At 62.9% G+C, this 41,362-nt stretch carries 42 protein-coding genes and 1 pseudogene (1 of these 43 only partly in view); 24 read left to right on the top strand and 19 right to left on the bottom strand.

Annotated elements, in window-relative coordinates; genetic code table 11:
* The 3 genes from X741_RS144650 to X741_RS144640 form a co-directional block, all read left to right on the top strand.
* A protein-coding gene (locus X741_RS144650; RefSeq protein ID WP_031250313.1) for a helix-turn-helix transcriptional regulator crosses the window boundary here: on the top strand, positions 1-70 show its end. The gene continues 350 nt to the left of window position 1, outside the view; 70 of the gene's 420 nt are visible here — the last part of the coding sequence; its start codon lies beyond the left edge, outside the window; the stop codon is at positions 68-70.
* A 169-nt stretch (positions 71-239) separates the two neighbouring features.
* Positions 240-1,505, top strand: coding sequence for a methionine adenosyltransferase (metK, locus tag X741_RS144645; RefSeq protein ID WP_013891273.1), 1,266 nt, complete (start codon positions 240-242; stop codon positions 1,503-1,505).
* A gap of 26 nt (positions 1,506-1,531) precedes the next feature.
* Positions 1,532-2,233 (top strand): tRNA (guanosine(46)-N(7))-methyltransferase TrmB, encoded by a 702-nt coding sequence (locus X741_RS144640; RefSeq protein WP_023779443.1) that lies wholly within the window; start codon positions 1,532-1,534, stop codon positions 2,231-2,233.
* A 29-nt stretch (positions 2,234-2,262) separates the two neighbouring features.
* Here the strand turns inward: X741_RS144640 and X741_RS1000000170510 are convergent, their stop codons facing one another.
* Complete coding sequence (locus X741_RS1000000170510; RefSeq protein ID WP_023766979.1) at positions 2,263-2,427, bottom strand: hypothetical protein; 165 nt, start codon at positions 2,425-2,427, stop codon at positions 2,263-2,265.
* Positions 2,428-2,787: 360 nt separating this feature from the next.
* Here X741_RS1000000170510 and rimP point away from each other — a divergent pair, with 360 nt between their 5' ends.
* The 10 genes from rimP to X741_RS144590 all read left to right on the top strand — a co-directional run bounded on the left by rimP (position 2,788) and on the right by X741_RS144590 (position 14,988).
* On the top strand, positions 2,788-3,432 hold the full coding sequence (gene rimP, locus X741_RS144635) for a ribosome maturation factor RimP (RefSeq protein WP_031250314.1): 645 nt from the start codon (positions 2,788-2,790) through the stop codon (positions 3,430-3,432).
* 49 nt (positions 3,433-3,481) lie between these two features.
* Positions 3,482-5,077, top strand: coding sequence for a transcription termination factor NusA (gene nusA, locus X741_RS144630; RefSeq protein ID WP_013891269.1), 1,596 nt, complete (start codon positions 3,482-3,484; stop codon positions 5,075-5,077).
* Between the two features lie 38 nt (positions 5,078-5,115).
* Complete coding sequence (locus X741_RS144625; RefSeq protein ID WP_023779446.1) at positions 5,116-5,766, top strand: RNA-binding protein; 651 nt, start codon at positions 5,116-5,118, stop codon at positions 5,764-5,766.
* Positions 5,763-8,345, top strand: a complete 2,583-nt coding sequence (gene infB / locus X741_RS144620; RefSeq protein WP_023779447.1) for a translation initiation factor IF-2 — start codon at positions 5,763-5,765, stop codon at positions 8,343-8,345. The genes X741_RS144625 and infB overlap by 4 nt, the downstream gene beginning before the upstream one ends.
* 126 nt (positions 8,346-8,471) lie before the next feature.
* Positions 8,472-8,897 carry a 30S ribosome-binding factor RbfA gene (gene rbfA / locus X741_RS144615; protein ID WP_031250315.1) on the top strand — a complete coding sequence of 142 codons (426 nt, stop codon included), beginning with the start codon at positions 8,472-8,474 and terminating at the stop codon, positions 8,895-8,897.
* Positions 8,897-9,889 carry a tRNA pseudouridine(55) synthase TruB gene (gene truB, locus X741_RS144610; protein ID WP_023779449.1) on the top strand — a complete coding sequence of 331 codons (993 nt, stop codon included), beginning with the start codon at positions 8,897-8,899 and terminating at the stop codon, positions 9,887-9,889. Before rbfA ends, truB begins: the two co-directional genes overlap by 1 nt.
* Before the next feature lie 44 nt (positions 9,890-9,933).
* A complete protein-coding gene (gene corA, locus X741_RS144605; RefSeq protein ID WP_023779450.1) occupies positions 9,934-11,028 on the top strand; it encodes a magnesium/cobalt transporter CorA in 1,095 nt (364 codons plus the stop codon).
* 77 nt (positions 11,029-11,105) lie between these two features.
* A complete protein-coding gene (gene rpsO / locus X741_RS144600) occupies positions 11,106-11,480 on the top strand; it encodes a 30S ribosomal protein S15 (RefSeq protein ID WP_280940350.1) in 375 nt (124 codons plus the stop codon).
* 277 nt (positions 11,481-11,757) lie between these two features.
* Positions 11,758-13,905, top strand: coding sequence for a polyribonucleotide nucleotidyltransferase (pnp, locus tag X741_RS144595; protein WP_023779451.1), 2,148 nt, complete (start codon positions 11,758-11,760; stop codon positions 13,903-13,905).
* A 69-nt stretch (positions 13,906-13,974) separates the two neighbouring features.
* The gene (locus X741_RS144590; protein ID WP_023779452.1) at positions 13,975-14,988 is read left to right on the top strand and encodes a class I SAM-dependent methyltransferase; all 1,014 of its coding nucleotides are present in this window, start codon (positions 13,975-13,977) and stop codon (positions 14,986-14,988) included.
* 18 nt (positions 14,989-15,006) lie between these two features.
* Here X741_RS144590 and X741_RS144585 read toward each other — a convergent pair whose 3' ends face one another.
* The 4 genes from X741_RS144585 to fabA all read right to left on the bottom strand — a co-directional run bounded on the left by X741_RS144585 (position 15,007) and on the right by fabA (position 19,329).
* Positions 15,007-16,551 (bottom strand): bifunctional diguanylate cyclase/phosphodiesterase, encoded by a 1,545-nt coding sequence (locus X741_RS144585; protein ID WP_023779453.1) that lies wholly within the window; start codon positions 16,549-16,551, stop codon positions 15,007-15,009.
* Between the two features lie 128 nt (positions 16,552-16,679).
* Complete coding sequence (fabI, locus tag X741_RS144580; RefSeq protein ID WP_023779454.1) at positions 16,680-17,492, bottom strand: enoyl-ACP reductase FabI; 813 nt, start codon at positions 17,490-17,492, stop codon at positions 16,680-16,682.
* A 51-nt stretch (positions 17,493-17,543) separates the two neighbouring features.
* Positions 17,544-18,764: a beta-ketoacyl-ACP synthase I gene (fabB, locus tag X741_RS144575; RefSeq protein WP_023766968.1), complete on the bottom strand. Its 1,221-nt coding sequence runs from the start codon at positions 18,762-18,764 to the stop codon at positions 17,544-17,546.
* Between the two features lie 49 nt (positions 18,765-18,813).
* Positions 18,814-19,329 (bottom strand): 3-hydroxyacyl-[acyl-carrier-protein] dehydratase FabA, encoded by a 516-nt coding sequence (gene fabA / locus X741_RS144570; protein ID WP_023766967.1) that lies wholly within the window; start codon positions 19,327-19,329, stop codon positions 18,814-18,816.
* 241 nt (positions 19,330-19,570) lie between these two features.
* On the opposite strand from fabA, the gene irrA reads away from it, so the two are divergent.
* On the top strand, positions 19,571-20,038 hold the full coding sequence (gene irrA / locus X741_RS144565; RefSeq protein WP_032928142.1) for an iron response transcriptional regulator IrrA: 468 nt from the start codon (positions 19,571-19,573) through the stop codon (positions 20,036-20,038).
* 22 nt (positions 20,039-20,060) lie between these two features.
* Positions 20,061-20,441 carry a DUF4260 domain-containing protein gene (locus X741_RS144560; RefSeq protein ID WP_023779456.1) on the top strand — a complete coding sequence of 127 codons (381 nt, stop codon included), beginning with the start codon at positions 20,061-20,063 and terminating at the stop codon, positions 20,439-20,441.
* Here X741_RS144560 and X741_RS144555 read toward each other — a convergent pair.
* Positions 20,431-20,991 carry an SH3 domain-containing protein gene (locus X741_RS144555; protein WP_023779457.1) on the bottom strand — a complete coding sequence of 187 codons (561 nt, stop codon included), beginning with the start codon at positions 20,989-20,991 and terminating at the stop codon, positions 20,431-20,433. The genes X741_RS144560 and X741_RS144555 overlap by 11 nt on opposite strands.
* Positions 20,992-21,139: 148 nt before the next feature.
* On the opposite strand from X741_RS144555, the gene X741_RS144550 reads away from it, so the two are divergent.
* Positions 21,140-22,141 carry a D-glycerate dehydrogenase gene (locus X741_RS144550; RefSeq protein ID WP_023766963.1) on the top strand — a complete coding sequence of 334 codons (1,002 nt, stop codon included), beginning with the start codon at positions 21,140-21,142 and terminating at the stop codon, positions 22,139-22,141.
* On the opposite strand, the gene X741_RS1000000167650 is transcribed toward X741_RS144550, so the two are convergent.
* The 10 genes from X741_RS1000000167650 to X741_RS144505 form a co-directional block, all read right to left on the bottom strand.
* Complete coding sequence (locus X741_RS1000000167650; RefSeq protein WP_023779458.1) at positions 22,131-22,718, bottom strand: GNAT family N-acetyltransferase; 588 nt, start codon at positions 22,716-22,718, stop codon at positions 22,131-22,133. The genes X741_RS144550 and X741_RS1000000167650 overlap by 11 nt on opposite strands.
* A complete protein-coding gene (locus tag X741_RS144545) occupies positions 22,715-23,203 on the bottom strand; it encodes a GNAT family N-acetyltransferase (RefSeq protein WP_031250318.1) in 489 nt (162 codons plus the stop codon). Before X741_RS144545 ends, X741_RS1000000167650 begins: the two co-directional genes overlap by 4 nt.
* A gap of 2 nt (positions 23,204-23,205) precedes the next feature.
* Entirely contained in the window at positions 23,206-23,958 is a 753-nt protein-coding gene (locus X741_RS144540) for a molybdopterin-synthase adenylyltransferase MoeB (protein WP_031250319.1), read from the bottom strand.
* Between the two features lie 53 nt (positions 23,959-24,011).
* The gene (recF, locus tag X741_RS144535) at positions 24,012-25,145 is read right to left on the bottom strand and encodes a DNA replication/repair protein RecF (RefSeq protein ID WP_031250320.1); all 1,134 of its coding nucleotides are present in this window, start codon (positions 25,143-25,145) and stop codon (positions 24,012-24,014) included.
* Between the two features lie 75 nt (positions 25,146-25,220).
* Positions 25,221-26,339 carry a DNA polymerase III subunit beta gene (gene dnaN, locus X741_RS144530; protein WP_010913340.1) on the bottom strand — a complete coding sequence of 373 codons (1,119 nt, stop codon included), beginning with the start codon at positions 26,337-26,339 and terminating at the stop codon, positions 25,221-25,223.
* A 305-nt stretch (positions 26,340-26,644) separates the two neighbouring features.
* The gene (gene dnaA / locus X741_RS144525) at positions 26,645-28,189 is read right to left on the bottom strand and encodes a chromosomal replication initiator protein DnaA (RefSeq protein ID WP_013891250.1); all 1,545 of its coding nucleotides are present in this window, start codon (positions 28,187-28,189) and stop codon (positions 26,645-26,647) included.
* Between the two features lie 857 nt (positions 28,190-29,046).
* The gene (gene rpsT, locus X741_RS144520; RefSeq protein WP_013897320.1) at positions 29,047-29,313 is read right to left on the bottom strand and encodes a 30S ribosomal protein S20; all 267 of its coding nucleotides are present in this window, start codon (positions 29,311-29,313) and stop codon (positions 29,047-29,049) included.
* Positions 29,314-29,491: 178 nt separating this feature from the next.
* Entirely contained in the window at positions 29,492-30,265 is a 774-nt protein-coding gene (locus X741_RS144515; RefSeq protein ID WP_023779462.1) for an enoyl-CoA hydratase, read from the bottom strand.
* Between the two features lie 30 nt (positions 30,266-30,295).
* Positions 30,296-31,201 (bottom strand): bifunctional DNA-formamidopyrimidine glycosylase/DNA-(apurinic or apyrimidinic site) lyase, encoded by a 906-nt coding sequence (mutM, locus tag X741_RS144510; protein ID WP_031250321.1) that lies wholly within the window; start codon positions 31,199-31,201, stop codon positions 30,296-30,298.
* Complete coding sequence (locus X741_RS144505; RefSeq protein WP_023779464.1) at positions 31,194-32,450, bottom strand: phosphopentomutase; 1,257 nt, start codon at positions 32,448-32,450, stop codon at positions 31,194-31,196. Before X741_RS144505 ends, mutM begins: the two co-directional genes overlap by 8 nt.
* Positions 32,451-32,575: 125 nt before the next feature.
* On the opposite strand from X741_RS144505, the gene X741_RS144500 reads away from it, so the two are divergent.
* Entirely contained in the window at positions 32,576-33,499 is a 924-nt protein-coding gene (locus X741_RS144500; protein ID WP_023779465.1) for a phosphate/phosphite/phosphonate ABC transporter substrate-binding protein, read from the top strand.
* Between the two features lie 4 nt (positions 33,500-33,503).
* Here X741_RS144500 and X741_RS144495 read toward each other — a convergent pair whose 3' ends face one another.
* The 3 genes from X741_RS144495 to X741_RS144485 all read right to left on the bottom strand — a co-directional run bounded on the left by X741_RS144495 (position 33,504) and on the right by X741_RS144485 (position 35,314).
* Positions 33,504-34,127, bottom strand: a complete 624-nt coding sequence (locus X741_RS144495; protein ID WP_023779466.1) for a TadE/TadG family type IV pilus assembly protein — start codon at positions 34,125-34,127, stop codon at positions 33,504-33,506.
* 33 nt (positions 34,128-34,160) lie between these two features.
* Positions 34,161-34,751, bottom strand: a complete 591-nt coding sequence (locus tag X741_RS144490; RefSeq protein WP_023766952.1) for a TadE/TadG family type IV pilus assembly protein — start codon at positions 34,749-34,751, stop codon at positions 34,161-34,163.
* A 137-nt stretch (positions 34,752-34,888) separates the two neighbouring features.
* On the bottom strand, positions 34,889-35,314 hold the full coding sequence (locus X741_RS144485) for a pilus assembly protein N-terminal domain-containing protein (RefSeq protein WP_023766951.1): 426 nt from the start codon (positions 35,312-35,314) through the stop codon (positions 34,889-34,891).
* Positions 35,315-35,671: 357 nt separating this feature from the next.
* On the opposite strand from X741_RS144485, the gene X741_RS144480 reads away from it, so the two are divergent.
* The 7 genes and pseudogenes from X741_RS144480 to X741_RS1000000171140 all read left to right on the top strand — a co-directional run.
* A complete protein-coding gene (locus X741_RS144480; RefSeq protein ID WP_013897312.1) occupies positions 35,672-35,848 on the top strand; it encodes a Flp family type IVb pilin in 177 nt (58 codons plus the stop codon).
* Positions 35,849-36,018: 170 nt separating this feature from the next.
* Positions 36,019-36,537 (top strand): prepilin peptidase, encoded by a 519-nt coding sequence (locus X741_RS144475; RefSeq protein WP_023766949.1) that lies wholly within the window; start codon positions 36,019-36,021, stop codon positions 36,535-36,537.
* A gap of 215 nt (positions 36,538-36,752) precedes the next feature.
* On the top strand, positions 36,753-37,568 hold the full coding sequence (cpaB, locus tag X741_RS144470) for a Flp pilus assembly protein CpaB (protein ID WP_031250322.1): 816 nt from the start codon (positions 36,753-36,755) through the stop codon (positions 37,566-37,568).
* Positions 37,565-39,082 (top strand): type II and III secretion system protein family protein, encoded by a 1,518-nt coding sequence (locus X741_RS144465; RefSeq protein ID WP_023766947.1) that lies wholly within the window; start codon positions 37,565-37,567, stop codon positions 39,080-39,082. Before cpaB ends, X741_RS144465 begins: the two co-directional genes overlap by 4 nt.
* A gap of 14 nt (positions 39,083-39,096) precedes the next feature.
* On the top strand, positions 39,097-39,822 hold the full coding sequence (locus X741_RS144460) for a CpaD family pilus assembly protein (RefSeq protein ID WP_031250323.1): 726 nt from the start codon (positions 39,097-39,099) through the stop codon (positions 39,820-39,822).
* Between the two features lie 65 nt (positions 39,823-39,887).
* Entirely contained in the window at positions 39,888-41,177 is a 1,290-nt protein-coding gene (locus X741_RS144455; RefSeq protein WP_032923236.1) for a CpaE family protein, read from the top strand.
* A 23-nt stretch (positions 41,178-41,200) separates the two neighbouring features.
* Positions 41,201-41,362 (top strand): annotated as a pseudogene (locus X741_RS1000000171140) (CpaF family protein); the annotation flags it as partial.

Here is a 41,362-nt window from a genome sequence, read left to right on the forward strand (position 1 = left end):
CGCCGACGTCAAGGTGCGCCGCAGGATCATCGACCTTGTGAAGTCGCTCGCTGCCGACGATCTCGACTGATCCGTAATGCGCTTCGAACCGGCGGCACCGCGCCGCCGGTGGCATAAAATATCGGCTCCGACATTCATGCCAAGACGGCGGCGACGCTTGACGAGCAGCGCTTTGCCCCGCTAACACGTGGCGCGCCAAAATCGGCAGCCTGCCGATCGTTTTTCAAGAGGGGACACCCGTGACGCGGCAGAACTACTTCTTTACCTCGGAATCCGTTGCCGAGGGCCATCCCGACAAAGTCTGTGACCGGATTTCCGACGAGATTGTCGATCTGGTCTACCGTGAGGCCAAGAAGACCGGCATGGACCCGTGGAAAGTCCGCGTCGCCTGCGAGACCTTGGCGACCACCAACCGCGTCGTCATCGCCGGCGAGGTGCGCGTTCCCGAGACGCTGCTGAAGAAGGACAAGGCCGGCAACGTCCTCATGGACGCGGCGGGCCACCCTGTCGTGAATCCGGCGAAGTTCAAATCTGTCGCCCGCAAGGCTATCCGCGAGATCGGCTACGAACAGGCCGGTTTCCACTGGAAGACGGCGAAGATCGAAGTCCTCCTGCATGGCCAGTCGCCTGACATCGGCCAGGGCGTCGACAACGCCGCCGATCGCCAGGGCGAAGAAGGTGCCGGCGATCAGGGCATCATGTTCGGCTATGCCTGCCGCGAAACGCCGGACCTGATGCCGGCGCCGATCTACTACAGCCACAAGATCCTCGAACTTCTGGCCGCCGCCCGTCACCAGAACAATGGCGAGGCCGGCAAACTCGGGCCGGACGCCAAGAGCCAGGTCACCGTCCGTTACGTCGACGGCAAGGCCGCCGAGGCCACGCAGATCGTGCTGTCGACCCAGCATCTGGATTCAAGCTGGGATTCCAAGAAGGTCCGCAAGGTCGTCGAACCCTACATCCGCGAGGCGCTTGGCGACCTCAAGATCGCCGACGACTGCATGTGGTACATCAACCCGACCGGCAAGTTCGTCATTGGCGGACCGGACGGCGATGCCGGGCTGACCGGCCGCAAGATCATTGTCGATACCTATGGCGGTGCGGCACCGCACGGCGGCGGCGCCTTCTCCGGCAAGGACACCACCAAGGTCGACCGTTCGGCGGCCTACGCGGCGCGCTATCTGGCCAAGAATGTCGTGGCGGCCAAGCTTGCCGACCGCTGCACCATCCAGCTTTCCTACGCCATCGGCGTCGCCCAGCCCTTGTCGGTCTATGTCGACCTGCACGGCACCGGCAAGGTCGACGAGGCAAAGCTCGAGGATGCGCTGCGCACCGTGATGGACCTGTCGCCATCAGGCATCCGCCGTCATCTCGATCTCAACAAGCCGATCTATGCCAAGACGTCGTCTTATGGCCATTTCGGCCGCAAGGCTGGCCGTGACGGGTCCTTCTCCTGGGAGAAGACCGATCTGGCCAAGGCGCTCAAGGATGCTGTCGCGGCCTGAGCGCCCGACAGATCCTGCGGCACCAGATGAGCCCCGAAGACAGGCCAAGCCGTGCGACCGAAGCCTTCTTCGGCCGTCGGCGCGGCAAGCCGGTCCGCCCGCAGCAGGCGGCGGCGCTGGAAAGCGGTCTCGGCACCTACCGGCTCGATCTGACGGCTGAAGCGCCGTCGGATCTGCGCACCTTGTTTGAGGCCGATGTCTCGGCCGTCCGCCTTGAGATCGGCTTTGGCGGCGGCGAACATCTTCTGCACCGCGCCATCGAGGCGCCGACAACCGGATTTGTCGGCGTCGAGCCCTTCGTCAATGGCATGGCCAAGATGATGATGGCGGTTAGGCAGCGGCCGCTGGCCAATCTGCGTGTCTTCGATGACGATGCCACCCGGCTGCTCGATTGGCTGCCGCCGGCCTCGCTCGACGGCATCGATCTTCTCTACCCGGATCCCTGGCCGAAGAAGAAGCATTGGAAGCGGCGATTCGTCAGTGCGGTCAATCTCGACCGCTTCGCGCGCGTTCTGAAGCCAGGCTCAAAGTTCCGTTTCGCGTCCGACATCGACACTTATGTGAATTGGACGTTGCTGCATTGCCGGGCGCATGGCGCCTTCGTATGGCAGGCGGCGGATGCCGGCGACTGGAACAGCCCCTATGAGGGCTGGCCGGGTACGCGTTACGAGGCGAAGGCCATTCGCGAGGGCCGGCGGCCGGCCTATCTGACCTTTGTCAGGAAATAGGTGCCGTCACGGCGCCTCCCGCCGGATTTTCAGAAACGGCCGATCCTGTTGAAGATAGCCGGATCCATGTCCAGCTTGCGCTGGTCGTCGGCACGCGGCTTGCGGCCGGCTTCCACGGCGCGCGAGGCGGCGACCGCGCCGCCGAATGCGGTGAAGAGGTCGCCCAAGGCGGAAAATAGTCTGCGGTTGCCCATGATCTTGTCCTTTCGCGCGCCACAGCGCCGCGTCTGTTCGTGTCGTGGCTAACAAATAAGGGCGCCCTCCCGCCTCTCACAGGGGGATTGTCGCATGGGCGCCATGCGCCTGGAGCAATGCTGATGCCGTCAGGGCTTTTGCCGACCTTGCACGGCGGGCTGTCACGGCGGGCTTGAAACACAGGCGGTGTTCGTTTATATCAGCCTCAAATTCTTGGTCGGTATGACGAAGAGTGGGTCCACCCGGTCCCGCTCTTTTTTATTACCTGCCGGGTGCATCGGCCGAAAAGTGCGAAGCGGTTTTCGGATGGTTCCGATGCGCAAACTAAAGAACATTGCGAAACGAACGACAGGCAATTGATGACTTCAATGACAAGCGAAGGTGACGACCGCATCATCCGCGAGAGCGGTATCGATGCGCGCATCGCGCTGATCATCCAGCCGGTGCTGCGCGGCATCGGCTTTCGCCTCGTGCGCGTGCATCTGTCCGGCCAGAACGGCTTGACGCTGCAGATCATGGCCGAGCGCGAGGACGGCACCATGACCGTCGAGGATTGCGAAGAGGTCAGCCGCGCGGTGTCGCCGGCGCTCGACGTCGACGATCCGATCGAGAAGGCGTATCATCTCGAAGTCTCTTCGCCCGGCATCGATCGGCCGCTGGTGCGCAAATCGGATTTCGTGACCTGGACCGGCCATCTGGTGAAGATGGAAACATCGGTCATCGTCGCCGATCGCAAGCGTTTCAAGGGCAAGATCGCCGAGGCTGGTGAGAAAGATGTGCTCATCGAGCGCGACAAGGCGGCCTATGGCGAGGAGCCGACGGTGCGCGTGCCCTACGACGCCATTTCCGAGACTCGGTTGATCCTGACCGACGACCTCATTCGCGATGCGTTGTCGAAGGACAACAGGGCGCGCAAGGAAGCCAAGAAACGCCGCGGCGAGCCGGACGACGTGCCCGAGGGTACGGAAGCGGACGCCACGGAAGAACACGAACAGGAAAGTTGATTGAGCTGCCGGGCGTAAAAGCCCGGCTGACAGGCTCGGGAGAAAAAACATGGTTGTAAGCGCCAACAGACTCGAACTGCTGCAGATTGCCGACGCGGTCGCGCGTGAAAAGTCGATCGACAAGTCGATCGTCATCGCCGCCATGGCCGATGCGATCCAGAAGGCGGCGCGCTCGCGTTACGGCCAGGAGACCAACATCCGCGCCGACATCAATCCCAACACCGGTGAGATGAAGCTGCAGCGGCTGATGGAAGTGGTCGAGAAAGTCGATGACTACGCCACGCAGATCGCCATTTCCTCGGCGCGCGAGCGCAATCCCGACGCCCAGCTCGGCGACTTCATCGCCGAACAGCTGCCGCCGATGGATTTCGGCCGCATCGCCGCCCAGTCGGCCAAGCAGGTCATCGTGCAGAAGGTGCGCGAGGCCGAGCGCGACCGCCAGTATGACGAGTACAAGGACCGCATCGGCGAGATCGTCAACGGTACCGTCAAGCGCGTCGAGTATGGCAACGTCATCGTCGATCTCGGCCGTGGCGAGGCGATCATCCGCCGCGACGAGCTGATCCCGCGCGAAAATTACAAATATGGCGACCGCGTCCGCGCCTATGTCTACGACGTGCGCCGCGAGCAGCGCGGCCCGCAGATATTCCTGTCGCGCACCCATCCGCAGTTCATGGCCAAGCTCTTCACCATGGAAGTGCCGGAAATCTACGACGGCATCATCGAGATCAAGTCGGTCGCCCGCGACCCGGGCTCGCGCGCCAAGATCGCCGTCATCTCGCGTGACAGTTCGATCGATCCGGTCGGCGCCTGCGTCGGTATGCGCGGCAGCCGCGTCCAGGCCGTCGTCGGCGAATTGCAGGGCGAGAAGATCGACATCATTCCGTGGTCGCCCTCGGCCGCCTCCTTCATCGTCAACGCGCTGCAGCCGGCCGAAGTCGCCAAGGTCGTGCTCGACGAGGACGCGGAGCGCATCGAAGTGGTGGTTCCCGACGATCAGCTGTCGCTGGCCATCGGCCGCCGCGGCCAGAACGTGCGTCTCGCCTCGCAGCTCACCGGCTGGGATATCGACATCCTGACCGAGGCAGAGGAGTCCGAACGCCGCCAGAAGGAATTCGTCGAGCGCTCGGCGCTGTTCATGGAAGCCCTCGACGTCGACGAGATGGTCGGCCAGGTGTTGGCCTCGGAAGGCTTCACCAGCGTCGAGGAAGTCGCCTATGTCGATGCCGGCGAAATCGCCTCGATCGACGGCTTCGATGAGGACACCGCGTCGGAAATCCAGACCCGCGCCCGCGAATATCTCGAGAAGATCGAAGCCGAGCATGACGACAAGCGCAAGGCGCTGGGCGTCTCGGACGAGCTGCGTGAAATCCCCGGCATCACCACCGCCATGATGGTGACGCTCGGCGAGGACGGCGTGAAGACGATCGAGGATTTCGCCGGCTATGCCGCCGACGACCTGACCGGTTGGAAGGAACGCAAGGACGGCGAGACCAAGGTGTATCCCGGCGTTCTGGCCAATCATGGCGTTTCGCGCGCCGATGCCGAGCAGATGGTGCTGAATGCCCGTCTCAAGGCCGGCTGGATCACCGAAGACGAGCTTGCAGCCGAGGAAGCCCCGGCTGACGAAGCCGTTGGTGCGTGAGGTGAAACCGCATCGCACACAACCCGCCCTTGGACGAGATGAACGATCGCACCTGCATCGTCACCCGCAAGCAGGCCGAACCGGATGAATTGATCCGGTTCGTCGTCGGCCCGGATTCGGCCGTCGTTCCGGATCTCAAGAGAAATCTGCCCGGCCGCGGTTGCTGGGTGAGTGCCGACCGCCTACATATCGAGAAGGCGGCGGCGAAGAACCTCTTTGCCCGCGCCTTTAAGGCACAGGTGGTCTTGCCGCCCGATCTGGGCGGCATGGTCGATGGGCTGCTTTCCAGATCCGCTCTGGGTATGCTGGGCCTCGCCCGCAAGGCAGGCGCGATTTCTCTTGGTGCCACCAAAGTCGAGAGCGCGGTGCGCGGTGGACTGGCACTTTTCGTGCTCCACGCGACCGAGGCCTCCGACGACGGCGTGCGCAAGATCAGCCAGGCGCGGCGGGCGACCGTCCATATCGGCGGCCCCTCCATCCTTGCCTACAAACTTTTCTCCGAGGCCGAGTTGAGCTTGGCATTGGGGGGTACAAATGTGATACATGCTGCCGTCCTCGCGGGAGACGCGGGTAAGGCGGTCCAGAAGCGCATAGTTGCGCTTGACCGATATCGGGGCGGTACCCCGGACGATCTGGCAATGCTTGCGGCCGTTGCTGACGAAGATGATGCTGCAGAGGATATGGAATGAGCGATACGAAATCGGGCGACGACAAGACGTTGAGCGTTACGCCGAAGAAGACCTTGACGTTGAAGCGCCCCGGCATGGAACAGGGCACCGTGCGCCAGAACTTCTCGCATGGCCGTACCAAGTCGGTCGTGGTCGAGACTAAGAAGCGCAAGTTCTCGCTGCCCGGCGACAAGCCGGAGCCGGTTGCTGCTGCCCCTGCGCCCGTCTTCACGCCGAAGCCCGCGGCGGTCGTGGCCGCGCCACCCATGGTGCAGGAAGCGCCCAAGGCGCCTCCGCCTCCGCCGCCTCCGGTCGAGCGCAGCGGCATGGTGCTGAACGAACTGTCGCGCTCCGAAATGGAAGCGCGCCGCAGGGCGCTCGAAGGCTCCAAGGTCCGCGAGGTCGAGGACCGTCAGCGCGCCGCCGAGGAAGCCAAGCGCCGCGCCGAGGACGAAGAGCGCCGCAAGCGTGAGCGTGAGGAATCCGCGCGCCGTCAGGCCGAGGAAGAGGCACGCCTGCAGACGGAAGCCGAATCCCGCCGTCGTGCCGAGGAAGAGGCGCGCCGCCGCGCGCCGCTGGCAGCCGAGTTGGCAACCGCCGACGAGGAGGAAGAGGTCAAGCCGAAGCGGACAGGTGCCGGTGCGCCGGTGCGCCGCCCGGTCACGCCCGAAGTGGCGCGTCCGGCCAAGCCAACCAAAGGCGAGGAAGACCGCCGCCGTGGCAAGCTGACGCTGAACTCCGCGCTTTCCGACGAGGATGCGCGGGCCCGTTCGCTGTCGTCGATGCGCCGCCGCCAGGAAAAGTTCAAGCGCGCGATGCACAATGAGCCGCGCGAGAAAGTCATGCGCGAAGTGATCCTGCCCGAGACCATCACCATCCAGGAACTGGCGCAGCGCATGTCCGAACGTGCGGTCGATGTGGTCAAGTTCTTCATGAAGCAGGGCCAGATCCTGAAGCCGGGCGACGTCATCGACGCCGACACGGCCGAACTGGTCGCCACCGAATTCGGCCACACGGTCCGCCGCGTCGCCGAGTCCGACATCGAGGAAGGCCTGTTCAACATCGCCGACAATGCCGAGGACCTGGTGTCGCGTCCGCCGGTCGTGACCATCATGGGCCACGTCGACCACGGCAAGACCTCGCTGCTCGATGCCATCCGCAATGCCAATGTCGTCTCCGGCGAGGCCGGCGGCATCACCCAGCATATCGGCGCCTATCAGGTCGAGAAGAACGGTCAGAAGATCACCTTCATCGACACGCCCGGCCACGCCGCCTTCACGGCGATGCGCGCCCGCGGCGCCCAGGCCACCGACATCGCCATCCTGGTGGTGGCGGCCGACGACAGCGTGATGCCGCAGACGATCGAATCGATCAGCCATGCCAAGGCGGCCGGCGTTCCGATCATCGTGGCGATCAACAAGATCGACAAGCATGACGCCGATCCGCAGAAGGTTCGCTCCGAACTGCTGCGCCATGAGGTCTTCGTCGAATCCATGGGCGGTGAAGTGCTGGACGTCGAAGTGTCGGCGACCAAGGGCACCAATCTCGACAAGCTGCTCGAGGCGATCCTGTTGCAGGCCGAAATCCTCGACCTGAAGGCCAATCCGGACCGCACCGCCGAGGGCGTGGTCATCGAGGCGCAGCTCGACAAGGGCCGTGGTCCCGTCGCCACCGTGCTGGTGCAGACCGGCACCTTGATGCCGGGCGACATCCTCGTCGCCGGCAACGAATGGGGCCGGGTGCGTGCTCTGGTCAACGATCGCGGCGAGCAGATCAAGGAAGCACCGCCGGCAATGCCGGTCGAGGTGCTCGGCCTTCAGGGCACGCCGCAGGCCGGTGACCGCTTCGCCGTGGTCAACAACGAGGCCCGCGCCCGCGAGATCACCGAGTATCGCCAGCGTCTGGCCCGTGAGAAGGCGGTCGCCAGGCATGCCGGCCAGCGCGGCTCGCTCGAACAGATGATGTCGCAGTTGCAGACAAGCGGGCTGAAGGAATTCCCGCTGGTCATCAAGGGCGACGTGCAGGGTTCGATCGAGGCGATCAACGCGGCATTGGACAAGCTCGGCACCGACGAGGTGCGTGCGCGCATCGTCCACGCCGGCGCCGGCGCCATCACCGAAAGCGACGTCTCGCTGGCGGAAACGTCGGGTGCGGCGATCATCGGCTTCAACGTCCGCGCCAACGTGCAGGCACGTGCCGCCGCCGCGGCCGCTGGCATCGAGATCCGCTACTACTCGATCATCTACAACCTCGTGGATGACGTGAAGGCGGCTCTGTCGGGCCTGCTGTCGCCGGAGCGCCGCGAAACCTTCATCGGCAATGCCGAGATCCTCGAGATCTTCGACATCACCAAGGTCGGCAAGATCGCCGGCTGCCGTGTCACCGAAGGCAAGGTCGAGCGCGGTGCGGGCGTGCGCCTGATCCGCGACAACGTCGTCATCCACGAAGGCACGCTGAAGACCCTCAAGCGCTTCAAGGACGAGGTTTCGGAAGTCCCCGGCGGCCAGGAGTGCGGCATGGCCTTCCAGAACTACGAGGACATGCGGGTCGGCGACGTCATCGAGTGCTTCCGCGTCGAGATGGTGACCCGGACGCTCTGAGTTCGAGTGGCTTGTTAGTATCGGGCGGTGGTCGAAAGGCCGCCGCCCTCAAGCCTATTGAGAATGACTGTTTGAGACATGAGGCACGGTCCTATCCCGAGCCTCACGCTTTCAGGATTGAGAAAAATGCCCCGTTCCACCACATCCGGCCCATCCCAGCGCATGCTGCGCGTCGGCGAACAGGTGCGCCATGCGCTCTCCGAAACCTTGCAGCGCGGCGACATCATCGACCCGCTGATCGAGAATTCGGTCGTTTCGGTCTCCGAAGTGCGTATGTCGCCCGATCTCAAGATCGCCACTGCCTTTGTTTCTCCGCTCGGCGCCAAGGATGCCGAGGCCGTGATCGAGGCGCTCAACAAGCATGCGAAATTTGTGCGCGGCCGTGTCTCCGGCGCGCTTCGGCAAATGAAATACATGCCGGAGTTCCGCTTCAGGCTGGACACCTCCTTCGACAATTTCGCCAGGATCAACGACCTGCTGAAATCGCCCGAAGTGGCGCGTGATCTCGACGCGGACGACGACAGGAACAAAGAGGACGGGGACAGCGAATAATGGCGCGCCGAGGCAAGAAGAAGGGCCGGCCGGTCTCCGGCTGGGTGGTGCTGGACAAGCCTGTCGGCATGGGCTCGACCGAGGCCGTTTCCAAGATCAAATGGCTGTTCCAGGCCGAAAAGGCCGGCCATGCCGGCACGCTGGATCCGCTGGCGTCCGGCATGCTGCCGATCGCGCTCGGCGAAGCCACCAAGACCGTGCCCTATGTTCAGGACGGCGCCAAGGTCTATCGCTTCACCGTGGCCTGGGGGCAGGAGCGCTCGACCGACGACCTCGAAGGGCCGGTGACGAAAGAGGCTGACCAGCGGCCGTCGGAAGCCGAGGTCAGGGCGCTGCTTCCCAAATATACCGGCGTCATCATGCAGACGCCGCCGCAATTCTCCGCCATCAAGATTGCGGGCGAACGCGCCTACGACCTTGCCCGCGAGGGCGAGACGGTCGACATTCCGGCCCGCGAAATCGAGATCGGCCGTCTCGACATCGTCGAGCACGGTGCCGATCAGACCGTTTTCGAAGTCGAATGCGGCAAGGGCACCTATGTGCGCTCGCTGGCCCGCGACATGGGCCGCGATCTCGGCTGCTTCGGTCATATCAGCGAACTGCGCCGGGTCGAGGTCGAGCCGTTCACGCCGGAGGATTTCGTCACCGTCGCGGAACTCGAGGCGGCCCGTTTCGGCGCGCCGGGCGAAGACTTGGGGGGCCAAGACAAGTCGGAAACGGCGGATGCCGTCGACGTTGTGGAAGCGCCGATCGATTTCGGGGCGATCGATGCGCTTCTGGTCGATACGTCCGCCGCGCTCGACTGTCTGCCGCAGATCGCTCTCAGCGACGACGCGGCGACCAAGATCCGCCTCGGCAATCCGGTCATCATCCGTGGCCGCGACGCGCCTGTGGAAGCCGAGGAAGCTTGCGCCACGGCACGTGGCAAGCTGGTCGCCATCGGCGCTATCGAGCAAGGCATGTTCAAGCCCAAGCGGGTCTTTGCCGGGTGACGGCTGTCGTCTAATCTCGGTTTCATTCTACGCTCGAGGGGCACATGGCAAAGGCCGAGGCGGTGAAAAAGCGGACGCCGGTGAAGACGCGGCGGCCACCGGTCGGGGCCTCGCCAGGCACGCTGATCGCCGATCCGGCGGCGCGCCGTTCGGAACTGCGGCTGACGATGATCTCGCCGCAAAAGTACAAGACCATCGAAAACGCCAGCGTCGACGATATCGAAGCCAATTGCCGCAAATGGCCTGTCATCTGGCTCGACTGCACCGGTCTCGCCAACATCCAGCTGATCGAGGAGATCGGCCGCATCTTCAGTCTGCATCCGCTTGCGCTGGAGGACGTCGTCAACTCCGGCCAGCGGCCAAAGGTCGACTTCTTCGAAGATCATGCCTTCGTCGTCGTCCGCATGATCGACGATGTCACTTCGCATCGCTATGAACAGATTGGCCTCTTCGTCGGCGAGAACTTCGTCGTCACCTTCCAGGAGCGCGAGGGCGACCCGTTCGACCCCGTGCGCAAGCGCATCGAGAGTTCGGCGCCCAACCGGTTGCGGGCGCGCGGCGCCGATTATCTTGCCTATGCGCTGATCGACGCCATCGTCGACAGCTATTTCCCGCCGATCGAGGCGGCCGGCGATCTGGTCGACAGCATCGAGGACGAGATGCTGCACTCACCGCACAAGCATCAGATGCGGCAGCTGCACGAATTGCGGCGCGACGCCAATGTCCTCAAAGGCGTGCTGTGGCCGATGCGCGATGCGCTGGCAACGCTGATCCGCAACGACGTGCCTTATGTGAAGGCCGAAACCAAGGTTTTCCTCAACGACACGCTCGACCATTCGCTCAGGCTGATCGAACTGGTCGAGACCCAGCGCGACATGCTGACCGGGCTGATCGAGATGCATCTGTCGCTGAGCCAGGCACGCACCAACGACGTCATCAGCTATCTCACCATCGTTTCGGTCATTTTCATGCCGCTCACCTTCCTGGTCGGCGTCTGGGGCATGAATTTCGATCCTGAATCCTCGCCATGGAACATGCCGGAGCTGAAGTCCTACTACGGCTATCCCGTATCGCTCCTGTTCATGGCAGTTGTGGCGGTCGGGCTGATTGCCTTCTTCAAGTGGAAGAAATGGCTTTAGCAGCGACAAAACTTGCCATTTGGGCTGGAAAAGCCGGCTTGTGAATTGGGCTGGTGTTTTCCGGGGAATTGCACTATATGCGCCGCAGCATAGCGCCACGACGCTTTGCTTGCACCGGCCCCTGCTGGACGACATCCCGGCTGAGGGCGACCCGTTTCCTCGAACAGATAAGGAAAAGCACGATGTCGATTACTGCCGAGCGCAAACAGGAATTGATGGGTGAATTCGCAACCGCCAAGGGCGATACCGGTTCTCCGGAAGTCCAGGTGGCCATCCTTTCCGAGCGCATCAAGAACCTGACCGATCACTTCAAGGACCACAAGAAGGATAACCATTCCCGCCGTGGTCTGCTCGCCCTCGTCTCCCAGCGCCGCAGCCTGCTTGATTATCTCAAGCGCAAGGACGACGCGCGCTACCAGACGTTGATCGAGAAGCTCGGTCTGCGCCGTTGACGAATTGACTGGCGGGCTTTCCTCGGAAAGCCCGCCAGTCGCGCATTCTGCCAGTCTTATGGATTGGCCAGACCCGGTTTCGAGCGCGCAGAGGGCCACTCGAAACCGCCCATGGACGGTCATGGGGCAGGATTGCAGGACGCTCGCGCGCTCACCGCGCTGACACCACCCGAGCTTCCCGTTGTCTTGCCCGTGGCTGCCCGAGAAAGGAAGCCAGGGAAAGGGCATCCGCGCACCGTGAAACGGCGCGCCCCTTTCCGCTTATTAAGGACAAGATATGTTCAACCACCACAAAGTGGAAATCGAATGGGGCGGCCGTCCGCTCATCCTCGAAACCGGCAAGATCGCGCGCCAGGCCGATGGCGCAGTGCTCGCCACCTACGGCGAGACCAAGGTGCTGGCCACCGTCGTTTCGATGAAGGAGCCGAAGCCCGGCCTCGACTTCTTCCCGCTGACCGTCAACTACCAGGAAAAGACCTATGCCGCCGGCAAGATTCCGGGCGGCTATTTCAAGCGTGAGGGCCGTCCGAGCGAGAAGGAAACGCTGGTTTCCCGCCTCATCGACCGCCCGATCCGCCCGCTCTTCGCCGACGGTTACAAGAACGACACGCAGATCGTCGTCACCGTGGTCCAGCATGACCTCGAGAACGATCCGGACATCCTGTCCATCGTCGCCACCTCGGCCGCGCTGACCCTGTCGGGCGTTCCCTTCATGGGACCGGTTGGTGGTGCCCGCGTTGGTTACATCAACGGCGAATACGTTCTCAACCCGCACATCGACGAGATGCAGGAATCCAAGCTCGACCTCGTCGTCGCCGGCACTGCCGACGCCGTGCTGATGGTTGAGTCCGAAGCCAAGGAACTTGGCGAAGAGCTGATGCTCGGCGCCGTCATGTTCGGTCACAGGGGCTTCCAGCCGGTCATCGACGCCATCATCAAGCTGGCCGAGGTCGCCGCCAAGGAGCCGCGCGATTTCACGGCGCCGGACTATTCCGTGCTCGAAGCCGAGATGCTGAAGATCGTTGGTGACGAGCTCAGCAACGCCTACAAGAACGTCGACAAGCAGAAGCGCTACGCCGCCGTCGACGCCGTCAAGGCAAAGGTCAAGGCAGCCTTCGCCCCGGCCGAAGGCGAAGAGGCCAAGTACACGTCCGAGCAGATCGGTTCGGTGTTCAAGGAACTGCAGGCCAAGGTCGTGCGCTGGAACATCCTCGACACCGGCTCGCGCATCGATGGCCGCGACTTGAAGACGGTTCGCAAGATCGTTTCCGAAGTCGGCGTGCTGCCGCGCACCCACGGTTCGGCGCTGTTCACCCGCGGTGAGACCCAGGCGCTGGTCGTCGCCACGCTCGGCACCGGCGAGGACGAGCAGTATGTCGATTCGCTGACCGGCATGTACAAGGAGAAGTTCCTCCTTCACTACAACTTCCCTCCCTATTCCGTCGGTGAGACCGGCCGCATGGGTTCGCCGGGCCGCCGCGAAATCGGCCACGGCAAGCTCGCCTGGCGCGCCATCCGCCCGATGCTGCCGAGCGCCGACCAGTTCCCCTACACGCTGCGCGTCGTCTCCGAGATCACCGAGTCCAACGGCTCGTCCTCGATGGCCACCGTCTGCGGCACCTCGCTGGCGCTGATGGATGCCGGCGTTCCGCTGGCCAAGCCCGTCGCCGGTATCGCCATGGGCCTGATCAAGGAAGGCGAGCGCTTCGCCGTTCTGTCCGACATCCTGGGTGACGAAGATCACCTCGGTGATATGGACTTCAAGGTCGCCGGCACCACCAGCGGCATCACTTCGCTGCAGATGGATATCAAGATCGAAGGCATCACCGAGGAGATCATGAAGATCGCGCTGGACCAGGCCAAGGATGGCCGCCAGCACATTCTCGGCGAAATGGCTCATGCCCTGACCGGTGCCCGCCCTGAACTCGGTGAGTTCGCGCCGCGCATCGAGGTCATGCACATCCCGACCGACAAGATCCGCGACGTCATCGGCTCGGGCGGCAAGGTCATCCGCGAGATCGTCGAGAAGACCGGCGCCAAGATCAACATCGAGGACGACGGCACGGTCAAGATCGCTTCCTCGAACGCCAAGGAGATCGAGGCGGCGAAGAAGTGGATCCACACCATCGTCGCCGAGCCGGAAGTCGGCGAAATCTACGAAGGCACGGTCGTCAAGACCGCTGACTTCGGCGCCTTCGTCAATTTCTTCGGTCCCCGCGACGGCCTGGTCCACATCTCGCAGCTCGCCAACGAGCGCGTTGCCAAGACCTCCGACGTCGTCAAGGAAGGCGACAAGGTCTGGGTCAAGCTGATGGGCTTCGACGAGCGCGGCAAGGTCCGCCTGTCGATGAAGGTCGTCGACCAGGCCTCGGGCAAGGAAATCGTCCGTGACAAGAAGTCCGAAGGCGAAGAAGACGCCGCCTGAGCGGTCTGACAGGAAAATCGAAGCGGGCGCGGCTTATGTCGCGCCCGCTTTCGTTTATGGAGCAAAGGCATGTCCGCTGAGGCGCTGAAGACGCTGTTCCATCCGTTCGAGGCCGAGGCCATCGCTCTGCCGCGAGAGAATGAGCGCATGCTCTTCCTCGGCGCCGAGCCTGGCCTGCGGCTGCCGCAGGGTTTCGAGACCGCGCTGCATCTCGTGCAGGGCTTCCGCCCGCATTTCCGCGCGTTACAGGCGGCGAAATTCACGGTTACGCCGCAACCGGAGGGCGACGGTTTCGATGCCGCGCTGGTGCTCGCCGGCCGCCATCGCGGGCAGAACGAGCTGCGCATCGCGGAAGCGCTGGAGCGCGTGGTGCCGGGCGGATTGATCGTCGTTGCCGGCGGCAAGGATGACGGCATCGCCAGCCTGCGCAAGCGCATCGACGAGCTTGTCCCGCTCGACGGCCATATGCCGAAATATCACGGCATCGCCTTCTGGCTGAGCCGTCCTGCCGATCCGGCGGCCGCACAAGAGTTGCGTGCCGCCAATCCCGTCTTACTGGTTGAAGGCCGGTTCCACACCGCGCCCGGCATGTTCTCCTTTGATCGGATCGACGCCGGCTCGAAACTGTTGGTGGATAATTTGCCCGGCGACCTGCGTGGCAACATCGCCGATTTCTGTGCCGGCTGGGGTTATGTGGCGGCGGAAGTCGCTTCACGTGCCCCTGGCATAACGGCGCTTGACCTCTATGAAGCGGATTTCGCTGCGCTGGAGGCGGCCAAGCGCAATCTCGGCGCGGCGGCCTTTGTGCCGGGTTTCTTCTGGACGGATCTGCTCGCCGAACCGGTCGAGCGCCGCTATGACGCCATCGTCATGAACCCGCCCTTCCATCGTGCCCGTGCGGCTGAGCCGGAAATCGGCGCCGGCATGATCCATGCGGCAGGCAAGGCGTTGAAGCCAGGCGGGCGGCTGTTCATGGTCGCCAATCGCCAGCTGCCTTACGAGCCGGTTCTCAAGGCCGCCTTCTCCAGCCACGCTGAACTTGCCCGCGACGGTATGTTCAAGGTGTTGTCCGCGCGTCGCTGAAACGATGCGAGGTTGCGTTCAATGCAGACTGGCGACGCGCCGGACTTCATCGGTGGCGTGCGCGTCACCCATGCTGAACTTGAGCGGAGCCGGCCGGCCGAACAAATAGCCTTGCACGACTTCGCAGCCAGCCGCCCGCAGCAGCGTCGCCTGGCTCTCGGTCTCGACGCCTTCGGCGATGATGCTGACGCCGAGTGCACGCGAGAGCCCGACAATAGTCGAGACGACCGCGCCCGAGCTGGAATCGGTGTCGATGCGGCTGACGAAGGAACGGTCGATCTTGAGCTTGCCGAACGAGAAGTCGATGAGATAGCTGAGGTTCGAATAGCCGGTGCCGAAATCATCGACGGCGACCGAGATGCCCATTTCGGCAAGCTCTTTCAGGATGGCGGCTGCACGGTCGCGATCCTGCATCATCGCCGTCTCGGTGACTTCCAGTTCCAGCCGTGACGGCTTGATACCTGTGGCCCGCATCGTGTCGCGAACGACACCGACGAAGTCCTTGGTCATGAACTGGACCGGCGAGATGTTGACGGCGACGAAGCAGTCGTCCGGTAGATGGCGGGCGTCGCTGCAGGCTTTGCGCAGAACCCATTCGCCGATCGGATTGATCATCCCGGTTTCCTCGGCGATCTGGATGAACTCCATGGGCGGGATCATGCCGCGTTCGGGGTGGTTCCAGCGGATCAGGGCTTCATAGCCGACGATGCGGCCGGTCGGCAGGTCGAGCTGCGGCTGATAGTGAAGGTCGAAATCCCCGCGTTCGAAAGCAGTGTGCAACTCGGATTCGACCCATTGGCGATAATCGGCGACACGCCCCATCTCGCTGTCGAAGACCGACCAGTTGCCGACGCCGCCGGCGCGCGCATTCTGCAGCGCCAGGTTGGAGCGGCGCAGGATAAGCACCGGATCGACGCCATCCTTGGGCATGGCCACGATACCCACCGACAGGCTCACCGATTGCTGATGGCTGCTGAGTTCATAGGGCTCCATCATCTCGTCGAGGAGCCTCTCGACCATGCTTTCCATCGTTCCCGGGATCTGATGGTCGGGCAGCAGCACCGCGAACTCGCCGGCGCCGATGCGCCCGATCAGGGAGCGTGCGGGCACGCAGCTCTGCAGCCGCTTGGTGAAGGCGCGGATCAGCTCGTCGCCCTGGGTATAGCCGATCGCGTCGTTGATCTGCTTGAAGCGGTCGATGTCGATGTCGATCAGGAACACCGGTTCGCCGGTCCGGCTTGTCGTGCAGGCCGCCTCGGCGATCTTGCCGACCATCGCCGGGCGCCCCAGCAGCCCTGTCAGCTTGTCGAAATGGGTTTCGTTGAAGACGAAATCCGCCGATTCATCGACGCCGGCGAAGAAGGACATTGCCGCCACCGACGCCGCCAGCGCGCAAAGCGCAGCCATGATCGCGACCATCATGTCCGCCGATATGCCGGCAAACCCACCGCCGAGGCCGTACTTGAGACCCCAGATGCCAAGGACGAAACTGCCAATACCCGAACTTGCTATCGTGAGCAGTCGGAAGACTGGTGTTCGCTTTGGATCGCTGACGGCAGGCATTAAAAATCCCCAGACTGCGGGACTCTATAGCGGAAACCTTCTTAAAATGAGTTGCCGCGAATGCGTCCAATTTTACTGGAGAGCATCTTTTTTACTGAAGGCACTTCGGCTCAAGGCAAGGCGACGCTTCAGTCGCGCGTGCCATCCGTCTGCTTCAACTCGTCGAGCGTCGGCATTGAGACGATGTGGTAGCCTGAATCGACATAGTGGATTTCGCCGGTGACGCCCGAGGAGAGGTCCGACAACAAATATAGCGCCGAGCCGCCGACCTCGTCGATGGTTACCGTGCGACGCAGCGGCGAGTTGCGCTGCTGGTAGGAGAACATGTGGCGGGCGTCCGAAATACCGGCGCCGGCGAGCGTGCGGACCGGTCCCGCCGAGATGCCGTTCACCCGGATGCCGCGCGGGCCGTAATCATTGGCGAGGTAGCGCACGCTGGCCTCGAGTCCCGCTTTGGCGACACCCATGACATTATAGTTCGGCATGACGCGGACCGAGCCGGCATAGGTCAGCGTGATCATCGACCCGCCATCGTTCATCAACGCGGCCGCATGGCGGGCGATCTCGGTAAAGGAATAGCAGGAGATCACCATGGTGCGGACGAAGTTGTCGCGGCTGGTGTCCGCGTAGAGACCCTTAAGCTCATTCTTGTCGGAAAAGCCGATGGCATGGACGACGAAGTCGAGCCCGCCCCATTCCTTGTTAAGTATCTCGAACGTGGCGGCGACCGAAGCACTGTCCTCGACATCGCAGGGAACGACAAGTGCGGCGCCGAGCTTGTCGGCAAGCGGCTTGACCCGGCGGCCGAAGGCCTCGCCCTGGTAGGTGAAGGCGAGTTCCGCACCATGCTCGGACAGCTTCTTGGCAATGCCCCAGGCGATCGAATGATCGTTGGCGACGCCCATGACAAGCCCGCGCTTGCCCTTCATCAGTCCGTTCATGGCCGCCAAATCCTTATTTAAAATTGCTGGCCTTGTACAAAGACAATGGCCCTATGCGGAATAGCGCTGGAAAACGAGCGTCGCGTTGGTTCCACCGAAACCGAAGGAATTCGACAGAACGGTGTCGATCTTGGCATTGTCGATGCGCTTTCGCACGATCGGCATACCCTCGAATTCAGGATCGAGCGTCTCGATATGGGCGCTCTCGCCGATGAAGCCGCCTTGCATCATTAGGATCGAATAGATGGATTCCTGCACACCGGCCGCGCCCAGCGAATGGCCGGTCAGCGATTTCGTCGAGGTGATGAACGGCATCTTCTCGCCGAACACTTCGCGGATCGCGCCCATTTCCTTGGAATCGCCCACCGGCGTCGAGGTGCCGTGGGTGTTGATGTAATCGACCGGCGTGGAAACCGTCGACAGCGCCTGGCGCATGCAGCGGACGGCGCCTTCGCCTGACGGCGCGACCATGTCGTAACCGTCGGAGGTCGCGCCGTAGCCGACGATTTCGGCGTAGATCTTGGCGCCGCGCGCCTTGGCGTGCTCCAACTCTTCCAGCACCAGCACGCCGGCACCGCCGGCAATGACGAAGCCGTCGCGATTGACGTCATAAGCGCGCGAAGCGGTCGATGCCTTGTCGTTGAACTTGGACGACATGGCGCCCATGGCGTCGAACAGGTCCGACATCGTCCAGTCGAGATCCTCATGGCCGCCGGCAAAGACCATGTCCTGCTTGCCCCACTGGATCAGTTCGTAGCCATTGCCAATGCAATGCGCCGAGGTCGAGCAGGCCGACGAGATCGAATAGTTGACGCCGTGGATCTTGAACCATGTGGCCAAGGTGGCCGACGCGGTCGACGACATCGCTTTCGGCACCGCGAACGGGCCGATGCGCTTGGGACTGCCGTTCTTGAGCGTGGTTTCGGCCGCCTCCACGATGGTGCGGGTGGAAGGCCCGCCCGAGCCCATGACAATGCCGGTGCGTTCATTGGTGACGTCGTCCTCGCCGAGGCCCGCATCCGCGATCGCCTGGTCCATGGCGACGTGGTTCCAGGCCGCGCCCTGCGACAGGAAGCGCATCGCGCGGCGATCGATCATGGCGGACGGGTCGAGCGTCGGCGCTCCCCAGACCTGGCAGCGGAAGCCGTGCTCGGCGAAGGAATCGGAGAAGCTGATGCCGGATCTGGCGTCATGCAGCGAGGTCTGCACCTCGTTGGCATTGTTTCCGATCGACGACACGATGCCGATGCCTGTGACTACGACACGTCTCATTCGCAACTCCTTCCAGGGATGCTGGCCAGTGGATCGGCCAGGGCTGCGGTCAAGCGACCGCCGACTGCTTGGACAGACCGACTTTCAGGTCCGTCGCCGCATATATGGGCTCGCCATCCGCCTTCATCCAGCCATCGGCGATGCCCAGGACCAGCCGGCCGCGCATCACGCGCTTGAAATCAACGCCATATTCGACCTTCTTCACCGATGGGGTGACCATGCCCTTGAACTTGACCTCACCGGTCGACAGCGCCATTCCCTTGCCGGGTTCACCGAGCCAGCCGAGGTAGAAGCCGGTCAACTGCCACAGGGCGTCGAGGCCGAGGCATCCTGGCATGATCGGATTGCCGATGAAGTGACAGGCGAAGAACCAAAGATCTGGCTTGATGTCGAATTCCGCGCGGATGAAACCCTTGTCGAAAGCACCGCCCGTTTCACTGATCTCGGTGATGCGGTCGAACATCAGCATGGGCGGGTAGGGCAGCTGGGCATTGCCCTCTCCGAACAGCTCGCCGCGGGCGCAGGCCAGCAATTCGTCGTAGTCGTAGCTGGATTTACCCGCCATCAATCTCATCCCCATTCGTCCGGGCGGTAACGCGCCCTTGTCGTCGGTGTCCTAACACAATCTGTTTCAGGCCGGAAACCGGCGTTTGCGCTTAACCCGCCAGTCTGCCCGGGTCAATGCGCGCTATTGATCGCATTCCGGCGACAGAATATATGTCAACAGGGGTCCGGTTTCGGCAGACATTCATTTTTTTGCCATTCTGGGCGTGTCTTGAAGCGGGACTGTGAGCTTGGAAGACCAGATGGACCGGGGCTGCCGGAAGGAAAATGTCGCTGTGGACAGGCGGGTACGTGAAGCCGGCCTGAGGCCGACGCGTCAGCGCATCGCGCTGGCCGACCTGCTCTTCGCCAAGGGCGACCGCCATTTGTCGGCCGAGGAACTGCATGAGGAGGCGCTGGCCGCCGGCGTGCCGGTATCGCTGGCCACCGTCTACAACGCGCTTCACCAGTTCACCCAGGCGGGGCTGCTGCGCATCCTCGCCGTCGAGGGCGCGAAAACCTATTTCGACACCAACACTTCCGACCACCACCATTTCTACATCGAGGGCGAAAACCGGATTTTCGACATCGCCAACGGCCCGGTGACGGTCACCAACCTGCCTGACCCGCCCGAGGGCATGGAAATCGCCAATGTCGATATCGTGGTGAGGCTGCGTCCCAAGCGCCGGGAATCACCGGCCGGCCCAGAACAGTCGGCGAAGCCAGAATAATCCGCTTGGCCGGACAATCGGGATGAAACCCCTCGACCTGATAATCCGGCTCGAATGGGCCGTCGTGGCGGTGGCCGCTATTGTCTTCTACGCTTTGTCGGGCATTTCCTGGTGGCTCTTTGCCGTGCTTATCCTGGCGCCGGATCTGTCGATGCTCGGCTACCTCGGCGGGCCGCGCCTTGGCGCGATAGCCTACAACGCCTTGCATATGCTGATCGCACCGGTGCTTCTGCTGCTCGCCGGCCACCTGCTGGGCAATGCGGCCGCCATCGCGGTCGCGCTGATCTGGATCGCCCACATCGCAATCGACCGTGCCTTAGGCTACGGCCTCAAGCTGTCGACCGGCTTTCAGGATACCCATCTCGGCCGCATCGGGCGCAAACCGGGGGCGTTCAGTCCTTGACCCGCTCGCCGGGATAGGCGCCCCACACCGCCGACTGGGCGAGCCAGCCGGTGTGGCCGCCAAGCGTCATTTCGCACCATTGGCCGTCGCAGGACTTGATCGTACCCATGACGCCCGGCTCGACGATCGCTATCACCCTGGCGTCCTTGTCCGGGCTGTTCAGAAGGTTGATCTGGGCACCCTTTCCGCGCTGCCAGGGCGCAATGATCGCGGTGCGCCGGCCAGAAAGCAGCGACTGGTTGATCCATCCTTCCGAACCGTCGGCATCACGCACGCGCCGCCACGTATCGAACTCCTGGATGATCTCCATCGGCAGGCCGGCCTTCATATACATCCAGTCGACCGAGTAATTGGCCCCCGGGCCGACGCGCGAGTTGACGCGGCCGGATTTCAGGCTGACGAATCGCGGCAGCGGAAGGCCGCTCGGCCCGAGGGTGACGGCGCCCTGGGCGGGTGCGGCCGCGCCCTGCGCCGCCGCGAGCGGAGAATAGAGGAGAGTGCCGAGAAATGCTGCGCTGAGGACCAGGCGAAGCGACGCGAAACCAGACACTTTCGTTCCTTTCGGCGCCGGCCTGATGGCTGCTGCGCCCCTTTTTCTTTGTCTTCGGCGGCACCGCTTGTTACATGGGTAAATCGGCTACCGCGACCGGCTTTCAGTTTCGCCGGTCTTGGTTAAAGAGGTCTCAACGAGGGAAACAATGCCAGGCAAAAAGAAGCCTCTCGTGGTCATCACGCGAAAGCTGCCCGACCCGGTCGAGACCCGTATGCGCGAACTGTTCGACGCGAGGCTGAATGTCGAGGACCGGCCGATGACGCAGCCGGAACTGGTTGCCGCGGTCAAGGAAGCCGACGTTCTGGTGCCGACCGTGACCGACCAGATCGACGCCGCACTGATCGCCCAGGCTGGCGACAACCTCAAACTGATCGCCAATTTCGGCAACGGCGTCGACAAGATCGACGTGGCGGCGGCGGCCAAGAAGGGCATCACGGTCACCAACACGCCCAACGTGCTCACCGAAGATACCGCCGACATGACCATGGCGCTGATGCTGGCGGTGCCGCGCCGGCTGGCGGAAGGCGCCAACGTGCTGACCGGCGACAAGAAATGGGCCGGCTGGTCGCCAACCTGGATGCTTGGCCGGCGCATCTGGGGCAAGCGGCTGGGCATTGTCGGCATGGGCCGCATCGGCACGGCCGTAGCGAGGCGGGCCAAGGCTTTCGGCCTTTCCATCCACTATCACAACCGCCATCGCGTGCTGCCGGCGGTCGAGGACGGGCTGGAGGCGACCTATTGGGAGAGCCTCGACCAGATGCTGGCCCGTATGGACATCATCTCGGTCAATTGCCCGTCGACGCCAGCCACCTTCCATCTCCTGTCGGCGCGGCGGCTGGCCTTGCTGCAGCCGACGGCCTATATCGTCAACACCGCGCGCGGCGACATCATCGATGAGGAAGCGCTGGTCAAGCTGATCCAGGACGGCAAGATCGCCGGCGCCGGCCTCGACGTCTACGAGCACGAGCCGGCGCTCAATGGCAAGCTGCTCAAGCTTGCCGCCAGGAACAAGGTCGTGCTGTTGCCGCATATGGGTTCGGCGACGCTGGAGGGCCGTATCGATATGGGAGAGAAGGTCATCATCAACATCCGGGCATTCGTCGACGGCCATAGACCGCCGGATCGCGTGCTGCCGCTCAGGACGTAGTCAAGTCGCGTTTCATCATCAGCCATTCGCGCGGCCCGCTCCTGCCGCCATAGGCAACCCAGGGAAGTCTGTCGGCAACGGCAAACCCCAGCCTTTCGTAGACGGAAATGGCCGGCAGGTTTGTGTCCTCGACGACCAGGCACAGGCCTTTTGCCCCAGCAACGCCAGCCAGTTCGCCCGCTCGCGAAAGTAAGCCGGTGGCAAGTCCTCTGCCACGGAACTCGGAATAGACGGCAACCGCAAGGACTGACCAGTAGCCGGCGAGCCTGGTTTCCAGCGTAACGAGCGGCATCAGCGCCGGTGACACCTCGATGGCATGATCTTGATTGTGCGAAAGCATCTCTCCGACCAAGCCGCCGGCGATGGTGCCATCGACTTCGACAAGATGCGCCTTGGAAAAATGATAGGGCGAACCGGCGTCTGCGGATGCCGCGCGCCGGGCCGCTTCAAGGACCGCATGGTCGTCCCCGCTGCTGTTCATCCAGCTCTCGAGATCGATGCCATGTCCGGCAATATCCACGATCGCGGCGACGTGTAACGCATCGTTCCTTTGTGCCGGACGGATGTGCACGCTCATGAAACACTCTTTCGCATGGTGAGCGAGGTCGGCCTGCTGTAGCCCTCATGCGCCGTCCGTTCGGTCTCGTGAAAGCCGAGGCGGGCAAAGGCAGCGTGATTGGCGGTGAGCTCGATCCGCGTCTGAAGCTCCAGCGCCGTCTTGCCGCGGTCGAGCGCAAGAATTTCGACCGCCCGCATCAGCTGCCGGCCGATGCCTTGTCCTTGGCAGTCCGGCTCGACGGCGAGCTTGCCGACGTAGAAGTCGTCAGTCCTTTCGATGGCAAAGACGCAGCCGACGATCCTGTCGCCGTCGAGAGCCACGAAGCCGGTCTCCAGGCGGGCCTTGTCGCGCAGGGAAACGACTGTGAGCCGGTGAGCCGATGACGGCGGGTCGATGACGCCGTCCATGAAGGTGAAGGCGCGCATGATGAGTGCGAGCACGTCATCCCAGCGATCGAAGTCGGCCGGGATTCGGGTAATCGAGGGCGCCGCGGTCCGCGCCAAGGTCAATTTCTCTTGTAGCGGATCGTTTCGAAGCGCGCGGCGAGCGCATCGTAGAGCAGCAGCCGGCCAACGAGCGGCTCGCCGATGCCGGTGATCAGCTTGATCGCCTCCATTGCCTGCAACGTGCCGACGACGCCGGTCAGCGCGCCAAGCACTCCGGCCTCGGCGCAGGACGGCACCAGGCCCGGCGGCGGGGCTTCCGGGAACAGGTCGCGATAGCCGGGGTTCGGCTTGCCGTCCTTGCCGTCCTCGAAAGGCTTCAGCACCGTCACCGAGCCGTCGAAACGACCGACGGCGGCATGCACCAGGGGCTTGCGCTCGCTCGCGCAGGCATCGGCCACCACGTAACGGGTTTCGAAATTGTCGGAACCGTCGACGACCATGTCATAGCGAGCGACCAGGGCGGGGGCGTTGTCCGCGGTCAGCCGGAATGTGTGCGTCTCGACAGCGGTGTTAGGATTGATGCGGGCGATTGCGGCCTCGGCGCTATGGGTTTTCAGCAGGCCGACCGTATCGGTGCCGTGAATGACCTGTCGCTGCAGGTTGGACAGCGAGACGGTGTCGTCGTCAACGATGCCGAGCGTACCGACGCCGGCTGCCGCGAGATATTCAAGCACCGGCGCGCCTAGCCCGCCGGCGCCGATCACCAGCACACGCGCTTGCTTCAGCTTCTGCTGGCCGGCGCCGCCGACCTCCGGCAGTACGATGTGGCGGGCATAGCGTTCGATCTCGTCGGCGGTGAGCGCATTGGTCATATCAGGACCATATAGCGGCCGGAAAATCTTGACGACATCCATGCAACAAAAATCTAGACGGTTGGCCCAACCATGCCGTGGTCGACCGTCAGGAACTGCGCGCGGCCCTGCAGGCTGGAAAACAGCGCCGCATCGGTTCCCGTCATGAAAGCCTGGCAGTTCAACTCCTCCAGGATCGAAAACAGCGCCGCGCGCCGTCCGCCGTCGAGGTGTGCTGCGATCTCGTCGAGCAGCAGGATCGGCGTCATCCCGGACATCTCACCGGTCAGCCGCGCATGCGACAGCACGATGCCGACCAGCAATGCCTTTTGCTCGCCGGTCGAGCAGAGCTCGGCCGGCATCGCCTTGGGGCGATGCCGGACCAGGAGATCCGAACGGTGCGGGCCCTCGAGCGTGCGCCCGGCGGCGCGGTCGCGGTCACGGCCATCGGCAAGCGCCCGCCGGAACCGCTCCTCGACATCGACCGCCGGCGTGCCGGCGATCTCGGCTTCCAGATCGCCTGCAAGGCCGATATCGGCCTGCGGGAACGGCCCGCTGTCGGGCAGCCTGTCGATCATGGCGGCCAACAGGCGCACCAGCTCGGCGCGTGCCGCAGCGATGGCGACCCCGGTCTCGGCCATCTGGATCTCGATCGCCTCGAACCAGCGGTCGTCCCGCGAACTTTCGGTAAGCAGGCGGTTACGGCCGCGCATCGCCTTCTCGTAATCGAGGGCGCGCTGGCCATGACCGGGATCGATCGCCAGCACCAATCTGTCGAGAAAGCGCCGGCGATCCGCGGCCGGCCCGGTGAACAATGCATCCATGGCCGGCGTCAGCCACACGACGCGCAGCCATTCCAGCATGTCCTCGGCCGACCGCGCGGTGGCGCCGTTGATACGCACCCGCCTGCCGCCCTCGCTGTCACCTCCGGAAATGCCGGTGCCGATCTCGACCTGGCCGTCGGGCCCGTCGAGCCTTGCGTGCAGTGCAAAGCCGCCGTCGCCACCCGCGCGCGCGACATCGGCGTAGGGAGCGCGTCGCAGGCCGCGCCCGGGCGTCAGAAAGGAAATTGCTTCGAGGAGATTGGTCTTGCCGGCACCGTTGTCGCCGGAAAAGACCACAGCGCCTGGCGCGAGATCGATCGCCAGCGCCGCATAATTGCGGAAATTAGTAAGTGTTAGCTTACTTATATGGGTTTGTCCTGGCAACCGCTATCCGCCTATAGAAGTCGCCGCAACATAGCTTTCGTTGCCGGCCGTGCCGCGAGGCAGCCGCAGCGCGGGCTATACCCGCATCGGCATCAGCACGTAAAGCGCGGTCTCGTCGGCCATGTCGTGGATCAACGTCGGCGAACCGGCATCGGCCAGCATGAATTTCGCTTCCGTGCCGGTCAGCTGCGCGGCGACATCGAGCAGATACTTGGCATTGAAGCCGATCTCGATCGGATCCGACGAGTAGTCCGCCGCCAGTTCTTCCGTGGCACTGCCTGAATCCGGGTTGTTGACCGCGAGCGTCACCTGGCCTTCGCTGATCGAAAGCTTCACCGCGCGGCCGCGTTCGGAGGAAATGGTCGAGACGCGGTCGACCGCGGCGGCAAAGCTCTGGCGGTCGAGGATCAGCTTCTTGTCGTTGCCGGTCGGAATGACCCGCTGATAATCCGGGAAGGTGCCGTCGATCAGCTTCGAGGTCAGGACGACGCTGCCGATGGTGAAGCGGATCTTGGTGTCCGACAGTTCGGTGGTCACGGCGACATCCGGGTCGTCGACCAGCTTCTGCAGCTCGCTCACCGTCTTGCGCGGAATGATGATGCCCGGCATGCCCTCGGAGCCAGCCGGCGCGTCGATCTCGGCGCGCGCGAGGCGGTGGCCGTCGGTTGCCACCGAGCGCAGCTTCAGCTTGCCGCCGACCTCGTGCGTGTGCAGGTAGATGCCGTTGAGATAGTAGCGCGTCTCTTCGGTGGAAATGGCGAACTGCGTCTTCTCGATCAGACCCTTCAGGGCAACCGAATCGAGGCGGAAGATATGCGAGAAGGATCCGGCCGATAGCTCGGGAAAATCGGATTGCGGCAGGCACTGCAGGCGGAAGCTCGAGCGGCCGGACGTCACCGTCATGGCGTTGCCGTCCTCATCCGTCTTCAGCATCACCTCGGCGCCGTCGGAAAGCTTGCGCACGATATCGTAGAGCAGATGCGCCGGAACCGTCGTCGCCCCACCGCGCTCGACCTTGGCCGGCGTCGCTTCCGTCACCTCCAGGTCAAGGTCGGTGGCCTTCATTTCGAGGCTTGCGCCTTCGGCGCTGAGCAGCACGTTGGACAGGATCGGTATGGTGTTGCGCCGTTCGACCACGCGGTGGACGTGGTTGAGCGACTTCAGGAGATTGGATCGTTCCAGGATAACACGCATGACGAAACAGGCTCGCTTGAAAGGATGAGCGGGTCTCCGGCTGGCGGCGCCCCGCGAAAGGTCTGAACAGGCTCAGAATCTGCGTAAACTGACAGGAAAAAGCCAGCAAACGCAAGCCCGCGCGACCGGTTCAGGCCGGCCGTGCGGCCTTTCTGGGGATAAAGGGTACGAAGACCGCCAGCCGCTGGGCAGAATCGGGAATCCGGATCGTCTCCAGGCAATGCCGCGAGCCCGTTCCGGGCCCATGGCATTGCAAGCAAGTCATTGAATTCCAGCGCGGTTCTGGCTTGCCTGTCCCGGATCGGTCAGGCCTGGTCGTTGATCAGGCGCCGCAGCAGCTCGAGTTCCTGCGCCAGCGTATTGTCGTTGCCGGACAGATCCTCGATCTTGCGCACGGCGTGCAGCACCGTGGTGTGGTCGCGGCCGCCGAAACGCCGTCCGATTTCGGGCAGCGAACGCGGCGTCATCACCTTTGACAGGTACATGGCGACCTGCCGCGGCTTGACGATGGTGCGCGTGCGCCGGTTGGACAGCAATTCCGTCTTCGACACGTTGTAGTGGCGTGCCACGATGCGCTGGATGTCCTCGATCCGGACCCGCTTCGGTTCGCCGGTGCGATAGATGTGGCCGAGGATCTCGTCGATGCGGTCGATGGTGATCTGCGGCTCGAACGACTGACGGAACAGCAGCTGATTGAAGGCGCCTTCCAGTTCGCGGCCGCTGCCGGTCACGGTGCGGGCGACGTGGTTGAGGATTTCCTCCGAGATGTCGAGCGATGCGTCGTCGACCCTGGCGGTGGCCAGGCGCAGTTTGAGCATGCCGAGGCGCATGGCGAAATCGGGCGCCGACATTTCGAGCGCGACGCCGCCGTTGAGACGCGAGCGTACTCGCGGTTCGAGCGATTCCAGTTCCGACGGTGGCCGGTCGGCGGCAACGACCACTTGCTTGGCGCTGTCGAGCAGCATGTTGATCAGATGGCAGAATTCGTGCTGGATCGACTTGCCCTGCAGGAACTGCATGTCGTCGATGATCAAGAGATCGATGTCGCGCAACTGTTCCTTGAGCGTCAGTGCATTGTTGTCACGGATCGCGGTGGCAAAGCGCCACATGAAATACTCGGCTGTCAAATAGACGACGCGTGATTTGGGGTTCTGCTTCAGGGATTCCGCGGCGATTGCTTGCAGCAGATGGGTTTTGCCGAGCCCGACGGTCGCGTGCAGGAAAAGCGGATTGAAGCGCACCGCGCTCGATTGCGATTCCGCCACGGCCTTGGCGGCGGCGAAGGCCACCCGGTTCGACGGCCCCTCGATGAACGAGCCGAACGTGTAGCGCGGGTCAAGCGGCGATCCCAGCACATTGTGGCGGAATTCGCTCTCGATCGCGGCGCCGGGGCGCGGCACCGGGGATCGCTCGATCCGGCCAGGGCTCACGGTGCCGGCGGCCAGCGCCGTCTGCGTCTGCCGCGTCATCTTGCGCACTGGCGCCAGTTCCGGCTCGGCATGGCTGCGCCCCTGGCGGGTGGCTGTGCGCACGATGATTTCGATCTTGAGGAGATCGGCATCTTCCTGCTTCCACAGTTCGGAGATCAGGTCGAGATAATGGCCGTTGATCCAGGAGCGCAGGAACGCGGTGGGCACCGAGATGCGGACAATGCCCTTGGAGGCCTCCGCGACCTTCATGCGGCCGAACCAGCTCGAATAGACCTCGGCTCCCAGACGCGCCTTCAACTGGGCCTTGACCCGATCGAACTTCTGTTCCGCGTCGCTGGAGACCGCCATGCCGTTTGCTCCAATCAAAGTTCCAGGAAATGGAAGGTCGCCCGTAAGCTCCCTTTCGACGCCGCTCTGCATGATCGAGTTCCTTGTCTTTTTGTACCTGTTTTCCGCCGGGAATGCGCCTCCTGCATCCGTGATCCGGCGACCTAAGTCTTTGCTACGATGCCCGCTGCCGCCGCCGGCAGATGAACGTCGCCCATTACCCGGGGAACCGGTGCCGGCCCTTGGAAGCCAGTCCGCGTTGGGTATGTCAGGGCAATACAACACCACCCGGCGAAAAGAGCGCCGGCGCGCCGTCTACCTGCCATGTCTTGTTACGCCAGTCCCCTACCGTATCAAAAAAAGACAAACCAAACCCGTTCGCGGACTTGATCCGCGTTGCAAATCCCGCCAATTTGCGCTGGCCGATTCGGGCTGGGTTAAGGGCCAATGGCCCGTCCCTTTTTGATGAACCGACACTACCGAAATCGCTGTGGATAGGGCAAGGCCACCTCTAACGGATTTTTAAGGAATCTGGTTAGCACCGGCAGGTTGGTGCTCTATGGCGTAGTGGTATATTTTGACAAAGCCATTGTGATTCAAACCCTTTTCCGGCGAATATGAAAAAGCCGGGCCGGCGCGAAATTTTCTGAAATAATTCTCTTGACAGCCAGTTGTCCTCCCGTCGCCCCGACGCGCTGTGGACAAGTTGTGGATGACCATCACTAACTGGTTGAAAAATAAGGGCTATTTCTGAGGGGTGAGAATTTTTTAGGCGACGCCTTTCAAGCATGTCGACCTTCAACGGGCATGCATGTGCCGGCAAAACACTTTGAACCGTGCAATCCGTTCTTGACGCTGCTTGCGGGCATTCTTTTTAAGTACTTGCCGGCAAACGAAAAAACCCGGCGCGATCGGCCGGGTTCGAAGAAGATCAGCCTTGGAAGGCGATGTCAGGCCGACAGCACCTTGAGGCGCTGAGCCAGACGCGACACTTTGCGCGACGCGGTGTTCTTGTGGATGATGCCCTTGGTCGCGGCACGCATCAATTCAGGCTCGGCGGCCTTGAAAGCGGCCTGCGCGGCGGCCTTGTCGCCGGAGGCGAGTGCCTCCTCGACCTGGCGGACGTAGGTGCGGACGCGCGAGCGGCGGTTCTTGTTGATCTCCGCACGGCGGGCGATCTTGCGCGTTGCCTTTTTGGCCGAGGATGTGTTGGCCATGATGCCTCTCTTCTGATCTGGTCGGCGCACGCGGCATGCCGCAGGGCGCAAAAACAAACGGGCAGCCACGGGGCCGCCTCGGTTGGTGCGGCTTATAGTTCAGCTTTTCCGGCGCGTCAACGCTGCCTGGCGTTCTTTTTGGCCGATGCCGTGGGTTTCGGTCGCGGCCGGCGACGCTCTACCGGTTGGTGAAATTCGGCTTCCGCTTTTCGGCGAAGGCCGCCATGCCTTCCTTCTGGTCATCGAGCGCGAAAAGCGAGTGGAACAGGCGGCGTTCGAACCGCAATCCCTCCGCCAATGTCGTCTCGTAGGCGCGGTTGACGGCTTCCTTCGCCATCATCACGGACGGCAAGGAGAAATCGGCGATCTTGGCCGCCGCCTTGAGGGCCTCCTCGACAAGCTCGCCGGCAGGCACCACCCGCGATACCAGGCCGGAGCGCTCGGCTTCCGCGGCGTCCATCATTCGTCCGGTCAGGCACATGTCCATGGCCTTCGATTTGCCGACGAACCGGGTCAGGCGTTGCGACCCGCCCATGCCGGGAATGACGCCAAGCGTGATTTCGGGCTGGCCGAATTTGGCCGTATCGGCGGCGATGATGAAATCGCACATCATTGCCAGTTCGCACCCGCCTCCCAGGGCATAGCCGGCCACCGCCGCGATGACAGGTTTTCTGACACGCGTGAACTCCTCCCAGCCGGCGAAGAAGTCCTGGCTGTAGGCGTCCACATAGGAGATGGCCTGCATCTCCTTGATGTCGGCACCGGCGGCAAAGGCCTTGTCGGAACCGGTAACGACCATGGCGCCGATGCCGGGATCGGCGCCGAAAGCGCTCACCGCCACGACGAGTTCGGCGAGGATCTGGGAATTCAGCGCGTTGAGCGCCTTTGGCCGGTTCAGCGTGATCAGCCCGACCTTGCCGCGCGTCTCGGTGATGATCGTTTCATAGGCCATGGCTGCGCTCCTCGCTTGATCCGGTCTAACTCAGCTCTGACACGTCCGGCAATAGAAGGTCGAGCGTCCGCTCTGGACGACGCGTTCGACGTGGCCGCCGCAGCCGGGTTTCGCGCAAGGCTCACCCTCCCGGTCGTAGACGGCGAAGGAATGCTGGAAGTAGCCCAGCGATCCGTCCGCGTGCATATAGTCGCGCAGCGAAGATCCGCCAGCGGCGATGGCATCCGATATGACCGAGCGGATCGCCTCGGCGAGGCGTTCGCTCTGTTCCCTGGCCTTCTTGCCCGGTCTGGCGATGGTGCCTGTTTCGCGCAGCGGCGACAGGCCGGCGCGCCACAATGCTTCCGACACATAAATATTGCCAAGCCCCGCGATCAGCCTCTGGTCGAGAAGCGCTGCCTTCAGAGGCGATCTGCGGCCCTTCAGCAACGAGGCGAGCAGCACGCCGTCAAGCGCGTTGCCCGTGGGCTCGACGCCCAGCCCGGCCAGCATCGGATGCGTCTCCGGCGATCCTTCCGCAAACAGCATGAAGCCGAAGCGGCGCGGATCGTTGAAGATCACGCGCGACCGGGCACCGGCCGCGGAGGCGACATGGAACACGACATGGTCGTGCGCCGCGCTCTTCGACCGTTCGTGATGGAACGCGCCCAGAGTCCCGTTGTCGTCGGCCTCGTTGTCGTCATCGGCCTCGATGCGAAAGGAGCCCGACATGCCGAGATGGCAGATCAGCACCGGACCGTTCTGCACGTGCATGATCAGATATTTGGCGCGGCGGCCGAGCGCGGTGATTGTCCTGCCGGTCAGCCGCTCCGAAAACCGTTCGGGAAAGGGAAACCGCAAATCCGGTCGTCGCGTCTCGACACGGACAAGGCGGGCACCTTCCATAACCGGCTGCAACCCGCGCCGGACCGTTTCGACTTCGGGCAATTCAGGCATGGCCGCCAATCACTGGGCCGCCAATCGCTGGATAGAAAGAAGTGCCGTGACCGCCGTGCGCCAGATCGAGATGTTCGGCCACGGTCTCGCCGATATCGGCGAATGTCGCACGCAGCCCGATGTCGCCACCCCCGAGGCCCGGCCCGATGCCGATTATCGGGATACGCTCACGCGTATGATCGGTTCCGCGCCAGGTCGGATCGTTGCCGTGATCGGCCGTCAGGATGAGCAGGTCGCCCTGCCTCAGCCTGGAGAATGCCTCCGGCAGCCGCCGGTCGAAGGCCTCGAGCGCGGCGGCATAGCCCGCCACATCGCGGCGATGGCCGAATTCTGTGTCGAAGTCGACGAAATTGGCGAAAACGAGATCGCCGGCGCCGGCGTCGTCCATCGCGCCCAACGCCTTGTCGAACATGGCCATGTTGCCGGCGGCCTTGCGCACTTCCGAAATCCCGCGATGGGCGAAGATGTCGCCGATCTTGCCGACGGCGATGACACGGCTTCCCCGCGCCGTCAGGCGGTCGAGCAAGGTCGGTTCCGGCGGCGGCACGGCGTAGTCGTGGCGGTTATACGTTCGCGTGAAGGTGGCGGCGGTTTCGCCGACGAAAGGCCGCGCGATCACGCGTCCGATCCTTAATGGATCAACCAGCCGCCGCACCACCTGACAGAATTCATAAAGCCGCTCCAGGCCGAAATGAACCTCATGCGCGGCGACCTGCAGGACAGAATCGACGGACGTGTAGCAGATCGGCTTGCCGGTGCGGATATGGTCCTCGCCGAACCGTTCGATGATCTCGGTGCCGGGCGCATGACAATTGCCGAGAATGCCTGGAACCTTGCCCTCGCGGATGATCGCCTCGGTCAGTTCCGTCGGAAACGCGGGAACCGTGTCGGGGAAGTAACCCCAGTCGAAGCGCACCGGCAGCCCCGCCATCTCCCAGTGGCCGGAAGGCGTGTCCTTGCCGCTCGAAACCTCTTGCGCCGCGCCGTGGAAGGCATTGGCGAGCAGATCCGTCCGGAAATGGGCAAAGCCCAATCCCGTCGCGGTCTCGGCCGCCTTGCCAAGGCCGAGCGATGCCATGTTGGGGACAAACAGCGGACCTTGACGAAGCCCCTCGCGGTCCGCGCGCCCTTCCGCGCAGGCTTCGGCTATGTGGGCGAGGGTATTGGCGCCGGCATCGCCATAACGTTCGGCGTCGGCCGCGCCGCCGATGCCGAAGGAATCCAGGACAAAGAGGAAAGCACGCGCCATCGGGTCATTGTTGCCAGTGTGAACGACCAGACATAGGGTCCCACGGTGGCATTGGCAATTCGGAAACCAAACGGCGACGCGGCGGGTATGGGCATGGATCGATTGGAACCCAGGGCGGTCTTGTCATGAAGGCGACGCCCAAGGCATTGGCTGCGCTTATGCTCGTCCATGGTGCGTTCTGGTGCGGGCCGGCGCAGGCCGACTGGCGCGACGATATCGGCACATTCCGCATCGGCGTCGTCGCCGAGCCTGGCGCCGGCAACACCGTTCCCGGGCTGGCGCAGTTGACGCAAGCCTTCACCAACGCGCTCGGCATGAAGGTGGAGTTCGTCGTCGCGCGCGATTATGCCGCCCTGATCGAGGCGCAGGCCAACGCCCGGATCGAATACGCCATCTATTCGGCGACCGCCTACGCCACGGCGCTGCAGCGTTGCGGATGCGTCGAGCCGCTTGTGGCTCCGGTCGATTCCGACGGTGCGGCCGGCATCCGTTCGGTGCTGCTCACCAGGGACGGCAAGCTATCAGGCCTGGCGGCGATGGGGACCCACCGGATCGCCATGCCGCCATCGGACAGCGTTGGCGGCTCGCTGTTGCCGCTGGCGGGGTTGGCCGCCGAACACGTCAAGATCGCCGAAGATTCACCGTTTCTGATCCATGCCGTGACGGCGTCGGCGGCGGAGGCCATGCTCTTCGATGGCACGGCCGACGCCTTGTTCGGCTGGGTAAGGGCTGCGGCCGATGGCCAGCCGCTGCTATCGGGCGGCACGCAGGCAAGGCTCGAAGCGGCCGGTCTTTCGCCGTCGGCTTTCCAGATCGTCTGGACGTCGGGGGTGCTCAGATACGGTCCGCACGCCGTACGCAGCGATCTCGACCCGGAAGCCAAGCGCCGGCTGACCGTGTTCCTCACCAACCTCAAGTCGACGACACCGGATGTCTACGATCTCCTGGAATCGAAACATTCCGGTGGGTTTTTGACCGTGGCCCCAAAGGATTACGCGATGGCGGAAGCCATCGTGCGCTTTGTGTCAACCGATGGCGGGCAGCAGTAAGGCCTCAGCAGTCGCCGCAGGGGATCGTCAGGCTTCTGCGGGGACGCAGATAGTAGGTTTCGCCCATCGGTATGGTGGTGCTGAGGGATTGGGTCAATCCGAGCTTTTGTTGGGTGTCCGGCTGCCAGTTGATAATCGGCGAATAGCTGAGATTGCTCTGAACGCGGATGAGGAAGGTGCCGGCGACCTTGAGCGTTGTCGGAACCGTGGTGGTCGCGGGCAGGGTGGTGGCGATGCTGGAGACGCCATTGACCAGCTTGCGCGACCACACCACGTTCACCTTGGGCGGCGTATCGGTGGTGACCTGTATTGCCGTGATGATAATGCTCGGCGTCGACCGGTTATAGGGCTGAATGGTCGAGGTGCCGATCTTCATGATGGCATCGAGGTCCGCCGCGACGATGGTCGGCTGCTGCGTGACCAGGTCGGCGACCATGCTGCCGATACGGCTGACCTTCTTGCTGGTCTCGATGGCCTGCGAAGCCTCCATGGTCATGAAGTACATGACCAGCAGGATAGGCAGGATGAGAGCGAACTCGACCGCGGCGACGCCACGGCGATTGGACAAGAACCCGACGGCCTTGCCGCGGATCCCTGCGATTTCCGGATGTGCCCCCGCACGCATCATGCCCTTGCCTTTTTTCTTGTGGTGTTTGCGAACTCAATTGTCGAACGGCTCGTTCTGCCAGGTCACTGACGCGAAGTGCAATGTCCTGCCACCGCTCAGATTGGCCATCGACTTGGCCATCAGATCGGTCATCACAGGCCATTTGTAGAAGACCCGCAGCATGTTCCTCGATTCCGCGAGGCCAGGCGTGGTCGCGAAGGCCTGTGAGTTGGTGCCCTGCATCAGCACGACATCGCCGTTCTGGATCTTGAAGCTCGCCGAGGCCGCGTCGGCGAAAGTCGGATATTCGCGAAGATCCGCAAGCAACTGATTGGGGCAATCCGTGGAGACGATGATCTCCAGCCTGTCGCAGATCAGGGTCGTCAATTTGCCTCCCGCGACATCGGCCGGCCTCAGCTGGCCCGTGCGCAACTGGCGCGCGACATCGTCGGTGATGTTGGCCATCACTTCCTGGCCGGCAAACGAGATGCAGCTTTCAAGGATAGCGAATACGAGGAGGGCGAACGGCATTGCCAGCAGCGCGAATTCCAGGGCCGTGCTGCCGCGCCGGTCGTGGAAGAAGCGCCGGAAGAAGCTGGAGCGCTCCACCTTGCGCTGACCTTTCGATGCGAATTCCTTGCCCATGCCCTGTTTCCTGCCACCCTTGGACGGTTCTGACAGGCGTTATTAGCGCAAACCAATTGAGGCCCGGTTTGAATGATCGCTAAAGTCGACGCACGCGTTTTAACCATGCCGTAACCCGGATAGCGGGCGGGCGCCGCCTATTTGCTGCCGCCGCCCATCTCTGCTTCGGAGGATTTTTCAGCCTCGCTCTTGTACGAGCTTTCACAGTAGGGCGTGCAGGACATGGTCTGCACTTCGGCGCGCCGGTAAATGCGCACCGAGGAGGCTGCCTGCCGCACGACTGTAACCTGCGCGTCGACGATCGGGCTGCCTTCCTGGTCGAGAACGACGAGATTGGTGACGCCGAAACCCTTGCCGGTGAGCACGATCGTCGAGGCGTCCTGGACCGAGGCATCGGCGATTGACGGGTTGCCGACGACGATCGTGTCGGCGGGGCGCGACAGCTTCACGATCTTGGCCTGATTCATGGTGACCTCGATGCCGGTGCCGGCCCTGGCAGGCACGACGAGGCACGTTGCTGCAAGAAGCGCGGCAATCAGGATTGAGTATCTCGGCTCGGCCATCGGGGCGCTCCACGCAAGCAACTTGTTCAACAGAACATGAACGAGATTGGTGAACCAACGGTTAAGTCCGCCTACCCGGCATCGGAAGTCGCGATCGACGGGGTGTCCGGCACGGCTGGATCTCAGCTCGGTCGCGAGCGTTCCCCGCCCTTGCCCTTTGCGGCATTGGCCCGGAAAATGGCATTTTAGCGATCGCTTAGTATGGGGTTAACCACGCAATATGTTCGAGCCGGGAAAGGAATCGGTAAGGCTGTTTATTAAGCCGATCGAAAGAGCTTCTCCCTAGATTGGCAGCATCCGATCAACCATCACAGAAGTTGACGGAAGTGCTGTAACACGTGGAGTAGGAGCTCTCGAATGTCTAACCTTTTTGCACGTTTCGTGAAGGACGAATCCGGCGCGACCGCTATCGAATATGGTCTGATCGCCGCTCTCATCGCGCTCGCCATCATCACTGGCGCCGGCGCGCTCGGCAATGCAATCAACGCCAAGTTCACCACGATCGGAACCACCCTGAATTCCAGCGGCGCCTGATCCGCTGTATTGCTGGGTATCCAGATTGCGTACTGGAAAGGGGCTGCCGCGTGGCGGCCCTTTTTCTATATCCTAGCCAACACAGCCGTCTTTCATTCCGGTCTCATCAATCGTTAATCGAACATGCCTAGATTGAACCCGGTGGAATTCGCACAATAGGCATAGCGCCGATGCTTGAAGCCCTGATCTTCGTCGTCTTTCCGTTCTGCATGCTGTTCGCGGCGATCTCCGACATGCTGTCGATGACGATTGCCAACCGCGTGTCGGTGCTGCTCGTTGTCGTCTTCGCACTGGTTGCGCCGCTGACGGGCATGGAATGGGCAACATACGGTTGGCATTTTGCCGCCGGCGCGCTGATCCTGGCCGTGACGTTCGGCCTGTTCGCGATGGGTGGCATGGGCGGAGGCGATGCCAAGCTGCTGGCCGCTACGGCCGTATGGATGGGGCTCAACGTCCATCTCGTCGAGTACCTTGTTGTCTCGACGTTTATCGGCGGCCTGCTGACGCTCGCCATCGTTCTTTATCGCAAGTCGCCGCTAGCGGTTATTACCGGCCGCAATCCATTCCTGCGCCATTTCGCCGAAGAGTCGGCCGGTGTTCCCTATGGGATCGCTCTCGGCCTGGGTGGGCTGCTGACCTATCCGGATTCGCCCTTGATGGTCTGGGCGCTGGCAAGGCTGGCGAGCTGAGTTCAATCCTAATTTCTTTTCCCGATTTGTGTCGTTGGGCTTGGCCTTGAAGTGAGGCCGGCCGGCAGCATTGCTGGGCCGCAGCCCGATCCGTCTAATTTATGTAAACCTTAAATTAATCACGATCGTAAGCATTACATTAACCTTGTTTTGACGATTGCCGCTGCAAAGTCCGCCTTGGCTACGTGGTTTGCCAAGGGCGAGGGTTCGGACAGATGCCAGCATCCCGATTGATTATCTTAAGCGTGGCGGTGGCCGCGGCGGGTGGTGCTGGCTACGTCGCGAAGAACATGGTCGCCCCGCCACCCGCCCAGATCGTCGTCGATTCCGGCCCCCAGGCTCCCGCGGTGGCTCTGCAGGACGTGCTTGTGCTTTCCGGCGATGTCGCGATGGGTAACCAGCTCGAGAACAACATCGCCTGGCAGCCCTGGCCAGCCGACGGCATCAACCCGAACTTCATCACCAAGGCCACGGCTCCCGACGCGCTGGAGAAACTGAAGGGGTCGATAGCCCGTGTGGGAATGTACGCGGGCGAACCTGTGCGGCGTTCCAAGCTGATCGGCGAGGGGCAAAGCTTCATGTCGTCGATCCTGCCTTCCGGGATGCGGGCGGTCGCCACGACCATATCGGCCGACACGTCGGCCGGCGGCTTCATCCTTCCCAATGATTTTGTCGACGTCATCATGACCCGCAGGGCGGATGCCAACAGCGGCAGCACCGGCTTCAACACCGAAACCATCCTCAAGAACATCCGCGTCCTGGCAATCGACCAGACCATCCAGGAGGACGAGGAAGGCAAGAAGACCAGGGTGGGCCAGACCGCCACGCTGGAGCTCACACCCAAGCAGGCGGAGATCATCACCGTCGCCCAGCAGATGGCGGATCGCCTGACACTGGCGTTGCGGGCGATCACGGACACTCAGGAAAAGAATGTGGACGAGGCCGACTATCTCGTTTCCGGCAATGGCCGCAAGGGAACGGTGAGACTGATCAAGTCGGGCGAAGTTTCCGAAGTAGGGGCAAGGAAATGAGGCTAAGCGGTAAACTGCCAGCGATCGTGGCCGCGGCATTCGGCCTCCTGCTCGTCGGGACGAATGTGCAGGGCGTTGTCGAGGCCAAGAGTACGCAGGTGACGGCCACCACGGCCTCCCAGCGTGTCAAGCTTGGCCTCAACAAGTCGGTGGTCATAGACCTGCCGAGCGATGCCTACGACATTCTCGTCGCCAACCCGGCCGTTGCCGATGCTGTGACCCGCACCGCAAGGCGTATCTACCTGTTCGGCAAGGCGGTCGGCGAGACCAACATCTTCGTCTTCGGTCCGAACGGCGAACAGATCGCCAGCCTGGATCTGGCCGTCGAACGCGACGTCGCCGGCCTGGAAGACTACATCAAGCGCTTTATTCCGACCTCGGATATCAAGGTGGAACTGCTGAACGACAACGTCGTTCTGACCGGAATGGTCGATACGCCTCTGGACGCGAAACGGGCGGTTGATCTGGCGACGATCTTCGTTTCGGGCGGTGAAGCAACGACAGGACAATATTCGCAGACCGCGGCCGGCGGCTCGGCCCAGAGCGGTGTCGATATCAACAACCCCGACCAGGAGCGCCGCACCAGCAAGATCGTCAATCTCCTGCAGATCATCGGTGACGATCAGGTGACGCTGAAGGTGACGGTCGCCGAAGTCAGCCGCACCGTGATGAAGCAGCTCGGCGTCAACATGATCGGCAGCGGTGGCAGCAACGGCATCAGCTACGGCGCGATCAGCGACAACTTCACCGGCCTTGGCAAGCAACTGTCGAATTCGGGCTTCAATATCGGCGCCTCGGGACTTCGGGCCTATATCAACGCCATGGAGGAGTCGGGGGTCATGAAGACCCTGGCCGAGCCAACCTTGACCGCCGTATCCGGCGAGAAGGCGACCTTCAAGGTCGGCGGCGAATACAATATGGTGACAGGCGTCTCCGCGAACGTGTCCACCGACAACCAGACCGGTCTGAAGACCTATTCGGTCGACAAGATCGAGTACGGCATCGGCCTGGAATTCCAGCCGGTGGTTTTGTCGCCCGGACGCATCAGCCTGAAAGTCAGAACCTCCGTCTCCGAGCCGACAACCGAAGGATCCGCGTCACTGTCCGAGGGCGTGACCAGTGCCGGCATGAATGCCCTGTCGCTACGCAAGCGCCTTGCCGATACGACGGTTGAACTGCCCTCGGGCGGCTCCATGATGATCGCCGGCCTGGTTCGCGACGATGTCAGGCAAGCCGTCAATGGGTTGCCTGGACTGACAAAGATCCCGGTGCTCGGCACGCTCTTCCGCAGCCGGGATTTCGTGCGCAACGAAAGTGAGCTCGTGATCATCATTACGCCGTATCTGGTGAAGCCGGTGGCGCGCAACGATCTCGCCAAGCCGGACGACAATTTCAACGCTGCCAGCGATGGCGCCGCCATGTTCCTTGGCAAGGTCAATCGCGTCTACGGCACCATGCAGACCGACAAGCCCAACGGCCGGTACCACGGCGTTGTCGGCTACATCTACAAGTGAATGGGGAAGCGGACATGTCTCAGTCAGCGTTGAAGACAAGCATCGCCACGATGCGCCCTGGCCGTTCGCGGATCTGGCTGCTTCCGGTCCTGGCCGTGGCGGCGACGGCTCTGCTCGCCGGTTGCGCCCAGCGCGACAGTGTCACCGTCGGCGCCATTCCGGACGACTATCGCACCAACCATCCCATCGTCATCGCGGAGAAGAACCAGAAGATCGACCTGCCCGTCGGTGCCGGCGATCGCGGCATGACCGGCTCGCAACGCGACACGCTTCTGGGTTTCCTCGACGGCTATGACAAGAGTGCCGCTCCGGCGTTGACCATCCAGATTCCCAGCGGATCGGCCAACGAGGTTGCCGCAAGGGCGGCCGGCCGTGATTTCGCCAGGCTCGCGGTCGCCAGCGGCATCAAGCGCAACCGGATCGCCGTGGTCTCCTATCAGGCTGGGTCGAGCGAAGCATCGGCCCCGGTTCGCGTCTCCTTTATCGCGGTGAGGGCCCAGACCGACAAATGCGGACGCTGGCCCGAAGATCTGGTCGAGTCGTCCGAGAACAAGCACTACGCCGACTTCGGCTGCTCCTATCAGAACAATCTCGCCGCCCAGATGGCCAATCCGGCCGATCTGCTCGGACCGCGCAAGCAGACCACCATCGATGCGGAAAATCGTGGCGCGGTGATCGATGTCTACCGCAGCAGGGGCATTTCGGATGAGTTCCTCGGCAATTCGGAAGTGACCTACTGAGCCGCCCTCGGGAAAGAGAAGTCACGCAAGAACAGGCCACGCAAAGAACAGGCCACGGAAAGAGCATGACCATGAGCAACCTCGCCTATGATGCCACCGTGGACGGCGGCGATACCTCGCCGCAGGACATCGCCGCGATGCAGGCGTTGCGGCCGATACCGCGCATCTCGATCCAGGCATTCTGCGAGACGGAGGGCGTTGCCAATCCGGTCGAGCGGGCCGGCGAAGACCGCCGTATGACCAAGGCGCATCTCAAGGTCCACATGGGCGGCGTTCCCACCGCAATCGAGTTCTATCAATCGGCGCCGACGCCCAATCTGATCCTGCTCGAGTCGCGCAGCGAACCCAAGCAACTGCTGGAGCAACTCGCCCAACTCTCGGAGTACTGCGATCCGTCCTCGAAAGTGGTGGTGATCGGCCACTACAATGATGTCGGCCTCTATCGTGAACTCATCCGCTCCGGCATCTCCGAATATGTCATCGCGCCGGTCTCTATGGCCGACATCGTCAGTGTCGTGTCGTCGATTTTCGTCGATCCGGAGGCTGAACCGCTCGGCCGCTCGGTCGCCTTCATTGGCGCCAAGGGCGGCGTCGGCTCCTCGACGATCGCCCACAATGTAGCTTGGGCGATGTCCTCCCTGTTCAAATCCGAGGTCGTCGTTGCCGACCTCGACCTCGCCTTCGGCACGGCCAACATCAATTTCGACCAGGATCCGGCACAAGGCATCGCAGAAGCGGTGTTTTCGCCCGAGCGCATCGACGAAGTCTATCTCGATCGGCTGCTGACCCAGTGTGCCGAGCACCTGTCGCTGCTCGCGGCGCCTTCGACACTGGAACGCGTCTACGACTTCGATCCGGATGCCTTTGCGCAACTTGTCGATACCGCGCAGCGCAGCGTGCCGCTCCTGGTGCTCGACGTACCCCATGTCTGGACCGGGTGGGCCAAGAACACGCTGGTCAAGGCCGACGAGATCGTCATCACGGCGACGCCGGAGTTGGCCAACCTGCGCAACACCAAAAACCTGGTCGACATGTTGAAGCGGCTTCGTCCCAACGACCCGCCGCCAAAGCTGATCATCAACCAGGCCGGAATCCCCAAGCGGCCGGAGATTTCGCCTTCCGATTTCGCCGAGCCGCTCGGCCTGACGCCGATGTCGGTCATCGGCTTTGATCCGGTCCTGTTCGGCAATGCCGCCAACAACGGGCGTATGCTTGGCGAGATGGATGCCAAGAACCCGGTTGTGGCCACGATCAACGAGATTGCTCATGTGCTGACCGGCCGCAGCGAGATCAAGACGAAAAAGAAGGCTGGCCTGGGCAGTCTGCTCGGCAAGCTGTCGCGCAACAAGAAGTGACGCAGTGGGATCGGTAGTCGATCATGTTTGGTAAACGAGGCAACGACGACGGCAACCGGTTCACGCCGGAATTTCGCCAGCCGGCACCTGCGCCGGCCGCACCGGCAGCCGCGGGTTCGGCTGACACGGCGGTTCTTGCACGGCCGGCGGCAGCGCCGCAGCCGAGCGCACCTGTCGCACCGCCG

This window comes from Mesorhizobium sp. LNHC221B00 (assembly GCF_000502935.1).
Classification (GTDB): Bacteria; Pseudomonadota; Alphaproteobacteria; order Rhizobiales; family Rhizobiaceae; genus Mesorhizobium; species Mesorhizobium opportunistum.

What these genes read in the sequence shown, in the direction of transcription:
- X741_RS144540 (WP_031250319.1), bottom strand. Translation starts at nt 23,958, where the DNA reads ATGACCAATGCGCTCACCGCCGACGAGATCGAACGCTATGCCCGCCAC.
- X741_RS144480 (WP_013897312.1), top strand. Translation starts at nt 35,672, where the DNA reads ATGTCTAACCTTTTTGCACGTTTCGTGAAGGACGAATCCGGCGCGACC.
- X741_RS144505 (WP_023779464.1), bottom strand. Translation starts at nt 32,450, where the DNA reads ATGGCGCGTGCTTTCCTCTTTGTCCTGGATTCCTTCGGCATCGGCGGC.
- pnp (WP_023779451.1), top strand. Translation starts at nt 11,758, where the DNA reads ATGTTCAACCACCACAAAGTGGAAATCGAATGGGGCGGCCGTCCGCTC.
- X741_RS144495 (WP_023779466.1), bottom strand. Translation starts at nt 34,127, where the DNA reads ATGATGCGTGCGGGGGCACATCCGGAAATCGCAGGGATCCGCGGCAAG.
- X741_RS144500 (WP_023779465.1), top strand. Translation starts at nt 32,576, where the DNA reads ATGAAGGCGACGCCCAAGGCATTGGCTGCGCTTATGCTCGTCCATGGT.
- X741_RS144550 (WP_023766963.1), top strand. Translation starts at nt 21,140, where the DNA reads ATGCCAGGCAAAAAGAAGCCTCTCGTGGTCATCACGCGAAAGCTGCCC.
- infB (WP_023779447.1), top strand. Translation starts at nt 5,763, where the DNA reads ATGAGCGATACGAAATCGGGCGACGACAAGACGTTGAGCGTTACGCCG.
- mutM (WP_031250321.1), bottom strand. Translation starts at nt 31,201, where the DNA reads ATGCCTGAATTGCCCGAAGTCGAAACGGTCCGGCGCGGGTTGCAGCCG.
- X741_RS144560 (WP_023779456.1), top strand. Translation starts at nt 20,061, where the DNA reads ATGAAACCCCTCGACCTGATAATCCGGCTCGAATGGGCCGTCGTGGCG.
- X741_RS1000000167650 (WP_023779458.1), bottom strand. Translation starts at nt 22,718, where the DNA reads ATGAGCGTGCACATCCGTCCGGCACAAAGGAACGATGCGTTACACGTC.
- corA (WP_023779450.1), top strand. Translation starts at nt 9,934, where the DNA reads ATGGCAAAGGCCGAGGCGGTGAAAAAGCGGACGCCGGTGAAGACGCGG.
- irrA (WP_032928142.1), top strand. Translation starts at nt 19,571, where the DNA reads ATGGACCGGGGCTGCCGGAAGGAAAATGTCGCTGTGGACAGGCGGGTA.
- X741_RS144485 (WP_023766951.1), bottom strand. Translation starts at nt 35,314, where the DNA reads ATGGCCGAGCCGAGATACTCAATCCTGATTGCCGCGCTTCTTGCAGCA.
- X741_RS144590 (WP_023779452.1), top strand. Translation starts at nt 13,975, where the DNA reads ATGTCCGCTGAGGCGCTGAAGACGCTGTTCCATCCGTTCGAGGCCGAG.
- X741_RS144465 (WP_023766947.1), top strand. Translation starts at nt 37,565, where the DNA reads ATGAGGCTAAGCGGTAAACTGCCAGCGATCGTGGCCGCGGCATTCGGC.
- fabB (WP_023766968.1), bottom strand. Translation starts at nt 18,764, where the DNA reads ATGAGACGTGTCGTAGTCACAGGCATCGGCATCGTGTCGTCGATCGGA.
- dnaN (WP_010913340.1), bottom strand. Translation starts at nt 26,339, where the DNA reads ATGCGTGTTATCCTGGAACGATCCAATCTCCTGAAGTCGCTCAACCAC.
- rpsT (WP_013897320.1), bottom strand. Translation starts at nt 29,313, where the DNA reads ATGGCCAACACATCCTCGGCCAAAAAGGCAACGCGCAAGATCGCCCGC.
- X741_RS144625 (WP_023779446.1), top strand. Translation starts at nt 5,116, where the DNA reads ATGAACGATCGCACCTGCATCGTCACCCGCAAGCAGGCCGAACCGGAT.
- dnaA (WP_013891250.1), bottom strand. Translation starts at nt 28,189, where the DNA reads ATGCAGAGCGGCGTCGAAAGGGAGCTTACGGGCGACCTTCCATTTCCT.
- rpsO (WP_280940350.1), top strand. Translation starts at nt 11,106, where the DNA reads ATGCGCCGCAGCATAGCGCCACGACGCTTTGCTTGCACCGGCCCCTGC.
- X741_RS144640 (WP_023779443.1), top strand. Translation starts at nt 1,532, where the DNA reads ATGAGCCCCGAAGACAGGCCAAGCCGTGCGACCGAAGCCTTCTTCGGC.
- X741_RS144455 (WP_032923236.1), top strand. Translation starts at nt 39,888, where the DNA reads ATGACCATGAGCAACCTCGCCTATGATGCCACCGTGGACGGCGGCGAT.
- X741_RS144585 (WP_023779453.1), bottom strand. Translation starts at nt 16,551, where the DNA reads ATGCCTGCCGTCAGCGATCCAAAGCGAACACCAGTCTTCCGACTGCTC.
- cpaB (WP_031250322.1), top strand. Translation starts at nt 36,753, where the DNA reads ATGCCAGCATCCCGATTGATTATCTTAAGCGTGGCGGTGGCCGCGGCG.
- X741_RS144460 (WP_031250323.1), top strand. Translation starts at nt 39,097, where the DNA reads ATGTCTCAGTCAGCGTTGAAGACAAGCATCGCCACGATGCGCCCTGGC.
- X741_RS144475 (WP_023766949.1), top strand. Translation starts at nt 36,019, where the DNA reads ATGCTTGAAGCCCTGATCTTCGTCGTCTTTCCGTTCTGCATGCTGTTC.
- fabA (WP_023766967.1), bottom strand. Translation starts at nt 19,329, where the DNA reads ATGGCGGGTAAATCCAGCTACGACTACGACGAATTGCTGGCCTGCGCC.
- rimP (WP_031250314.1), top strand. Translation starts at nt 2,788, where the DNA reads ATGACTTCAATGACAAGCGAAGGTGACGACCGCATCATCCGCGAGAGC.
- nusA (WP_013891269.1), top strand. Translation starts at nt 3,482, where the DNA reads ATGGTTGTAAGCGCCAACAGACTCGAACTGCTGCAGATTGCCGACGCG.
- truB (WP_023779449.1), top strand. Translation starts at nt 8,897, where the DNA reads ATGGCGCGCCGAGGCAAGAAGAAGGGCCGGCCGGTCTCCGGCTGGGTG.
- X741_RS1000000170510 (WP_023766979.1), bottom strand. Translation starts at nt 2,427, where the DNA reads ATGGGCAACCGCAGACTATTTTCCGCCTTGGGCGACCTCTTCACCGCA.
- fabI (WP_023779454.1), bottom strand. Translation starts at nt 17,492, where the DNA reads ATGAACGGACTGATGAAGGGCAAGCGCGGGCTTGTCATGGGCGTCGCC.
- rbfA (WP_031250315.1), top strand. Translation starts at nt 8,472, where the DNA reads ATGCCCCGTTCCACCACATCCGGCCCATCCCAGCGCATGCTGCGCGTC.
- X741_RS144515 (WP_023779462.1), bottom strand. Translation starts at nt 30,265, where the DNA reads ATGGCCTATGAAACGATCATCACCGAGACGCGCGGCAAGGTCGGGCTG.
- X741_RS144490 (WP_023766952.1), bottom strand. Translation starts at nt 34,751, where the DNA reads ATGGGCAAGGAATTCGCATCGAAAGGTCAGCGCAAGGTGGAGCGCTCC.